The organism is Amycolatopsis sp. NPDC047767 (assembly GCF_040704195.1).
Lineage (GTDB): Bacteria > Actinomycetota > Actinomycetes > Mycobacteriales > Pseudonocardiaceae > Amycolatopsis.
On sequence record NZ_JBEYSJ010000021.1, the window covers coordinates 1 to 56883 of the forward strand.

The 56883-nt window shown below is 71.9% G+C and carries 51 protein-coding genes, 3 pseudogenes and 1 riboswitch (1 of these 55 only partly in view); of the genes and pseudogenes, 21 read left to right on the forward strand and 33 right to left on the reverse strand.

The genetic code is table 11. The features are described 5' to 3' along the window. The 3 genes and pseudogenes from AB0878_RS31405 to AB0878_RS31415 form a co-directional block, all read left to right on the forward strand. Window positions 1–384 (forward strand): annotated as a pseudogene (locus AB0878_RS31405) (sulfate adenylyltransferase); the annotation flags it as partial. Beyond that, on the forward strand, window positions 381–1109 hold the full coding sequence (locus AB0878_RS31410) for a sirohydrochlorin chelatase (RefSeq protein WP_366583836.1): 729 nt from the start codon (window positions 381–383) through the stop codon (window positions 1107–1109). The pseudogene AB0878_RS31405 and the gene AB0878_RS31410, both read left to right, overlap by 4 nt. A 211-nt stretch (window positions 1110–1320) precedes the next feature. Beyond that, the gene (locus tag AB0878_RS31415; RefSeq protein ID WP_366583837.1) at window positions 1321–2094 is read left to right on the forward strand and encodes an enoyl-CoA hydratase-related protein; all 774 of its coding nucleotides are present in this window, start codon (window positions 1321–1323) and stop codon (window positions 2092–2094) included. Between the two features lie 49 nt (window positions 2095–2143). On the opposite strand, the gene AB0878_RS31420 is transcribed toward AB0878_RS31415, so the two are convergent. From AB0878_RS31420 to AB0878_RS31430, 3 genes are read right to left on the reverse strand one after another with little or no spacing between them, the layout of a single operon-like run. Next, complete coding sequence (locus AB0878_RS31420; RefSeq protein ID WP_285973937.1) at window positions 2144–2509, reverse strand: barstar family protein; 366 nt, start codon at window positions 2507–2509, stop codon at window positions 2144–2146. Then, window positions 2506–2970: a ribonuclease domain-containing protein gene (locus AB0878_RS31425; protein WP_366583838.1), complete on the reverse strand. Its 465-nt coding sequence runs from the start codon at window positions 2968–2970 to the stop codon at window positions 2506–2508. The genes AB0878_RS31420 and AB0878_RS31425 overlap by 4 nt, the downstream gene beginning before the upstream one ends. Window positions 2971–2981: 11 nt before the next feature. Continuing rightward, window positions 2982–3179 (reverse strand): hypothetical protein, encoded by a 198-nt coding sequence (locus AB0878_RS31430; RefSeq protein WP_364054715.1) that lies wholly within the window; start codon window positions 3177–3179, stop codon window positions 2982–2984. A 60-nt stretch (window positions 3180–3239) separates the two neighbouring features. On the opposite strand from AB0878_RS31430, the gene AB0878_RS31435 reads away from it, so the two are divergent. The 3 genes from AB0878_RS31435 to AB0878_RS31445 all read left to right on the forward strand — a co-directional run bounded on the left by AB0878_RS31435 (window position 3240) and on the right by AB0878_RS31445 (window position 6953). Next, window positions 3240–4205, forward strand: coding sequence for a zinc-binding dehydrogenase (locus AB0878_RS31435; protein WP_366583839.1), 966 nt, complete (start codon window positions 3240–3242; stop codon window positions 4203–4205). A 160-nt stretch (window positions 4206–4365) separates the two neighbouring features. Then, window positions 4366–5394 carry an alpha/beta hydrolase gene (locus tag AB0878_RS31440; RefSeq protein WP_366583840.1) on the forward strand — a complete coding sequence of 343 codons (1029 nt, stop codon included), beginning with the start codon at window positions 4366–4368 and terminating at the stop codon, window positions 5392–5394. Between the two features lie 107 nt (window positions 5395–5501). Then, window positions 5502–6953 carry an amino acid permease gene (locus tag AB0878_RS31445; RefSeq protein ID WP_366583841.1) on the forward strand — a complete coding sequence of 484 codons (1452 nt, stop codon included), beginning with the start codon at window positions 5502–5504 and terminating at the stop codon, window positions 6951–6953. A 53-nt stretch (window positions 6954–7006) separates the two neighbouring features. On the opposite strand, the gene AB0878_RS31450 is transcribed toward AB0878_RS31445, so the two are convergent. The 11 genes from AB0878_RS31450 to AB0878_RS31500 all read right to left on the reverse strand — a co-directional run bounded on the left by AB0878_RS31450 (window position 7007) and on the right by AB0878_RS31500 (window position 19382). Then, entirely contained in the window at window positions 7007–7192 is a 186-nt protein-coding gene (locus AB0878_RS31450; protein WP_366583842.1) for a hypothetical protein, read from the reverse strand. A 26-nt stretch (window positions 7193–7218) separates the two neighbouring features. Next, entirely contained in the window at window positions 7219–8598 is a 1380-nt protein-coding gene (locus tag AB0878_RS31455) for an amidase (protein ID WP_366583843.1), read from the reverse strand. A 10-nt stretch (window positions 8599–8608) separates the two neighbouring features. Then, window positions 8609–10018: an amidase gene (locus AB0878_RS31460; RefSeq protein ID WP_366583844.1), complete on the reverse strand. Its 1410-nt coding sequence runs from the start codon at window positions 10016–10018 to the stop codon at window positions 8609–8611. Continuing rightward, window positions 10015–11463: an MFS transporter gene (locus AB0878_RS31465; protein WP_366583845.1), complete on the reverse strand. Its 1449-nt coding sequence runs from the start codon at window positions 11461–11463 to the stop codon at window positions 10015–10017. Before AB0878_RS31465 ends, AB0878_RS31460 begins: the two co-directional genes overlap by 4 nt. Further along, window positions 11460–13067: an amidase family protein gene (locus tag AB0878_RS31470; protein ID WP_366583846.1), complete on the reverse strand. Its 1608-nt coding sequence runs from the start codon at window positions 13065–13067 to the stop codon at window positions 11460–11462. The genes AB0878_RS31465 and AB0878_RS31470 overlap by 4 nt, the downstream gene beginning before the upstream one ends. A 25-nt stretch (window positions 13068–13092) precedes the next feature. Continuing rightward, on the reverse strand, window positions 13093–14703 hold the full coding sequence (locus AB0878_RS31475; protein ID WP_366583847.1) for an ABC transporter substrate-binding protein: 1611 nt from the start codon (window positions 14701–14703) through the stop codon (window positions 13093–13095). An 84-nt stretch (window positions 14704–14787) separates the two neighbouring features. After that, complete coding sequence (locus tag AB0878_RS31480; protein WP_366583848.1) at window positions 14788–15729, reverse strand: ABC transporter ATP-binding protein; 942 nt, start codon at window positions 15727–15729, stop codon at window positions 14788–14790. Beyond that, a complete protein-coding gene (locus AB0878_RS31485; protein WP_366583849.1) occupies window positions 15729–16727 on the reverse strand; it encodes an ABC transporter ATP-binding protein in 999 nt (332 codons plus the stop codon). Before AB0878_RS31485 ends, AB0878_RS31480 begins: the two co-directional genes overlap by 1 nt. Then, on the reverse strand, window positions 16724–17617 hold the full coding sequence (locus AB0878_RS31490; RefSeq protein WP_366583850.1) for an ABC transporter permease: 894 nt from the start codon (window positions 17615–17617) through the stop codon (window positions 16724–16726). Before AB0878_RS31490 ends, AB0878_RS31485 begins: the two co-directional genes overlap by 4 nt. 56 nt (window positions 17618–17673) lie before the next feature. Continuing rightward, complete coding sequence (locus tag AB0878_RS31495; RefSeq protein WP_366583851.1) at window positions 17674–18618, reverse strand: ABC transporter permease; 945 nt, start codon at window positions 18616–18618, stop codon at window positions 17674–17676. Beyond that, window positions 18618–19382, reverse strand: coding sequence for a GntR family transcriptional regulator (locus AB0878_RS31500; RefSeq protein WP_366583852.1), 765 nt, complete (start codon window positions 19380–19382; stop codon window positions 18618–18620). Before AB0878_RS31500 ends, AB0878_RS31495 begins: the two co-directional genes overlap by 1 nt. Window positions 19383–19711: 329 nt before the next feature. Between AB0878_RS31500 and AB0878_RS31505 the strand changes: the two genes are divergently transcribed. Next, a complete protein-coding gene (locus AB0878_RS31505; RefSeq protein ID WP_366583853.1) occupies window positions 19712–20158 on the forward strand; it encodes a pyridoxamine 5'-phosphate oxidase family protein in 447 nt (148 codons plus the stop codon). A gap of 46 nt (window positions 20159–20204) precedes the next feature. Here the strand turns inward: AB0878_RS31505 and lepA are convergent, their stop codons facing one another. Continuing rightward, the gene (lepA, locus tag AB0878_RS31510) at window positions 20205–22055 is read right to left on the reverse strand and encodes a translation elongation factor 4 (RefSeq protein ID WP_366583854.1); all 1851 of its coding nucleotides are present in this window, start codon (window positions 22053–22055) and stop codon (window positions 20205–20207) included. A gap of 117 nt (window positions 22056–22172) precedes the next feature. Between lepA and AB0878_RS31515 the strand changes: the two genes are divergently transcribed. Continuing rightward, window positions 22173–22769 carry a class I SAM-dependent methyltransferase gene (locus tag AB0878_RS31515; RefSeq protein WP_366583855.1) on the forward strand — a complete coding sequence of 199 codons (597 nt, stop codon included), beginning with the start codon at window positions 22173–22175 and terminating at the stop codon, window positions 22767–22769. On the opposite strand, the gene AB0878_RS31520 is transcribed toward AB0878_RS31515, so the two are convergent. Both AB0878_RS31520 and AB0878_RS31525 read right to left on the reverse strand, forming a co-directional pair. Further along, on the reverse strand, window positions 22766–23140 hold the full coding sequence (locus AB0878_RS31520) for a VOC family protein (RefSeq protein WP_366583856.1): 375 nt from the start codon (window positions 23138–23140) through the stop codon (window positions 22766–22768). The two genes, AB0878_RS31515 and AB0878_RS31520, sit on opposite strands and share 4 nt — an antisense overlap. Window positions 23141–23162: 22 nt before the next feature. Next, complete coding sequence (locus AB0878_RS31525) at window positions 23163–24026, reverse strand: EamA family transporter (protein WP_366583857.1); 864 nt, start codon at window positions 24024–24026, stop codon at window positions 23163–23165. Between the two features lie 366 nt (window positions 24027–24392). Between AB0878_RS31525 and rpsT the strand changes: the two genes are divergently transcribed. Further along, the gene (gene rpsT / locus AB0878_RS31530) at window positions 24393–24653 is read left to right on the forward strand and encodes a 30S ribosomal protein S20 (protein ID WP_220242854.1); all 261 of its coding nucleotides are present in this window, start codon (window positions 24393–24395) and stop codon (window positions 24651–24653) included. 213 nt (window positions 24654–24866) lie between these two features. Here rpsT and holA read toward each other — a convergent pair whose 3' ends face one another. Next, complete coding sequence (holA, locus tag AB0878_RS31535; RefSeq protein ID WP_366583858.1) at window positions 24867–25838, reverse strand: DNA polymerase III subunit delta; 972 nt, start codon at window positions 25836–25838, stop codon at window positions 24867–24869. Window positions 25839–26003: 165 nt separating this feature from the next. Continuing rightward, window positions 26004–26137: riboswitch (SAM riboswitch) on the forward strand. Window positions 26138–26150: 13 nt separating this feature from the next. Here holA and thrC point away from each other — a divergent pair. Continuing rightward, window positions 26151–27416, forward strand: coding sequence for a threonine synthase (gene thrC, locus AB0878_RS31540; protein ID WP_366583859.1), 1266 nt, complete (start codon window positions 26151–26153; stop codon window positions 27414–27416). A 26-nt stretch (window positions 27417–27442) separates the two neighbouring features. On the opposite strand, the gene AB0878_RS31545 is transcribed toward thrC, so the two are convergent. Together AB0878_RS31545 and AB0878_RS31550 are read right to left on the reverse strand one after the other, a co-directional pair. Further along, window positions 27443–29827: a ComEC/Rec2 family competence protein gene (locus AB0878_RS31545; RefSeq protein WP_366583860.1), complete on the reverse strand. Its 2385-nt coding sequence runs from the start codon at window positions 29825–29827 to the stop codon at window positions 27443–27445. Beyond that, window positions 29824–30573, reverse strand: a complete 750-nt coding sequence (locus tag AB0878_RS31550; RefSeq protein WP_366583861.1) for a ComEA family DNA-binding protein — start codon at window positions 30571–30573, stop codon at window positions 29824–29826. Before AB0878_RS31550 ends, AB0878_RS31545 begins: the two co-directional genes overlap by 4 nt. A 182-nt stretch (window positions 30574–30755) precedes the next feature. On the opposite strand from AB0878_RS31550, the gene AB0878_RS31555 reads away from it, so the two are divergent. From AB0878_RS31555 to AB0878_RS31565, 3 genes are read left to right on the forward strand one after another with little or no spacing between them, the layout of a single operon-like run. Further along, entirely contained in the window at window positions 30756–31196 is a 441-nt protein-coding gene (locus AB0878_RS31555; RefSeq protein WP_366583862.1) for a nuclear transport factor 2 family protein, read from the forward strand. Between the two features lie 46 nt (window positions 31197–31242). Then, window positions 31243–32067 (forward strand): oxidoreductase, encoded by an 825-nt coding sequence (locus tag AB0878_RS31560; RefSeq protein WP_366583863.1) that lies wholly within the window; start codon window positions 31243–31245, stop codon window positions 32065–32067. A 13-nt stretch (window positions 32068–32080) separates the two neighbouring features. Beyond that, the gene (locus tag AB0878_RS31565) at window positions 32081–32644 is read left to right on the forward strand and encodes a helix-turn-helix domain-containing protein (RefSeq protein ID WP_366583864.1); all 564 of its coding nucleotides are present in this window, start codon (window positions 32081–32083) and stop codon (window positions 32642–32644) included. Between the two features lie 22 nt (window positions 32645–32666). On the opposite strand, the gene AB0878_RS31570 is transcribed toward AB0878_RS31565, so the two are convergent. Genes AB0878_RS31570 through nadD form a run of 5 tightly spaced genes read right to left on the reverse strand, consistent with a single transcriptional unit; the run spans window position 32667 to window position 35927 of the window. Continuing rightward, window positions 32667–33515: a DegV family protein gene (locus AB0878_RS31570; protein ID WP_366583865.1), complete on the reverse strand. Its 849-nt coding sequence runs from the start codon at window positions 33513–33515 to the stop codon at window positions 32667–32669. 4 nt (window positions 33516–33519) lie between these two features. Then, a complete protein-coding gene (gene octT, locus AB0878_RS31575; RefSeq protein ID WP_366583866.1) occupies window positions 33520–34248 on the reverse strand; it encodes a diglucosylglycerate octanoyltransferase in 729 nt (242 codons plus the stop codon). 3 nt (window positions 34249–34251) lie between these two features. After that, the gene (locus tag AB0878_RS31580; protein WP_366583867.1) at window positions 34252–34866 is read right to left on the reverse strand and encodes a histidine phosphatase family protein; all 615 of its coding nucleotides are present in this window, start codon (window positions 34864–34866) and stop codon (window positions 34252–34254) included. After that, the gene (rsfS, locus tag AB0878_RS31585; RefSeq protein ID WP_364054799.1) at window positions 34863–35282 is read right to left on the reverse strand and encodes a ribosome silencing factor; all 420 of its coding nucleotides are present in this window, start codon (window positions 35280–35282) and stop codon (window positions 34863–34865) included. Before rsfS ends, AB0878_RS31580 begins: the two co-directional genes overlap by 4 nt. A gap of 45 nt (window positions 35283–35327) precedes the next feature. Beyond that, window positions 35328–35927 carry a nicotinate-nucleotide adenylyltransferase gene (gene nadD, locus AB0878_RS31590; RefSeq protein WP_366189846.1) on the reverse strand — a complete coding sequence of 200 codons (600 nt, stop codon included), beginning with the start codon at window positions 35925–35927 and terminating at the stop codon, window positions 35328–35330. A 322-nt stretch (window positions 35928–36249) separates the two neighbouring features. Here nadD and AB0878_RS31595 point away from each other — a divergent pair, with 322 nt between their 5' ends. The 3 genes from AB0878_RS31595 to argS all read left to right on the forward strand — a co-directional run bounded on the left by AB0878_RS31595 (window position 36250) and on the right by argS (window position 42164). Next, window positions 36250–38358, forward strand: a complete 2109-nt coding sequence (locus tag AB0878_RS31595; protein WP_366583868.1) for a RecQ family ATP-dependent DNA helicase — start codon at window positions 36250–36252, stop codon at window positions 38356–38358. A gap of 718 nt (window positions 38359–39076) precedes the next feature. Beyond that, window positions 39077–40366: an MFS transporter gene (locus AB0878_RS31600; protein WP_366583869.1), complete on the forward strand. Its 1290-nt coding sequence runs from the start codon at window positions 39077–39079 to the stop codon at window positions 40364–40366. A 70-nt stretch (window positions 40367–40436) separates the two neighbouring features. Then, window positions 40437–42164 (forward strand): arginine--tRNA ligase, encoded by a 1728-nt coding sequence (gene argS / locus AB0878_RS31605; protein WP_366583870.1) that lies wholly within the window; start codon window positions 40437–40439, stop codon window positions 42162–42164. A 218-nt stretch (window positions 42165–42382) separates the two neighbouring features. On the opposite strand, the pseudogene AB0878_RS31610 reads toward argS, so the two are convergent. After that, window positions 42383–43384, reverse strand: a pseudogene (locus tag AB0878_RS31610) (FAD-dependent monooxygenase); the annotation flags it as partial. Between the two features lie 90 nt (window positions 43385–43474). Here AB0878_RS31610 and AB0878_RS31615 point away from each other — a divergent pair. Further along, window positions 43475–44089 carry a TetR family transcriptional regulator gene (locus AB0878_RS31615; RefSeq protein WP_366583871.1) on the forward strand — a complete coding sequence of 205 codons (615 nt, stop codon included), beginning with the start codon at window positions 43475–43477 and terminating at the stop codon, window positions 44087–44089. On the opposite strand, the gene AB0878_RS31620 is transcribed toward AB0878_RS31615, so the two are convergent. Then, a complete protein-coding gene (locus AB0878_RS31620) occupies window positions 44079–44663 on the reverse strand; it encodes a TetR/AcrR family transcriptional regulator (protein ID WP_366583872.1) in 585 nt (194 codons plus the stop codon). The two genes, AB0878_RS31615 and AB0878_RS31620, sit on opposite strands and share 11 nt — an antisense overlap. A gap of 58 nt (window positions 44664–44721) precedes the next feature. Here AB0878_RS31620 and AB0878_RS31625 point away from each other — a divergent pair, with 58 nt between their 5' ends. After that, window positions 44722–45438 (forward strand): SDR family oxidoreductase, encoded by a 717-nt coding sequence (locus AB0878_RS31625; RefSeq protein ID WP_366583873.1) that lies wholly within the window; start codon window positions 44722–44724, stop codon window positions 45436–45438. Window positions 45439–46115: 677 nt separating this feature from the next. Here the strand turns inward: AB0878_RS31625 and AB0878_RS31630 are convergent. After that, window positions 46116–46679, reverse strand: coding sequence for a TetR family transcriptional regulator (locus AB0878_RS31630; RefSeq protein WP_366583874.1), 564 nt, complete (start codon window positions 46677–46679; stop codon window positions 46116–46118). A gap of 91 nt (window positions 46680–46770) precedes the next feature. On the opposite strand from AB0878_RS31630, the gene AB0878_RS31635 reads away from it, so the two are divergent. Both AB0878_RS31635 and AB0878_RS31640 read left to right on the forward strand, forming a co-directional pair. After that, a complete protein-coding gene (locus AB0878_RS31635; RefSeq protein ID WP_366583875.1) occupies window positions 46771–47349 on the forward strand; it encodes a type 1 glutamine amidotransferase domain-containing protein in 579 nt (192 codons plus the stop codon). Between the two features lie 44 nt (window positions 47350–47393). Continuing rightward, window positions 47394–48370 (forward strand): annotated as a pseudogene (locus AB0878_RS31640) (aldo/keto reductase). 48 nt (window positions 48371–48418) lie between these two features. Here AB0878_RS31640 and proB read toward each other — a convergent pair. The 5 genes from proB to AB0878_RS31665 all read right to left on the reverse strand — a co-directional run bounded on the left by proB (window position 48419) and on the right by AB0878_RS31665 (window position 55059). Next, a complete protein-coding gene (gene proB, locus AB0878_RS31645) occupies window positions 48419–49525 on the reverse strand; it encodes a glutamate 5-kinase (protein WP_366583876.1) in 1107 nt (368 codons plus the stop codon). Continuing rightward, window positions 49522–51033 carry a GTPase ObgE gene (gene obgE / locus AB0878_RS31650; RefSeq protein WP_366583877.1) on the reverse strand — a complete coding sequence of 504 codons (1512 nt, stop codon included), beginning with the start codon at window positions 51031–51033 and terminating at the stop codon, window positions 49522–49524. Before obgE ends, proB begins: the two co-directional genes overlap by 4 nt. 115 nt (window positions 51034–51148) lie before the next feature. Further along, entirely contained in the window at window positions 51149–51415 is a 267-nt protein-coding gene (gene rpmA / locus AB0878_RS31655) for a 50S ribosomal protein L27 (protein ID WP_220242880.1), read from the reverse strand. Between the two features lie 41 nt (window positions 51416–51456). Continuing rightward, a complete protein-coding gene (gene rplU, locus AB0878_RS31660) occupies window positions 51457–51771 on the reverse strand; it encodes a 50S ribosomal protein L21 (RefSeq protein ID WP_009081084.1) in 315 nt (104 codons plus the stop codon). A 180-nt stretch (window positions 51772–51951) separates the two neighbouring features. After that, complete coding sequence (locus AB0878_RS31665) at window positions 51952–55059, reverse strand: translation initiation factor IF-2 N-terminal domain-containing protein (RefSeq protein ID WP_366583878.1); 3108 nt, start codon at window positions 55057–55059, stop codon at window positions 51952–51954. Window positions 55060–55566: 507 nt separating this feature from the next. Between AB0878_RS31665 and AB0878_RS31670 the strand changes: the two genes are divergently transcribed. Continuing rightward, window positions 55567–56883 carry the 5' portion of a S8 family serine peptidase gene (locus tag AB0878_RS31670; RefSeq protein WP_366583879.1) on the forward strand. Its footprint extends 126 nt past the window's final position, so the window shows 1317 of its 1443 coding nt (coding positions 1–1317); it begins with the start codon at window positions 55567–55569; its stop codon lies off the right edge, out of view.

Sequence of the window (56883 nt, forward strand, 5' to 3'; positions counted from 1 at the left end):
GACGACCTCGACATCTCCCGCGGCGACCTCATCGCCGTGGCCGATCGCGCGCCCCGCGTCACCGACGAGCTCACCGCGACGCTGTGCTGGCTCTCGTCGAAGCAGCTCAAGCCGGGCGCGCGCGTCCTCGTGAAGCACGGCACGCGCACGGTCCAGGCCATGGTCACTGAGCTCACCGCCCGCTTCGACGAGCAGACGCTGTCCAGTGTGGACGATCCGGACTCGCTGGACCTCAACGACATCGGCCGCGTCGAGCTGCGCCTGGCCGAGCCGCTGGGCGTGGACGACTACACCGACAGCCCGCGCACGGGCGCGTTCCTCGTCATCGACCCGAAGGACGGCGACACGCTCGCCGCCGGGCTGGTCGGCGAACGGTTCCCGTGACGGCTCCCCTCGTCCCCGTCGCGCACGGCAGCCGCGACCCCCGCTCGGCCGCGACCGTGCGGGGGCTCGTGGAGCGCGTGCGCGCGCAGGCGCCGGGGATCGAGGTCTACGAGTCCTTCCTGGACCTCTCGCAACCGCGGGTCACCGACGTCCTGCACCGGCTGTACACGCAGGGCCACCGCGCCGCCGTCGTCGTGCCACTGCTGCTCGGCACTGCGTTCCACGCGCGAGTGGACCTGCCCGCGCTCGTCGCCGAGGTCAAGGCGGAGTGCCCGGGCTTCGACGTGCGGGTGTCCGAGGTGCTGGGCGTCGACCCGATGCTGGAACGCGTCGCACTCGACCGGCTCTCCGGCGCCGGCCTGGGCCCGGGCGACGGGGTCGTGGTCAGCGCCGTCGGTTCGTCGAACGCCGGGGCCAACGCCGCCGTCGCCGACCTGGCCGCCCGCTGGGAGGGCGAGCTGGGGCTGCCGGTCACCGAGGCGTTCGCGAGCGCGGCGCAGCCCGACGTACCCGCCGCCGTGGCGCGGCTGCGGGCTCGGGGCGTGCGGCGGATCGTCGTCGCGTCGTGGTTCCTCGCGCCCGGACTGCTGCCCGACCGCATCGCGGTGCACGCGCGTGAGGCCGACCGCGCCGTGTTCCTCGCCGAACCGCTGGGCACCGACCCGCGCGTGGCCGCCGCCGTGCTGCACCGCTACGCGGACGTCGTGACCCGGATACCGCTTTAGCAGCACGCTCCTGCGCAGGTCAGCACCTAAAGCCGAATCCGATACGCGTTTTGGGTGGCACCTGACCCTGGACGCCGACGTGACGGCGCCGAAGCTCACGGTGGCCGGCGGCGTCGCCACACTGTCGTTCCCGGCCCGGGCCGCCCTCGTCCCGGCGGCCCCCGACGCACGTCACAGGCTCCCCCGCGGGCCCGTGTGCGATTGTGGTGCCATGGTTGACGAACTGGTGCACTACGACGTGGTGGGCGGCACCGCCACGATCACCCTCGACTCCCCGTACAACCGCAACGCCCTGTCCGCGCAGCTGCGCCGCGAGCTCTCCGAGTCGCTGGACAAGGCCGTCGCCGACGACGCCGTGCGGGTGGTGCTCCTGACGCACACCGGCCCGGTCTTCTGCGCCGGCATGGACCTCAAGGAGGCCCGCGGGGCCGGGGCCGGCGACCAGGGTGTGAACGAGTTCCCGAAGATCCTCGAGCGGCTGTGGACCAGCCCGAAGCCGGTCGTGGCGCGCCTGGCCGGCCCGGCCCGTGCCGGCGGCATCGGCATGGTCGCCGCGTGCGACATCGCGGTCGCGGTGCCCGAGGCGACGTTCGCGTTCTCCGAGGTCCGCATCGGCGTGGTGCCGGCCGTGATCTCGCTGACGGTGCTGCCGCGGTTGAACCCCCGCGCCGCGCACGAGCTGTTCCTCACCGGCGACGTGTTCGACGCGCGGCGGGCCGTGGAGATCGGTTTGCTCAACGCCGCGGTGCCCGCCGCCGAGCTCGACGAGACCGTGCAGCGGTACCTCAAGTCGCTGACGCTCGGCGGCCCGAACGCGTTGGCAGCGACCAAAACCCTGCTGAGCAAGCCGCGTCCGGCCACGCCGTCGGAAGGCTTCGCCGCGATGAACGAGCTGTCGGCCGGGTTCTTCGCGAGCGAGGAAGGTCAGGAAGGCATCCTCGCGTTCGCCCAGAAGCGCAAACCGAACTGGGTCCCCGAAGACTGAGCTGAGGCCGGCGTCCCGATCCCCGATCTGCCAGCGGGGATCGGGATGGTCACGAGTCGGCGAGAACGACCGTCAGCTGCCAGGAATCGGCTTTGCCGTCGACCGGGCCGAGCGCGCGCTGGGCGTCGGAAAGGACGCTGCGGATCGCCAGGTAGTTCTTCGGTTCGGCCTGGCGCAAGGCTTCCGAGCCGCGCCAGATCAGCACGTGCTCGCCGGCGGGCAGCCACGACAGGTCCGTGAGCATGTCGTACAACGCGTCGAGGTTGCGGCCGAAGTAGTCCGGAAAGGACATGGCCTTCGCGATCGCGTCGAGCGTGGAGGCCTTGTCCACGGTGCCGCCGTTGACCAGGTGCGGGTACGCGCCCCGTGCGAAGGCCTCGTCCGCGGCGGCCTTCGCCTCGTCGGCCGGCGTCACCGGCTCGGGTCCACGACGACGAACGACGCGTAGTGGTCGTCGGTGTAGAACAGTTCCTTGGCCTGCCCGGTCACCAGGCGACGCGGGCCGCGGTCGGGGCTCTTCGGCGTCGTCACCGTGAACTCGTGGTAGTAACCCGATTGCTTCCGCGGCAGCACTTTCTCACGATTCTCGAACACGACGTCGTCGTTGCGCGGATAGGGGTACGGCCCGCCCGCCTGGATCAGCTTCCACGTGTCGCGCGCCTGCGAGGGCAAGCCGGACAACGGTTTCACCGGCAGCCCGGAGTCGCTGCCGGGCAGTTTCGCGGCGACGCCCGAGGCGCCGGCCGGGGCGGAGCTGCTCGGCGTGGCGGGGGCCGACGAGGACGAGTCCCCGACGTTCTCCTTCACGAGCCAGCCCGCGAGCACCAGCACGAGGAGACCGACGAGTGCGGCGGTGATCCGCCTGCGGTTGACCATGGTGAGTGAGCCTAAGAGGGCGGGTTGTCGTCGTCGCGGGCCGGGCCGAACCAGCGGGCGAAGCGGCCCACGAGCTTGTCGATCACCCACGCGGCGAGCAGGCACAGCGGGACGACCACGACCATGACCAGCACGAACTGGACGGGGAACCAAGCCTGGGCGAGCCACAGCTCGACCCCGTCCCACCAGTCGGCCAGCCCGTTGAACACAGGTGTGAGCCTACGCGCGCCAGGCTGCGTCGGCGCGCCCAGGGGCGGTAGGTTGCTGCCATGTTCGCCGTATACGCGAAGGAACCCAACGCCGAGGCCCCGCTCGACTCTCTCGTCGCCGGCGAGCGGCCCGAGCCCGAGGTGCCCGAAGGCTGGGTCCGGGTGCACGTCAAGGCCGCCAGCCTCAACATGCACGACCTGTGGACGCTGCGCGGCGTCGGCATCAAGCCCGACCAGTTCCCGATGATCCTGGGCTGCGACGGCGCCGGCACGCTCGACGACGGCACCGAGGTCGTGATCCACTCCGTGGTCCACGCCCCGGGCTGGCAGGGCGACGACACACTCGACCCGAAGCGCACCCTGCTGACCGAGAAGCACCAGGGCACGTTCGCCGAGCAGGTCGTGGTGCCCGCGCGCAACGTGGTGCCCAAGCCGGCCGGGCTCACGTTCCCCGAAGCCGCGACGATGGGCACGGCGTGGCTGACCGCGTACCGGATGCTGTTCGTGAAGTCCGGCCTGCGCCCCGGCCAGACGATGCTGGTGCAGGGCGCGTCCGGTGGCGTGTCCACGGCGCTCATCGCGCTCGGGCGCGCGGCGGGCTTCCGCGTGTGGGTGACCGGCCGCAGCGAGGAGAAGCGCGCGGTGGCCGAGAGCGTCGGCGCGCACCAGACGTTCGAGTCCGGCGCGCGGCTTCCCGAGCGGGTCGACGCGGTGTTCGAGACCGTGGGCAAGGCCACCTGGGCGCACACCCTCAAGTCGCTAAAGCCGGGCGGCATCGTGGTGGTGTCGGGGTCCACGAGCGGCCCGGACCCGTCGGCCGACCTGCAGCGGGTGTTCTTCCTGCAGCTGCGCGTCGCCGGCTCGACCATGGGCACACGCGACGAGCTGGCCGACATGCTGAGCTACCTCGACCTCAAGGGGATCAAGCCCCGGATCGGGACCGAACTGCCGCTGGCCGAGGCCGAGGCGGGGTTCCGGGCGATGCTCGACGGCGAGACCGCGGGCAAGATCGTTTTCACCCGCTGAGTCGACAGAAACCCTCCGGCCTGGGCTTTTCCGTCACGGATCAGCCCGGGCCGGTGCTTGTACGCCGCATTCCGTTAACCGTCAACACCCCGAGTTCGCAATCGGCTTGTTACCCCCGATGTTCGACCAGAACTCGACCTTGAACGGTTAACCTGTAGACATGACCGCATCGAAGCGGCCCGCACCCGCTGTCCGGGGCGGCCGGCCCAGCAGCGAACCGGATCCCGTCCGGGTCTCCTTCCGGCGCTTCGCCGGAGTGCGGACGCGGGTGCTCGAAGTCGGTCCACCGGTGGTGGAGGCCGAAGCGCCCAAGCGGTCCCGCAAGCGGGGCACCGGGAAACCCCGCGCACCCCGGCTGGTGCTGCTCCACGGCTACTGCGACAGCGCCGACACCTGGCGTCCTGTGCTGGCCGAGCTCGCCACCGCGGGCATCGCGGCCGTCGCCGTGGACCTGCCCGGTTTCGGCGACGCCCAGCCCCTGCGCCCGGGCCCCATGCTCCCCCAGCTCGACGCGTTCGCCGCCGCCGTCGTGCGCGAGCAGGCCGTGCTCGGCCCGGTGGTGCTCGCCGGCAACTCCCTCGGCGGCACGCTCGGCCTGCGCGCGGCCCAGAACCCGCGGCTGCCGCTCGTCGGCGTCGTGTCGATCGCCGCGCCCGGCTTCGTCGACTCGTGGCTCGTCCGCACGGTCGCACGCAACCCGTTGCCGCTGCGGCTGTACTCCGCGCTCCCGCTGCCGGTACCCGGGTTCCTGGTCCGCGCGGTCGCCGAGCAGGTCGTCCCCCGCCTGCTGTACGCCGACGCGGGCACCGCCGACGCCGGCCAGGTCCGCCGCTTCACCACGCTCTTCCCCGACTACCGCGCCACCACCTCCCGCCTCGAGCAGGCGCGCCAGCTCGTCACCGAGCTCGCCGACGCCTACCAGCTCGACCGCGTGCACGTCCCGCTCCTGGTCGTGGCCTGCGGCAAGGACAAGCTCGTCTCCTCGGCCGCCGGCCGCCGCCTGCACACCCTCGTGCCGCACAGCCGCCTCCTGGTGCGCGAGGACTGGGGCCACTGCCCCCAGCTCGACGACCCACCCGAGATCGCCGAGCTCCTCACCTTCTTCGCCGCGGGCGCCGTCCGCCCCGGCGACGTGTCCCGGCCCGCGCGTGCCGCGTCCCAAGCCGCGGAGGACACCGCGGCGGGCTGAGTTCCCGCCCGCTTCGGAACATCGGTGACACAGCGGACACGGCCTAGTACGGTGCGCTGCCAGAGCCCGTGACCCGGGCTCGGTTCACGACGTATGAGGAGACATCGATGTCCGCTCCGCGCAGCCTGGGAACAGGGTCCGGCATCTTCCGGCGCAAACCGATCGAGACGATCGAGAGCGGCGGTGACGGCCTGCAACGCACACTGGGGCTGCGCCAGCTGACGGCGATCGGCGTGGGCGGCATCATCGGTGCCGGGATCTTCTCGCTGGCGGGCGCGGTGGCCAACCAGACGGCCGGCCCCGCCGTGCTGATCTCGTTCCTCATCGCGGGCGTCGCGAGCGCGGCGGCGGCGTTCTCGTACGCCGAGTTCGCCGGGCTGATCCCGCGCGCCGGCTCGGCCTACACCTACGGCTACGCGGTGCTGGGCGAGATCGTCGGCTGGTTCATCGGGTGGGACCTGCTTCTGGAGTACACCGCGATCGTGGCGGTGGTCGCCATCGGAATCTCCGGCTACTTCAACGACCTGCTGGGCTTCCTGCACGTCTCGCTGCCGCAGTGGATGTCGGGCGCGCCGGGCACGGAGCCCGAGGGCGTGGCGCACGGCTCGTACGTGGTGAACCTGTTCGCCGTGGTGCTGTGCCTGCTCATCGCGTTCATCCTCAACCAGGGCATGAAAAACGCGGCGCGGTTCGAGACGCTGCTGGTGTACCTGAAGGTCGCGCTCGTGGTGCTGGTGATCGTGGTCGGCGCCTTCCACATCAAGACGGGCAACTACACCAACTTCTTCCCCTTCGGCGTCAGCGGCGCGTTCACGGGTGCGGCCACGGTCTTCTTCGCGGTCTTCGGCTACGACGCCATGTCCACCGCGGCCGAGGAGTCGAAGGACTCCCAGAAGCACATGCCGAAGGCGATCCTGTACTCGCTCGCGATCTCGATGGTGCTCTACGTCCTCGCGTGCCTCGTGCTGACCGGCATGGTGAACTACCAGGACATCGACCCCGAAGCGGCGTTCTCCAGCGCGTTCGCGTCGGTGGGCCTGGGCTGGCTGGGCGCGGTGATCGCGGTCGGCGCCATCATCGGCATCCTGACCGTGCTGTTCACCTTCCTGCTCGGCGCGACGCGCGTCGGCTACTCCATGAGCCGCGACGGCCTGCTGCCGAAGTGGTTCGGCAAGACGCACCCGGTGCGCAAGGTGCCCACCCGCACCACGTGGATCCTCGGCGTGGCGTCGGCGGTCATCGCCGGGTTCCTGCCGATCGGCGAGGCCGCCGAGCTCACCAACATCGGGATTCTGCTGGCATTCGTGGTGGTGTGCATCGCGGTGATCGTGCTGCGGTACAAGCGCCCCGATCTGCCCCGCACGTTCCGGACGCCGGGGATGCCGGTGGTGCCGATCATCGGGGTGGTCTTCTCGATCTGGCTGATCACGTTCCTGAAGCCGGAGACGTGGTTGCGCTTCGCGATCTGGTTCGTGATCGGGATGGCCGTCTACTTCGGTTACAGCCGCCGCCACTCCGTGCTGGCGCGCGGCGAACAGCGTGAGTCCACTTCGGACTGATCCGACAGGGCCGGCCTGCTGAGGCGTTCACGCGGAACGCCTCAGCAGGACGCCTACAACTCGGCGCGGAAGATCAGGCCCGGCTCCTCGTACCGGGCCTCCGGCACCGCGTAGAGCTTCTCGATCTCTTCGGAGAGCGACGGGTAGCCGGCGATGAGGAGCGCGGTTTCCTCGGCCGACGGCGTCACACCGGCGGCGGAGAGCAGGGCGGGGACGACGGTCGCGGGATCGGGTGTCACGGGAGTTTCCTTTCCTGGTACGGGGTTCACGACAGCGGGGGAACCTGGCGGTGCCAGGAGGTGCGCTGCTGGTAGGCGTACCCGGCCGCGAGCACGGTGGCCTCGTCGAACGGCTTGCCGACGATCTGCAGGCCGAGCGGCAGCCCGTCGGCGGTGAAACCCATGGGCACGGACATCGCGGGGTTGCCGAGCGCGTTCCAGTAGGGCGTGTGGAGCGCGTCGACGATCTTGTCGAGCGTCAGCTTGTCCACCTCGGGGGCGCCGCACGCGCTCGTCGGCGTGAGGATGAGGTCCACGTCGGCGAAAAGGGCGGCGACCTGGCGCTGTCCGACGCGCCGGACGCGCTGGGCCTGGACGTAGTCACCCGCGCTGACGAGGGCGCCGGTGACGACCGCCATGCGGGTGCCGGCCCCGTAGTCGGTCCAGCGCGAGCGCAGGTCCGGCTGGTGGTAGGCGTACGCCTCGGCCGAGAGCCCGGCCATCGTGGCGGTCTTGAGCTCGTCGTACAGCGGCAGCCGCACGTCGACGACCTCGGCCCCGGACGCGACGAGCTCGGCGACGGCCGCGTCCAGCGCCGGGTCGAGCTCCGGCGCGGTGAGCGGCGAGCGGTCGAGGAGGCGGTCGATGCCGATCCGCAGCCCGGCGAGTGAGCCGGTGAGCCCGCTGGTGTAGTCGTCGACCGGGCGGTCGGCCGACGTCGCGTCGCTGCTGTCGTGACCGGCGAGCACGGCGAGCATCACCGCGCAGTCTTCGGCGCTGCGCGCCATCGGTCCGATGTGGTCGTAGCTGTAGCCCAGCGGCACGCACCCGGCTTTCGGGACGCGGCCGAAGGTCTGTTTGAGACCCGTGATCCCGCAGCTGGTCGCGGGGTACCGGATGCTGCCGCCGGTGTCGGTGCCGAGTCCGCCGAGGAACAGCCCGGCCGCCACCCCGCTCCCGGTGCCCGAGCTCGAACCGCCGGGATAGCGCTCCGTGTTCCACGGGTTGCGCGGGATCGGGAACGGCTTGTCGGGGTCGGGCGTGCCGATCGCGTACTCCATGGTGCTGGTCTTGCCGGTGACGATCGCCCCGGCGGCCCGCAGCCGCGCCACGACGGGAGCGTCCCCGCCGGCGCCCCACGCGCGGTCGAGCACGAGGCTCTGCGCGGTGGTCTCGCCCTCCTCGGTGGCGATGATGTCCTTGATTCCCAACGGGATTCCGTGCAGCGGGCCGCGGTCGACGCCGCCGGCCAGCTCCGCGTCGGCCTTCGCGGCGGCGGCCAGCGCCGTCTCGTCGAACCGCGCCAGGTACACCCCCAGTGCCTCGTCGTGGGCGTCGGCGGCCGCGTAGGCCGCGGTCGTGAGTTCCACCGACGTGGTCTCGCCGGCGCGCAGTGCCGCGGCGGCTTCGGTGATGGTCAGGTACATCGCGTCCTCCTCAAGCGGCCGCGGGCAGGGCCGGGCGGCGCAGGTGGTGGGTGGTGGCGGCCTGGTAGGCACCGCCGAGGGCGAACAACGTGGCCTCGTCGCGCGGGCGGCCGACGAACTGCAGGCTCCCCGGCAGTCCGCCGATCTCGCCCGAGGGCAGCACCAGCGCCGGGGAGCCGGTGAGGTTGAACGGCACGCTCGTGCGGCAGGCGGCGTCGAGCCACGGCACCTCGCGGTTGCCGAGGTCCGACGTCATCTCGGAGGCGATGAACGGGGGCAGCGCGCTCAGGCCGGGCGTCACGAGCGCCGCGCAGCCGGCCATCGCGGCGTCGAGCTCACGCTGGAACACCGGGCGCAGCCGCAGCGCCCGCAGGTAGTCCGCGGCGCTCACGAACGGAGCCGCGCCCAGCAGCGACGCGCCCATCTCGTCGCGGTCCTCGATTCCCGACACGTGCTCTTCGTGCAGGGAGAGCATTTCGGCGTAGATGATCCACCAGCCGGCGACGGCGGCGAGCTCGAACGTCGGCAGCTCCACGTCGACGAGCTCCACGCCGAGCCCGGTCAGCTCGCCGAGCGCCGACTCGTACGCCTCGGCGACCGCGGGGTGCAGGTCGCCTTCGAGGAACGCGCGATCCCGTGCCACCCGCATGCCGCTGACGTCCCGGCCCACCGCCGCGCTGAACGGGCTGTCCTCCGCGGGCAGGGTGGTCGGGTCGAGCGGATCGGGCCCGGCGATCACGTCGAGCATCAGCGCGGCGTCGGCGACGCTGCGGGTCATCGGCCCGGCGTGGTCCATGGTCCAGGACAGCCCCATCACGCCGTGGCGGGGCACCCGGCCGTAGGTCGCCTTGATCCCGGTGATCCCGCAGAACGCGCTCGGGATGCGGATCGAGCCGCCGGTGTCGGTGCCGATCGCCAGCGGCACCTGGCCCGCCGCGACCGCCGCGCCGGAGCCGGACGACGAGCCTCCGGTGGTGCGCCGCGGGTCCCACGGGTTGCGGGTGGGGCCGAACGTCTTGTTCACCGCGCCGCCGCAGGCGAACTCGAACGTGGCGAGCTTGGCGAGCAGCACCCCGCCGGCGTCGGCGAGCCGGGCCGCGAGCACCGCGTCCGTCTCCGGCACGTAGTCGCGATACAGCGCCGAGCCGCCGGTCGTCCTGATCCCGGCCGTGGCGACGATGTCCTTGAGCCCGTACGGAACTCCCTCCAGCGGCCGGGCGGTGCCCTCGCGCCAGCGCGCGTCCGATTCGGCCGCCTTCGCCCGCGCGGAGTCGGTGAGCAGGGTGATCACCGAGTTGAGCCCGGGGTCGGTGGCCTCGATGCGGGCCAGGCAGGCCGCGACGGCTTCGCTCGGGGTCGCGGTGCCGGCGGCGAACGCGGCGAGCAGCTCGGTCGCGGTGAGGTCGGCGAGGTCGGTCATGCGGTGCCTCCCCGGGTGATCCAGGCGAGCGCGGTGGCCGGTTCGCTGACCGGCTCGGTGAACGGCAGGGGCAGTCGCCGCAGGCGTTCGAGATCCGCGCGGTAGTGGGTGTGTGTGGCGTAGGCCTGCGCGAGGCGTTGCGGGGTGAGGGTGATGTCGGAGTTCGCGGCGAACACGGCGAACTCCTCGGGCGCGGGCAGCGGCACGGTTTCCTCCTTGACGACGGACAGGTGGGGACGGCGGGGCAGCGTCTCCCGGACGGTGAGGGTGAGCAGGAGACCGCCGAAGAGGCAGACGGCCGTGGCCGCGAGCGCGGTGTGCACGCCGCCGACGGCGATGCCCACTCCGGCGAGCAGCCCGCCGGCGAGCATCCCGATGTCACAGGCGATCCGGTACGCGGCGAGCGCGATGTCCGGGTCCTCGGCGAGATCGACGGTCATCGCGGCCGGGACGACCCACGTGGTGCCGACGGTGACGCCGGTGGCGAGCGCCCCGAAGGCGAACGCGACCGGGCCGCGGACCACCGTGGCGAGGGCCAGCACGGCGACGGTGCCCCACGCCAGCGCGGCCGCCAGCGGGAGCAGCCGCCCGTGCCGGTCGCCGAACCGGCCGCCGAAGTGCATCGCGCCGACGTCGGTGACCGACATCGCGAACAACGCCAGCCCCAAGGCGACCCAGCCCATGCCGAGCTGCGCGCCCAGCAACGGGACCAGCGTCAGCGCGAGCCCGGACCGCACCGCCTGCCCGAGCCCGGTCAGCACGAGCACCGACCACATCCGGCGGCCGCGCACTCCCAGGCCCGCGGGCAGCCCGAGCCGGGGCCGGACGGCGGAAACCCAGCAGGGCGCGAGGAACCACGCCGCCACCGCACCGGCCAGGTTCACCGCCGCGCACACGCCGAACAGCAGCCGCAACCCGTCGGGTCCCGGCACCACCGCCGCGATCAGGCCACCGCCGAGCGGACCGGTCGCGACGCCGAGGAACCAGAACGCGTTGAACGTGCCGATCGCGCTCCCGCGCACCCGTTCGCCGACGAGCCGGACGGCGAGCGCGATCCCGCCGCCCATGAACAAAGCCGTGCCGAACCCCTGCAGCACCCGCGCGAGCCCGACGACCTCCCAGCTGGTGGTGGCCGCCGAGAGCAGGCAGCCGACGCCGAACACGAGCAACGACACCGTGAGCGCGGTGCGCGAGGACACCCGCGGCACGAACCGGGTGCCGAGGAAATCGACCAGCAGCAGGGAAAGCCCGATCGAGGAGACCACGAAGGCCGCCCACGACGGCGGGCCGCCGAGCCCCACCACGAGCAGCGCCGTGAACGGCGCGGTCAGCCCGAACCCGACGCCGGCCACCACGACGACGAGGTGGAACCGGCGGCGAGCGTCCGGCCCGGAGCCGGGCACCGGGCCGGACACGGGTGCCCGCGCGGGCACGGTTTCGATCACCGCGAACCGGCCGGCTGCGGTTCGGGCCGGGTGGCGGGCTGGGCCGTGATCCCGCCCGGCATCACACCCGCCGCGTCCTCCACGACCGCACCCGCCCGGAACGTCAGCGCGTCCTGCCACCGCGGCGCGATGATCTGGATCGACGCCGGCATCGAGGTTTCCGGGTCCACGCCACTCGGCACCGCGAGCGCCGGGTGCCCCGTGAGGTTGAGCACGCAGGTGTTGCTGACCATCGTGGTGCCGCGGGCGAGCAGCTCCGGGTCCTCGGCGGGCCGGTCCAGCAGCACCGGCGCGACCTGCGGTGTGGTCGGGGTGAGCAGCAGGTCGAACCCGGCGAACGCCGCGTCGAGCTGTGCGGTCAGGGCTCGCCGCAGGTTCGCGGCCTTGGCGAAGTAGGTGGAGAAGTACTTGTCGTGCAAGTACCTTCCGCCCAGCAGCCACACCTTGAAGAACGGCGGGAACGAGTCCGCCTCGAGCCGCCGGACGAGGCCGAAGGCGTGGGTCCGCTCGACGTCCACCTCGCCGAGGTGCGCGTAGCCGGCACCGTCGGACTGGGCGTTGAGCCACGCCAGATGCATCAGCAACGTGGTTTCGATGGCCCACGCGTCCGTCCACAGGGGAATCGAAACCGGGGTCACGGTCGCGCCGGCGGCCTCCAGTGCGGCGCACGAGGACTCGAGCGCGGCGAGCACGCCCGGCTCGCACAGGGCCGGGTCGCGCCCTTCGGTCACCACACCGATCCGCAGACCGGCCACCCCTTCGCCGAGCGCGGCGACGGCGTTCGTCGGCTCGGCCGTGCCCCGGACCCACTGCGGGTCGCGGTCGGAGTGCCCGCTCATCACGTCGAGCATCCGGGCGGTCAGCTCCACCGTGCCCGCCATCGGGCACACGGCGTCGATCGTGTGGTCCATGTACGTCAGCCCGTGGGAGGGAACCAGGCCCTGGGTGGGTTTGATGCTGACGATCCCGTTGAAGGACGCGGGAATCCGGGCCGAACCGCCCTCGTCGACGCCGATTGCGAGATCGACCGCGCCGGAGCGGACGGCCGATCCCGAGCCGCCCGACGAGCCGCCGGCCGACCGGGTGGGGTCGACGGCGTTGCGGGCCGGGCCGTACCAGCTCGACTCGCCGGTGCCGGACGTGGAGAAGTCGTCCAGGTTCGTCTTGCCGGTGACGTCGGCGCCCGCGGCGAGCAGCCGGGACACCACGACCGCGTCGGACGTCGGCGTGTAGCTCAGCGTCCGTGAAGCGTTGGTGACCGGCACCCCCGCCACGGCGAGGTTGTCCTTGACGCCGACGGTGAGTCCCGCGAGCGGCCCGCCCGGCGCGCCTTTCACGTGACAGCGCCGGATGAACGCGTGGAACGGGTCCTCGGTGTCGTCGACCGGGCCGCCGGGATCGCGGTCGGTGTAGGTCAACGGCGGGGTGGGCGCGTGCAGTTCGTCCAGCCGGTCGACGCCGGCGAACGTCCGGTCGAGGATCTGCGCGTACTGCTCGGCTTCCCGCGGGGTGAGGGACAGGTGCTCGGTCGCGCCGAGCTCCGACAGCTCCTGCGGCGTCGGCCTGCGCACGAAGCCGCGGATGCGGCCGCGAGGCATCGCCATGGCGATCTCCTTTCGGTGGGGCCGGTCAGCCGACGGACAGCTGGGTGAGGTCGGCGAACCAGGACTGCGCCTGCACGAAGCCGTGCACGCTGGAGGACAGGACACGCGGGTTGCGGTCGTCGACCACGACGAGCCACGGCGAGTCCTTCGCGAGGATCTGCGCGGCCTGCGAGTAGAGGCTCGCCCGCGCCTTGTCGTCGAGCACCGTGCGCGCCTTGGCGAACAGGGCGTCGACTTGGGGGTTGCTGTACTTGCCCGCGTTGGCCGTCGAACCGGTGCCGAACCAGTTGCGCCAGAAGCCTTCCTGCTGGTAGCTCAGCGAGATGTTGAGGGCGTCGGCGTTGTCCGGGATCTTGCCGCTGAAGAAGTCGGTCAGCATGGCCGCCCACTCGATGGGCTTGAGCTGGACCTTCACCCCGACGGCGGCGAGGTCGGTCTGCAGCGCGGTGTTCATCGGGGTCGGGACCATGTTGCCTGAGCCGCTGGTCGGGTAGGACAGCGTCATGGTGAACCCGCCTGCGTAGCCGGCTTCGGCGAGCAGTTGCTTGGCCTTGGCCGGGTCGTAGCCGTAGGCGTCGTCGGCGGGCTCGTACGCCGCGTTGGCGTGGGGCACGTAGCCCAGGGCCGGTTCCGCGGTGCCCTTGAGGATGTTGTCGACCAGTGCCTTCCGGTTGATGGCCCAGTTGAGCGCTTCGCGCACCTTCACGTTGGTGAACGGCGGTTTCGCGAGGTTGTAGACCCACGGCCAGATGTGGTCGTAGGAGTTCGTGAGCACCTGGAAGCCCTGCGACTTCAGGTTGGGCACGTCGTCCGGCGGCGGCACCTCGATCCAGTTGACCTCACCGGACCGCAGGGCCGCCACGCGGGCGGTCGGGTCGGGGATCGGGCGCAGGATGACCTTGTCGACCTTGGGCCGGCCGGCCCAGTACTTGTCGTTGGCCAGCATCACCATGCGCTGGCCCCGCACGAGCGAGTCGAACTTGAACGGCCCGGTGCCCACCGGCTTCTCGGCGAAGCCCTGGTTGCCCTCGGCCTTCACCGCCGTGGGGCTGGCGAAGTACACCGTCGCGAGATCGCTGGGCAGGTAGGCCCACGGGCCGTTGGTGTCGATCACGATCGTCAGGTCGTCGACCTTGTGGTAGGTCTTGATCCCGGCGATCGACAACCCGCCCTGGGCGTTGAGCTCCTGGTAGTACTGCGGGCTGTTCTTGTTCGTGTAGCGGTCGAGGTTGAAGATCGCCGCGTCGGCGTTCCACGGGGTGCCGTCGTGGAAGGTGACGCCGGGCCGCAGCTTGAAGGTCCAGCTCGTCAGGTCGGCGTTGGGCGTCCACGATTCGGCGAGGTCGGGGATGATCTTCGGGATCTGGTCGGCTTTGGTCAGGTCGAACTTCGTCAGGCCGTCGAACAGCTGGTTCGCCACGAAGCGCAGGCCCTCGTAGCCCTGGCCCTGGGCGAGCCCGGTGTCGAGCACGGGGATGTCGGACGCGGTCATGCCGATGGTGAGCGTGTTGCCGCCGGAGCCGCCGGCGGTGGCGCTGCCGCCGCAAGCGGACAGCAGGAGCGACACGGCGGCGGCGAACGCGCCGAGCAGCGCGGTCCGGCCTCTCCGCCGCGCGAAGTAACGGTTGGGGGACAAGGGTTTTCCTCTCGGCAGGGGGGTCGAGGGCGTGCGGGTCGGCCCGGCGGCCGGCGCGGCCGCTGGGCTGGCTGGGTGGCGGGATCAGCCCGGTACGGGCACCGGGCTCACGTGGACGCAGGCGGCCCGGTGACCGGGTGCCGCCTCGGCGAGCGCCGGCCACTCGGTCGTGCAAGCCGGTTCCGCGACCGGGCAGCGCGTGCGGAACCCGCAGCCGGACGGTGGATCGGCCGGGTTGGGCAGGTCGCCGGAGAGCACGATCCGCTCGCGGCCCTGTCCCGGGGTCGCCGACAGCAACGCCTGGGTGTACGGGTGGCGCGGGGTGGCCCACAGCTCGCGCGCCGGGGCCAGTTCCACGACCCGGCCGAGGTACATCACGGCCACCCGGTCGGAGATGTGCTCCACCACGGCCAGGTCGTGGGAGATGAACAGGAACGCGACGCCGGTCTCGGCCTGCAGGTCGGCGAGCAGGTTGAGCACCTGCGCCTGCACGCTTTTGTCCAAAGCGGACACCGCTTCGTCGCAGACCACCAGATCGGGCCCGGTGGCCAGTGCGCGGGCGATCGCGACGCGCTGCAGCTGGCCGCCGGAGAGCTCGTGGGGGAAGCGTTCGGCCTGTGCCGCGGTGAGCCCCACCCGTTCCAGCAGCTCCAGCACGCGCGGCAGGCGCGCACCGCGCTCGACGCCGTGCGCCCGGAGGTTGAACTCGATCGACTGGCGCACGCGCAGCCGGGGGTTCAGCGACGTCTGCGGGTTCTGCGGCACCACCTGCAGGCGGGCCCGCAGCGCCCGCATCCGGGAGCGGCTGAGCCCGGCCAAGGGCTCGCCGTCGAAGGTCACGGCGCCGCTGTCGGGCGACAGCAGGCCGAGCAGCATCTTCCCGGTGGTGGACTTCCCGCAGCCGGACTCGCCGACCACGCCGAGCGTCTCTCCCTTGTGGACGGTCAGGGACACGTCGGAGACGGCCCGCACCCCGTTGCCGAACGTCTTGGTCAGGCCCTCGGCCCGCAGCAGCTCGTCGGCCATCACGCCACCACCGACGCCGGTTCCGGGTTCACCACGGGGCAGGCCGCCGACCGGTCCTCGGCCACCGCGGTCAGCGGAGGATCGGTCCGGGTGCACGCGCGCCGGGCCTGCGGGCAGCGCGGGGCGAAGGCGCAGCCGCCGGGGAACGCGCCGACCGCGGGCGGTGCCCCGACGATCGAGTGCAGCGTGCCCCGGGCGACCCCGGGCGTGGGCAGCGAGTTCAGCAACCCGGCCGTGTACGGGTGGCGTGGGGCGGAGAGCACCTCGTGCGCCGGCCCTTCCTCCACGAGCTTGCCCGCGTACATCACCCCGACCCGGCCGCCGAAGTCCGCGGCGACGCCGACGTCGTGGGTGACCATCAGCACCGCCATGCCGAGGCGCTGCTGCAGGTCGGCGATCAGCTCGAGGATCTGCGCCTGCACGGTCACGTCGAGCGCCGTGGTGGGCTCGTCGGCGATGAGCACCTGCGGGTCGCAGCTCACCGCGATCGCGATCACCGCGCGCTGGCGCATGCCGCCGGACAGCTCGTGCGGATAACTGCCGGCCACGCGTTTCGGGTCGGGGATGCCGACCATCGCCAGCAGCTCCTCGGCCCGCCGCCGCGCAGCGGTCTTCACGCGCTCCACGCCGTGGACGGCCAGCGTCTCGGCCAGCTGCGCGCCGATGCGGCGCAAGGGGTCGAGCGCACCCGTGGGGTCCTGGGGCACGAGCGCGATCTGGCCGCCGCGGACGTCGCGCAGCTGCGCCTCCGCGAGCCCGGTGAGCTCGCGGCCGCTCAGCCGCACGCTGCCGCCGAGCTCGGCGCCGGATCCGTAGAGCCGCATGATCGAGCGGGCGGTCACGGACTTGCCGCTGCCGCTCTCGCCGAGCAGCATCATCGTCTCGCCGCGGCCGATCGTGAACGACACCCCGCGCACGACCTCGATCCGGCGGTGCCGGGAGACGAACGTGGTGGTGAGGTCCTCGACCGCCAGGGGCGGGGTCACGGCCGCGTTCATGCCCGCGCCTCCCCTCGCACGTCGAGCAGATCCCGCAGGCCGTCGCCGAGGACGTTGAAGACGACCGACGCGACGAGGATCGCCAGCGCGGGGATCGCGGCCAGGAACGGCGCGGAGTAGATGTACTGCGTGTGCTCGCTGACCATGAGACCCCACTCCGGAGTCGGCGGGGAGATCCCCAGGCCGAGGAAACTCAGCCCCGCCGCGTACACAATGGACAGTCCGATCAGCGCGGTGCAGTACACGATCACCGGCGGGGCGACGTTGGGCAGTACCTGCCGCAGCGCGATGGCCGAGCGGGTGGCACCGCTGGCCCGCGCCGCCTCCATGTAGTCCAGATCCACCAGTCGCCGCGTCTCCGTCTCGGCGACGCGCGCCACCGGCGGGACGAGGATCACCGCGAGCGCGATGATCGCGTTGGACAGCCCGGACCCGAGCGCGGCGGCGATCGCGACCGCGAGCAGCACCGCCGGGAACGCGTAGAACACGTCCAGCGTGCGCATGATCGTTCGCTGGCCCCACTTGCCGGACAGGCCCGCGGTGACCCCGAGCCCGGTGCCGACGAGCGCGGCGAACGCCACCGGGACCAGGCCGGCCAGCAGCGACAGGCGGGTTCCGTCGACGAGGCGGGCCAGCACGTCGCGGCCCTGGCCGTCGGTGCCGAGGAGGTGGCCGGGGGTGCCGGCCGGCAGCAGCCGGTGCGCGGTGTCGCCCGCGACCGGGTCGCCCGCCAGCAGGGGTCCGACGAGGGCGGTGAGCACGATCAGGAGGACCACCGCGGCGGCGACGGTGGCGCTCACGGTCATCCTGCGGCGGCGGCGCGCCGGGGCGGCGGCCGGTGCGGCATCGGGCAGCGACGTCGCCGGTGCCGGTTCGGTCAGTGCGGTCATCGAAGACACTCCTCGAGGAGTTCGGTCGGTGGGGACGGGGACCGGCGACGCTGCCGTCAGGTGCGGATGCGCGGGTCGACGAGGCCGTGCAGCGCGTCGACCACGAGGTTGATCAGCACGAACGCGAACGCGGAGACCAGCACGCCCGCCTGGATCACCGGCAGGTCGCGCTGGGTGATCGACTGGTAGACCAGCAGCCCGATGCCGGGCCACTGGAACACGGCCTCGACGAACACGACACCGCCGAGCAGGTAGCCGACCTGCAGCCCCGCGACGGTCAGCAGCGACGGCACGGTGTTGTGGAAGGCGTGGCGCATCACCCGGGCCCGCGACAGACCCCGCGCGGTGAGCGCCTCGACGAAGTCCATGCTCATCACGTCGAGCACGGACGAGCGGAACATCCGCGCGATGATCCCCGCGGGAACCAGCGCCGCGGTGACCGCGGGCAGGATGAGGTGGTCGACGAGGTCCGCGAACCCGCCGTCGCCGTTCGGGTTGTGCATGCCGCTGACGGGAAACAGACCGGCGTTCGACGCGAGGTAGATGATCAGCAGCAGCCCGATGGAGTACTGCGGCACGGAAATCGAGAACAGCGCGAACGCGTTGCCGATCCGGGCCGCGATGCCGCTGCGGCGCAGGCCGGTCAGCGCGCCGACGAGCAGTCCCAGCACGATGGCGAGCGCGCCGGCCGCGACGGTGAGGATCAGCGTGTTCACCAGCGCGTCCAGGACGATGGGCGCGACCGCGTCGTGGCGGGTGATGCTGGTGCCGAAGTCGCCGGTGAGGGTGTGGCCGAGCCACGAGAAGTACTGCACTGGCAACGGGTTGTCGAGCCCCAGCCGCGCGTGCAGGGCGGCCCTGGCCTCCGGGCTGCCGGTCGGGCCGAGCATCGAAGCGACCGGGTCGCCGGGGATGATCTTGATGGTGATGAAGATGACGATCGAGACGCCGATGAGGATCGGGATCGTCATCAGCAACCGTCGGCCGAGATAACCGGGCATCACGCCTCCTGCGCGAGTTGAGGCAGGCGTCGTTGCCGGCAGTTGCGGGGAAGTTGGGCCAGCAGCGCGATGCGGTCACCCCGCACCCTGGCGAACGCGTATTCCAGAGGCCGTCCGCGGCGGTCGCGGACGAGCCGTTCGAACAGCATCAGCGGTGCGCCCGCCGGCACGTCGAGCACGGCGGCGGCCTCATCGTCGGCGACGATCGCCTCCACCGCCTGGTCGGTCACGCCGAGCTCGAACCCGGCCGCCTCGTAGACCGAATACCACTCGGTCACGGTCCGCCCGTGCCGCACCACCCCGAGCAGCGGGATCGGCACGTAGGCCGTGCAGGCGTAATACGGTTCGGTGCCCAGCACGGCGAGGTACTCGATCACGCCGCAGTCGGCACCCACCGGCAGTCCCAGCCGATCGGCGACGCGCGGCGCGGCCACCTCCTGGCTGATCGCGAGAATCCGGTGCGACACCCGTTCCAGCGCCGGTTCGGGGCCGTGCAGGTGGCTGAAGGCGTGGCGCACCTTGGACGCGACGGAGAACGTGCCGGTCCCCTGCACGCGCTTGACGAGTCCTTCCTCGCGCAGGAGGGCCAGAGCGTCCCGGATGACCTGACGGCTGGCCGAAAAGGACAACATGAGCTCGGCTTCGCCGGGCAGCGCCCCGGCGGGTAACTCCTCGTGCACGATGGCCGCCCGGAGCAGATCCCGCACCCGGCGGGCGGCGCTCAGACGACGCTTGGTCCGCGGATCGATCCTGGCCTGCTTCATGCAGGAAGCGTGCGCTCGCCGCCGTTTGTCCGGAAGGCCGGAAGCGTAACGCCGTCGTTAAGCCGGAAGCCTCGGGGCGGGAATCGGCCTGACCTGCGTGTAACCCGCTGCGGAGCTTCGATACGCGGGATCGGCGCGCCGTCCGGCCGGAAGTTTCCCCGCACTGGCACCGAAGTCGATCTCGCGACCGGCCGGCGTCGCTCGTCCCCGGCGCCGGACCGGATGATCACCGGGACCCGCCGGCAACGCGGCCAGGGTGTCACTTCCGGTGACGCGCTCGGGCGGGTGAGCCGGGAAGACGCACACCCGCCACGGCGTTACTGTGCGGCATGACCGCCGATCTGGAGCACGTCCGCGCGTTGTCCCTGCAGGAGAACGGCCTCGCGACCATCTCGACCACCCGCGCCGACGGGACGGTGCACTCGTCCGTCGTCAACGCCGGGGTCTTCGACGACCCCGTGACCGGCAAACCCGGCGTCGCCCTCGTGGCGATGGGCGGGGCCCACAAGCTCAAGCTGCTGCGCACCACCGGCCACGCGACCCTCACGTTCCGCCGCGGCTGGGACTGGGTGTCGGTGACCGGCAAGACCCACCTCATCGGCCCCGACGACCCCGACGCGGCCTTCGACCCGGCCGGCCTGCCGACGTTGCTGCGCGACGTCTTCAAGGCCGCCACCGGAACCCACGACGACTGGGCCGAGTACGACCGCGTGATGGCCGAGGAGCGCCGCGTCGCGGTGTTCGTGGCGGCCGAGAGGATCATCGGCAACCGCTGAAGCCCGACGGCGAGCCCGTGCTGTGCGGCGCGGGCTCGCCGGCCGGCTACTTCTTGGCCTTGCCGCTGTCCTCAGTGGACAGAGCCGCGACGAAGGCCTCCTGCGGGACCTCGACCCGGCCCACGGTCTTCATGCGCTTCTTGCCTTCCTTCTGCTTCTCGAGCAGCTTGCGCTTGCGCGAGATGTCACCGCCGTAGCACTTGGCGAGCACGTCCTTGCGGATCGCGCGGATCGTCTCGCGCGCGATGATGCGCGAGCCGATGGCCGCCTGGATCGGCACCTCGAACTGCTGGCGCGGGATCAGCTCGCGCAGCCGCGTGGCCATCCGGTTGCCGTAGCCGTAGGCGGCGTCCTTGTGCACGATCGCCGAGAACGCGTCCACGGTCTCGCCCTGCAGCAGGATGTCGACCTTCACCAGCTCGGCGACCTGGTCGCCCGCCTCTTCGTAGTCGAGCGAGGCGTACCCGCGGGTGCGCGACTTCAGCGTGTCGAAGAAGTCGAAGATGATCTCCGCGAGCGGGATGTTGTAGCGCAGCTCCACGCGGTCCTCGGACAGGTAGTCCATGCCGAGCAGCACACCGCGCTTGCTCTGGCACAGCTCCATGATCGTGCCGACGAACTCGCTCGGCGCGAGGATGCTCACCTTCGACACCGGCTCGTGGACCTCGGAGATCTTCAGCCCGGTCGGCCAGTCGGACGGGTTGGTGACCACGACCTCGCTGCGGTCCTCCAGCACCACGCGGTAGACCACGTTGGGCGCGGTGGAGATCAGGTCGAGGCCGAACTCGCGCTCCAGGCGGTCGCGCGTGATCTCCAGGTGCAGCAGGCCGAGGAAGCCACAGCGGAAACCGAAGCCCAGCGCGACCGACGTCTCCGGCTCGTAGGCGAGCGCCGCGTCGTTGAGCTGCAGCTTCTCCAGCGCCTCGCGCAGCTCCGGGTAGTCGGAGCCGTCGACCGGGTACAGGCCCGAGTAGACCATCGGCTTCGGCTCGCGGTAGCCGGCCAGCGGCTCGGTGGCGCCGTGCCGCTCGGAGGTGACGGTGTCACCGACCTTCGACTGGCGCACGTCCTTCACGCCGGTGATCAGGTAACCCACCTCGCCGACACCGAGGCCCTTGCTGGGCTTGGGCTCCGGCGAGATGATGCCGACCTCCAGCAGCTCGTGGGTCGCGCCGGTGGACATCATGCGGATCTTCTCGCGCGGGGTGATCTTGCCGTCGACCACGCGGATGTAGGTGACGACGCCGCGGTAGGTGTCGTAGACCGAGTCGAAGATCATCGCGCGCGCCGGGGCGTCCGCGTCGCCGACCGGAGCCGGGACCTGGCGCACGACCTCGTCGAGCAGCGCGCCGACGCCGACGCCCGTCTTCGCCGAGACGCGCAGCACGTCGGTGGGCTCGCAGCCGATGATGTGCGCGAGCTCGGCCGCGTACTTGTCCGGGTCGGCCGAGGGCAGGTCGATCTTGTTGAGCACCGGGATGATCTGGAGGTTGTTCTCCAGCGCCAGGTACAGGTTGGCCAGCGTCTGCGCCTCGATGCCCTGTGCGGCGTCGACCAGCAGGATCGCGCCTTCGCACGCCTCCAGGGCGCGCGAGACCTCGTAGGTGAAGTCCACGTGGCCGGGCGTGTCGATCATGTGCAGCACGTGGTCCTGGCCCTGGACCTGCCAGGGCAGGCGGACGTTCTGGGCCTTGATCGTGATGCCGCGCTCACGCTCGATGTCCATCCGGTCGAGGTACTGCGCGCGCATCGCCCGTTCCTCGACGACGCCGGTGAGCTGCAGCATGCGGTCCGCCAGCGTCGACTTGCCGTGGTCGATGTGGGCGATGATGCAGAAGTTGCGGATCAGTTCCGGCGGCGTGAAGGTGGTGTCGGCGAACGTCTTGGGCGCTGTCACTCGTGTGGTCCTCGGGAAAGGTCGGGGGTGGCCGCTTCCTATCGTCCCATGGACCTCCGGGTGCGGTTGGGGGTCATCCCCGATGCGAGCGCGCCGGGCTCGTGGTGACCTCGAAGGATGAGCACTCCACACCCTCCCCCGGGGACGTTCGACACCGCGCTGGACCGCGCGTTCGGGCACCCCAGCGGCCTGCTGGGCCGCGTCGGCGGCCGGCTGATGTCCCGCGGCAACGCCGCCACCGAGCACCGGCTCGTCGACCTGGCGCGGCTGGAACCCGACGAAACCGTGCTGGTCGTGGGCCCCGGCCCGGGCGTCGGCCTCGACGCGGCCAGCCGCCTGGCGGCCGAGGTCGTCGGCGTCGAACCCTCGGCCGAGATGCGCGCCCTGTGCCGCGAACGCTGCGGAGACCGCGTGACGCTGCGTGACGGAACGGCGGCGCGCACCGGCTGCGCTCCCGGGTCCGTGGACGTGGTCCTGAGCGTGAACAACGTCCAGCTCTGGGACGACCGCACGGCCGGCTTCGCCGAGCTGTTCCGCGTGCTGCGCCCCGGCGGCCGGCTGCTGCTGTCCGCGCACGAGAAGTGGCTGCCGGTCCCCCGCCACGACCTGGCCGCCGAGGTCACCGCAGCGGGCTTCACCGACCTGCAGACGTGGACGTGGGAGCCCCCGGGCTTCGCGGCCCTGGCGGCGCAGCTGCGGGCCCGCAAGCCCTAGCGGAGGTCACTGCGCAGCGGGTGATCGGGCGGAACCTGCACCAGGACGATGCGCAGGCCGTCCGGATCGGTGATCCAGGCCTCGTCGAGCCCCCACGGCTCGCGCTGCGCCCCGCGGACCGGCGTGACGCCGCGCGCGGCCAGCTCCTCGAGCGTCGCCGGCAGATCACGCACCTGCAGCCACAGGTCGACGGCCGCCGAAGGCGTCGCGTCGTTGCTGCCGACGACCTCGATCGAACCGCCGCCCGCGAAGAAGACCGTGCCACCGGGGAACTCGCGCTGGATCGCCAGCCCGAGCGTGTCCCGGTAGAACGCGGTCGAGGCCTCCAGGTCGCGCGGGTGGATCAGCACCCGGCTGCTCAGTACGTCCATGCGTCCTGCCTACCCGAGTGGCTCAGGCCACCGCAATCGCGACGATCCCGGCCAGCACCACCACCGAGCCCACCAGCCGGCGTGCCGCGTTCCGCTCACCGAGAACGAACCACGCCGCGAGCCCGCCCAGCACGATCGACAGCTCCCGCGCCGGCGCGACCAGGCTGACCGGGGCCATCCGCAGCGCGTACAGCACCAGCAGGTACGCCGCGGGCGAGGCGAGCCCGACGATCAGCGTCTCCTTGCGGTGCTCGCGCCACAGCTTCCCGACCTCGGCCCGGTCACGCAGGGCCGCGGGCGCCAGCAGCACGCTCTGCACCAGCGCGCCGCCGCCGAAGTACACGAGCGGCGGTACGGCGAGCGTCGTCACGGAGTGGGCGTCCCACAGCGTGTAGGCCGCGATGGTCGCCCCGGTGAGCACGCCGTAGAACACGCCGGCGCGGCGCGCTTTGACGTCGGCCTGGCTGCCGCCGAGACTGATCACGAGCACGCCCGCCACCACGAGGAACGCCCCGATCAGGCCCAGCACGCCGGGGTGCTCGTGCAGCACGAGCACCGCCGCCAGCACCGACAGCAGCGGCCCCGTGCCGCGCGCGAGCGGGTAGACGATCGACAGGTCGCCCACGGCGTACCCGCGCTGCAGCACCGTGCCGTACGACACGTGCAGCACGGCCGTGACCACGGCGGCGAGCAGCCACGTCCACTGTGGACGCTCGGGTTCGACCAGCAGTGCGATGACTGTCACGGGGAGCAACACCACGGCGGAGACCGTGTAGTACAGCCACACGAACCGCGGCCCGCCGAAGGTGACGCGCTTGGCCGCGAGGTTCCACCCCGCGTGCACGACGGCGGCGATGAGGACGAACGACAGAGCTGTGGTGTTCACCGGACCCCTTCGGGTCTTCCGCGCACGCGGAAGGCCGGGTCCTCCAGGCTTTTGTCCCGTCAGATGAACGGCGGGCGTCGGGCCGCGCCGATGGTGCCGCTCGGACCTGTCCCGCCGGCCCTGGTTGTGGTGGGTCGCGTCGTGCGGACCGGTGGCGGAACCCTAGGCACTACCGTCTCCACGGTAGCCGAACCGATCACTGCGGGCCGCCCGAGGGGGCCGCGAGCAGGCCTGTTAGGCTTTCCCGTCGTTGCCGTGCGGCATTCCGTCAGGGAGGAAACCCGGCCGCGCCTGTCTTGACGCCAGGCGCCCGGAGCCACTTCGACGCGGCAGCGACCTTCACCGAGACGAAAGCAGGACGCCTTCATGGCCAACATCAAGTCCCAGATCAAGCGCATCACCACCAACGAGAAGGCCCGCCAGCGCAACCTGGCCATCCGCTCCTCGGTGAAGACCGCGATCCGCAAGTTCCGTGAGGCCGCCGACTCCGGCGACAAGACCAAGGCCCTCGAACTCCAGCGCGACGCGGCCCGCAAGCTCGACAAGGCCGTCACCAAGGGCGTCATCCACGCCAACCAGGCCGCCAACAAGAAGTCGGCTCTCGCGAAGCGCGCGAACCAGCTCTGAGCTGATCGCAGCGACACCCTGCCAGACCTGAAAGAGCCCGGTGACCGCCTGGTCGCCGGGCTTTTTCGTGTGTTCTCGACCGTTCTCGACGCACACAGCTGCCTGGACTGGCGCGCCCTCACGGCTGCGTACGGGTCCGGCGCGTTGCCCGTTCCCGAGCGGCGGGTTCAGCCTCACCGGTCGGCGATTCGGGGCCTGCCGAGGCGAGCAGGGTCAGCGTTCGCCCTTGGCGGCGACGACCTCGACGACCGCGCGTTCCAGGGCGTAGTCCGCGTCGGCCGCCACGCCCTTGACCTCGGCGTTCAGGCGGGCGACCACGCGCATGGCGGTGGCGAGGCCGTCCTGGCCCCAGCCGCGGGACTGGCCCTGCGCCTTGCGGATCTTCCACGGCGGCATGCCCAGCTCGCCGGCCATCTGGTTCGGGTTGCCGCGGCCGGCGGCGGACACGCGGGCGATCGTGCGCACGGCGTCGGCGAGGGCGTCGGCGACCAGGACGTGCGGCACGCCCAGCTGCATGGCCCAGCGCAGCGACTCCAGGGCCGCCGCGCGGTCGCCGCCCACGGCCTTCTCCGCGACGGCGAAGCCGGTCACGTCGGCGCGGCCGGTGTGGTAGCGGCGCACGGCCTGCTCGTCGACCACGCCACCGGTGTCGGCGACGAGCTGCGTCGCCGCGGAGGACAGCTCACGCAGGTCGGAGCCGACGGTGTCCATCAGCGCCATCACGCCCGCGGCGTCGATCTTGCCGCCGACGCGGCGCACCTCGTTGCGCACGAACGACTCGCGCTCGGCCGGCTTCGTCAGCTTCGGGCACTCGGTGATCTCCGCGCCCGCCTTTTTCAGCGCCGCGGGCAGCGCCTTGGCCGCCTTGCTGCGCCCGCCGCCGTTGTGCACGACCACGAGCACGATCCCGTCGGCGGGCGCCTTGAGGTACGCCATCACCGCGTCCGCCAGCTCCTGCGAGATGTCGTGCGCGGAGTCGAGCACGATGACCCGCCCCTCGCTGAACAGCGAAGGACTCACCAGCTCGGCGAGCACGGGCGGTGTGAGTTCGGACACCCGGTTGCGCGTCATCTCGGCCGTGGAGTCGATGGCCCGCGCGGCGTCCAGCGACGCGCGGACAGCCCGCTCGATGAGCAGTTCTTCCTCACCGAGGACGAGGTGGAGCGGCGCGGGTGCGGTGGTCACCCCGCCATCCTCTCACCCGCCCGGCCCCGCGCCCGCTCCGGTGATGTGCGCCGCCACCGTGGCACGAGGTGATCGCCATGTCGTACGGTGTACCCGAGGCAGCGCCCCGCTCCGCCGGAAACACAGCTCCACCGGAAACACCGCGGCGCGCCGACAACTGAACACCGCTCATCCAGAGGGGCAGAGGGAACGGCCCGACGAAGCCCCGGCAACCGGCGTACAGCCTGTCTTCCCGAATTTGCGGGATAGCTGACGACCACGGTGCCAATTCCGGCCCGCGTTTGCGGGGCAGATGAGGAAAGGAACCTCGCGATGACCGTTACCCTCGGCACGACCTCCCCCAAGAAGACCCTGGACCTCGGTCCGGCCGTCGAACTGGTGTCGAAGGAAGAGGGCCACCGGCAGCCGCTCGCCCCGGAGTTCGTGTCCGCGGAGGACTTCTCGCCGCTCGAGGTCGCCTACGACTTCGGCCGCGTGCGCCGCGAAGACATCGAGGCCGGCCCCAAGAACATCTGGCGCTACAAGAAGCTCCTTCCCGTCCCCTCGACCGTCGAGGAGATCCCGAACACCGAACCCGGCGCCACCCGTCTGGTGAAGGCCGACCGCCTCGCCAAGGCCCTGGGCCTGAAGTCCCTGTGGGTCAAGGACGACACCGGCAACCCCACGCACTCCTTCAAGGACCGCGTGGTCGCCGTCGCGCTGGCCGCGGCCCGCGAGTTCGGCTTCGAGGTCCTCGCGTGTCCCTCGACCGGCAACCTGGCCAACGCGACGGCCGCCGCCGCGGCCCGCGCCGGCTGGCGGTCGGTCGTGCTGATCCCGAAGTCGCTCGAGCGCGCCAAGATCCTCACCACCGCCGTCTACGACGGTGACCTGATCGCCGTCGACGGCAACTACGACGACGTCAACCGCCTCGCCACCGAGCTCGCCGGCGAGCACCCGACGTGGGCGTTCGTCAACGTCAACGTGCGCCCCTACTACTCCGAAGGCTCGAAGACGCTCGGCTACGAGGTCGCCGAGCAGCTCGGCTGGCGCCTGCCGGAGCAGATCGTGGTGCCGATCGCCTCGGGCTCGCAGCTGACCAAGGTGGACAAGGGTTTCCGCGAGCTCGGCCAGCTCGGCCTCGTGGAAGCCAGCCCCTACAAGGTGTTCGGTGCGCAGGCCACCGGCTGCTCCCCCGTCTCGGCCGCCTTCCGCGCCGGACACGACGTGGTCCAGCCCGTGAAGCCCGACACCATCGCCCGCTCGCTCGCGATCGGCAACCCCGCCGACGGCCCCTACGTGCTCGACGTCGTCAACCGCACCGGCGGTGCGATCGAGGACGTGAGCGACGAGGAGGTCGTGGAGGGCATCCGGCTGCTCGCGCGCACCGAAGGCATCTTCACCGAGACTGCCGGCGGCGTCACCGTCGCGACGGCGAAGAAGCTCATCGAGACCGGCAAGCTCGACCCCGAGGCCGACACCGTGCTGCTCATCACCGGCGACGGCCTCAAGACGCTCGACGCCCTCGAAGGCCGCATCGGCCCGAAGGCGACCGTGCCCCCGTCGGCCGAGGCCGTGAGCAAGGCCCTCGGCCTCTGAGCTGACCGGGCCCGCGGGCCGCACCCCTAGCGGGGCGGCCCGCGCGGCTCACCCCGGCGCGCCACCGCCGGCCCGCCGGCACCGGGCAGCACGGCCGTGTCACCGTCCACATCGGTCCGCGTCACCAGTACACCCAACGTGCCCAGCACGTCCACTGTGGACTTCGCCGGGTGCCCGTAGCTGTTGCCCGCACCCACGCTGATCATCGCCGCCCGCGCGCCCACCGCCTCGAGGAACTGGGGCAACGAGTACCTGCTGCCGTGGTGCGGAACTTTCAGCACGTCGGCGTGCAGGTCCACTCCCTCGGCCAGCAGGTCGGCCTGCGCGGCCAGCTCCACGTCTCCGGTCAGCAGCACCCTCCCGGCCGCCGTGGTCGCGCGCAGCACCACGGAACTGTTGTTGATCATCGTGCCGTCCTGCAGAGCGGCCGCCCGCGCCGTGACGTAGCGCGGCCCGAGCACGTCGAGCGACAGCCCCGGCCAGTCGAGCCGCTGCCCGTCGCTCAGCTCCAGCAACGGAACGTGGTGCGTCGCCGCCTCCTGCGACACCTGCTGCCACGCCCACGCCGGCGCGCGCCCGGGCCCGACGGCGATCGCCCCCACGGCGCGGCCGTCGAACACCGACGACAGCCCGCCGATGTGGTCGGCGTGCAGGTGGCTGAGCACCAGCAGCGGGATCCGATCCACGCCGAGCCGCCGCAGGCACTCGTCCACCGGCCCCGGCTCCGGCCCGGTGTCCACGACCACCGCCCGCCCGGCCTCCGCCGTGGCCAGCACCACGGCGTCGCCCTGGCCGACGTCGCACTCCACCATCGCCCAGCCCTTCGGCGGCCAGCCGGGCGAGAGCACCCGCGGCGGCACCACGATCAGCAGCACCGCCACCAGTCCCATCGCCACCACCAGCCGCGCGCGCCGGAACCGGAACGCGACCACCACCACGACCACCACCCCGGCCGCGCACACCCCGCCCCACCAGCCACCCGGCCACGTGAGCACCGCACCCGGCGCCCGGGCGCCGTGCCGTGCGACGGTGATCAGCCAGCGCGCCTCCGGATCGGCCAGGTGCACCAGCACGTGCCCGGCCCCGGGCCACCACGGCCCGACCACCGTGGCCAGCACCCCGAGCACCGTGACCGGCGCGACGACGGGCGCCGCCAGCACGTTGGTCACCACCGAGACGAGGCTCACCGTGCCCGCCATGCCCGCGATCACCGGCGCGGTGACCACGAACGCCGCCAGCGGCACCGCGATCCCTTCCGCGTACCCCGGCGGAATCCCCCGGCGCACCAGCGAATCCGCCCACCTCGGCGCCAGCAGCACCAGCCCCGCCGTCGCGAACACCGACAGCGCGAACCCGAAGTCCGCCGCCATCACCGGATCCCACGCGACCAGCACGCACACCGAGAACGCCAGCGCCGGCGACGCGGAGCCACGCCGGCCCAAAGCCAGCGCCAGCAGCGCCACCCCGCCCATCACTCCCGCCCGCAGCACGCTCGGCGCCGGACCGACGAGAATCAGGAAGCCACCCAGGCACAACCCCGCCGCGACGGCCGACACCCGCGGCCCGATGCGCAGCAACCGGCACAACAGCAACACCGAGCCGCACAGAATCGCGAGATTTCCCCCGCTGACAGCCATCAGGTGCGTAAGCCCCGACTCCGTGAACTCCTGCTCGACCTGCTCCGGCAACGCACTCGTGTCACCCAGAACCAGTCCGGGCAGCAGCCCCGCCGGCTCTTCCGGCAGCACCGCGCACAGCTCGTGCAGCCCCACCCGCAACGCCGCGGCCGCCCGCTGCCACCACGGCGCCCGCGTGACTCCGACCGGAGCGCCCTGCAGGTAGACGACCGCGGCCGTCAGCTCACCCCCGCGCGCCGGCGCCAAGCGACCCGCCGCCGTGACCTCCTGGCCCGGCAGGAGAGCGCCCCACCCGGCCACCGGCGCGAGCAGCAGGACCCGGCCGGTGGACACCACCGGCCGACCGTCCACAGTGGCCGATTCCACCCGGGCGTCGATGGCCACCGACCGCGTGCCCGCCTGCTGATCGGCGTAGCCGGCGCTGTGGATCGGCCGCGGTCGCTCGGTGACCTCGACACGGACCGTGGCGGTCACCCCGTGCGCCGCGGCTTGGCCGAGCGGGTCCTGCTCCGCTCCCCTGATGCGCCACGCCGTCGGCAGCGCCACGACGAGCCCCAGCACCAGCAGCGCGCCGGCCGCGCCGAGCCACCGCCCACGCCGCCGCGCGAGCAGCACGGCCGACAGAACCGCGGCCACCACTCCGAAAACCTCGGCCGCCCACCACCCGAGCCGCAGGCCCGCCAGCGTGCCACCCCACGCCGCCAGTGCCGCCGGAACGAGCCGGAGGTCGTGGTCACGCCACGACGGCGCGGCGTCCTGCTGGACGAACATCATCCGACCGTCACCTGCTCGCGCAATTTCTCGAACTTGCTTTCGCCGATGCCTTCGACGTCGCGAAGTTGTTCGACGCTGGAGAAGCCGCCGTGCTGGGTGCGCCAGTCGATGATGCGGCCGGCGGTGACCTCGCCGACGCCGGGCAGGGTGTCGAGCTGCTCAGGCGTGGCCGAGTTGAGGTCGAGCTTGCGCGGAGCCGCGCCGGCGCCGGCCGGGGCCGAGGACGCGACCGTGATGCCGACCGCGAGCTGCTCGCCGTCGGTGAGCTTGCGGGCGAGGTTCAGGCTGGAGAGATCGGTGCCGGGGTCCGCGCCACCGGCGGCCCGCACCGCGTCGGCCACGCGTGAGCCGGCCGGAACGGTGACGAGGCCGGGCGCGCGGACGTGGCCGATTACGCTGATCACCAGCTTCGCCGAGGTCGAGGACGCCGGTGCCGCGACGGAAGGGTGCGTCTTCGCACTCGGCAGCGACGGCGCCACCTCCGTCGCGGGCGACCCGCTGAACACCGCGAACCCCGCGGCGATCAGCACGGCCACGACCAGCAGCCCCAGTCCGACGAGGACGCGCGGGCTTTTCAGCACGCCGGGCAGACCGGGGTGGGCCGGGTCGGCACCGCCGGGCAGCCAGCGCCGGACCAGCCGGCCGCCGGGCCCGACGGTGCGGGGGCCCGCCGCCAGCTGGTCGGCCAGCCAGGCGAGCCTGGCGTTCACGGGAGTGCCCGGATCACGGGCGGTCTGCTCGAACACACGTGCGACGCTAGGCGCTGATCGACATCGGCCACCAGCCCGAATCCGGCGACCTGTGGATAACTGCCCCCTTGTGGACAACTCGGCCTCCGCGGCGGCGGAACGCCCGTTCCGGTCCGCCCTCGGTGCGATGCTGTCGCCCATCGCCGCTCTCGACGGCGCTCACCGGGAAGGGCCCCACCGTGACGAACGAAACCGAGATCCGCACCCTGATCGAAAACTGGGCCACCGCCGTCCACACGGGAGATCTCGACGGCGTCCTCACCGGCCACTCCGACGGCATCGTGATGTTCGACGTCCCGCCGCCCCACGAAGGCGTCCGCGGGATCGACGCGTACCGCGAGACCTGGCCGCCGTTTTTCGCCTGGCAGGCGGAAGGCGCGACGTTCACCATCCTGGAGCTCGACGTGACCGCTGGTGACGACGTGGCGTTCGCCTGGGCACTCCTGCGCTTCGGCACACCCGCCGATCCACCGGACCACCACCTGCGGTTGACCGTCGGCCTGCGCAAGGACCAGGGCCGCTGGGTGGTGACGCACGAGCACCACTCGTTCGCCGCCGTCGACGGAGACCCCGCCGAGAACGACCCCGGTGAAATCCGCCCGGTTGAAAGTGAACGGTGACTCATGATAAACCTGAGTACTGGTTCACCTTCAGGAGGTGTTGGTCATGGCCCCCAAGGTCGCCCTGGTCACGGGCGCGTCGTCGGGTATCGGAGAGTCCACCGCGCGGGAGCTGCTGGAGCGTGGCTACACGGTCTATGGCGCCGCGCGGCGGGTGGAGCGGATGGCGGACCTCGCCGAACGTGGGGTGCGGACGCTCGCCCTGGACGTGACGGACGAGGAGTCGGTGGAGAAGGCCGTGGCGGCGATCGTCGCGGAGTCCGGCCGGATCGATCTGCTGGTGAACAACGCCGGCTACGGCTCGTATGGGGCCGTCGAAGACGTGCCCTTGTCGGAGGCCCGCTACCAGTTCGAGGTGAACGTCTTCGGGGCCGCGCGGCTGATCCAGCTCGTGCTGCCGGTGATGCGGGCGCAACGCTCGGGCCGGATCGTGAACATCTCCTCGATGGGCGGCAAGATCTACACCCCGCTGGGCGCCTGGTACCACGGCACCAAGTTCGCGTTGGAGGGGTTCTCCGACTCGCTGCGGATGGAGGTGCGGCCGTTCGGGATCGACGTGGTCGTGGTCGAGCCCGGTGGGATCGCGACAGAGTGGGGCGGTATCGCCGTGGACCACATGACGGAGGTCTCGGGCAAGGGCGCATATTCGGACCTGGCCGGGAAGCTGGCGAAGGGCATGAACTCGGGCATCAACGCGCGGATGATGTCCCAGCCGTCCGTGATCGCGAAGACCGTCGCCAAGGCTGCGACCTCCCGGCGCCCGCGCACACGTTACGCTGCGGGTTTCGGCGCGAAGCCCTTGATTTTCCTGCGCCGCGCCCTGCCCGACCGCGCTTTCGACACCCTGATCACGAGGGCGCTCGCGAGCTGACCCCGGAGAACCGATGGAGCCGTCCCGCCCGCTGCGCGCCGACGCGGTGCGCAACCGCACGAAGATCCTCGACGCGGCGCGGGAGCAGATCACCCGGCTCGGCCCCGACGTCCCGATGGACACGATCGCCGAGGCCGCGGGGGTCGCCGTCGGCACGTTGTACCGGCACTTCCCGACGAAAACCGACCTCGTCACGGCGGTGATCGGCGAGCACAGCCAGCTGATCACCGAAGCGATCGAGGCGGCGGCGCAACGGGTGGCCGGCGGGGCCGACGCGATGGGCGAGATCTCGGCGCTGGTCAGCCACATCGTCGAGGCGGCGGCCGCGGACCGGGCGGTGAAGGCCGCGGCGCAGAACGTGGGGGCGGAGTACCTCACGCCCGAGCAGGAAAGCCGCAGCCGCGCGGCCACGACTCGGATGATCGAGGCCGCCCAGCGCGACGGCAAGCTGCGCGACGACGTGACGGCCGACGACTTCTACCTGCTCATCCTCACGGCGCCGACGGACGTCGAGCCGGCAGTGCGGGCGCGGTGGCTGGAGCTGTTCCTCGCGGGCTTCACCACCGGTAAGGGCTGAAACCCTTACCGGCCAAGGAGGATCACCGCTCGCGCTGCACGACCACGCCGAGCACGCCCGGTCCGGTGTGCGCGCCGATCACGGCACCCAGCTCCGAGACCACGCAGCCGCCTGCGCAGCCGGGCACGGCTTCCTCCAGGCGGTTGGCCAGCTCGACGGCTCGTTCCGGCGAGGCGAGGTGGTGCACGGCGAGCTCGACCGGGCCTTCGCCGGCCGCCGCCACGGCCAGCTCGACCAGCCGTGCCATGGCCCGGTTCATGGTCCGGACCTTTTCCAGCGGAAGGATGCGGCCTTCGGACATGTGCAACACCGGCTTCACCGCGAGCGCCGTGCCCAGCAGCGCCGCGGCGGGCCCGATCCGGCCACCTCGGCGCAGGTGCTCGAGGGTCTCGACCACGAAGAGCGTGGACGAGCGCCCGGCGGCGTCGACCGCGGCCGCCTCGACGTCGACCGCCGACTTTCCCGCGGTGGCGGCGATCGCGGCGTGCAACGCGGCGAACCCGAGCCCCATGGCCGTGGTGCGCGAGTCGACCACGCGCACGAGATCGGGACCGACCTCCTGCGCGGCGAGCACGGCGGCTTCCCACGTGCCGGAGAGCTCTTTGGACAGGTGCACCGACACCACGGACTCGGCGCCGTCGTCGAGCGCGGCCCGGAAGACGGTCGCGAACTCGGCGGGCGTGGGCCGTGAGGTGGTGACGATTTTGCGCTCCCCCAGCGCTTCCGCGAGGGCGGCCGGGCCCATCTCGGTGCCGTCGTAGGAGACGGCGCCGTCCACGAGGACATGCAGAGGCACCACGCGCACCGAGTGCCGGTCGGCGAAGCCCTCCGGCAAGTGGGCGGTGGAGTCCGTGACCACGGCGACCGACACGCCGTCAGCCTACGTGGCCGGGGCGCAAAGCCGGTGTCATCAGCTTCGCCATGGCCGTGCCGACTGCTTCGTGGCCCGCCCAGCCCCAGTGCATGCCGTCGGGGTTGCCCTCGCCGCCGAGCACGTGATCACCCACGACTGCGGGGAGATCGAGCAGGGGCACGTCCAGGCGCGCGCCCCAATCGGCCATCGCGGCGGCCGCGGCGGGGCGGGCGGTGTGGACGCGGCCGTACGCGTCGGCGCGGTGCACCGACGGCAGCATCCCGAAGATCGGCAGCTCGGGCCTCAGCACGCGCAACGCCTCCACAGCGAGGTCCAGGTAGTGCACGGTCAGCTTCGCCGGCAGCACCACCGGCCGGCCCCGCAACACGACGGACAACCGCGGCTGCGCGGCCAGATACGCACCGCGCACGACGCGGCGCACGCCGTCGGGACGGAGGTAACGCAAGCCGGTGCGGAGGTAGGTCGGCAGCGGCGACGGGAGCGTGTCCATGCTGCCGATCGCCAGCACGACGGCGTCCGCGTGGTGCAGATCGGCCCACACGCGCGGATCTCCGGTCAGCGACCACCACACGTCGCGCGCGGTCCAGCCGATGCCGGCGACCACGTCGGCGTGCCCGTCGAGCGCGGTGGCCGCGACGTTGGGCCACAGGCGTGGTTCGTCGGCGGCACAGGGACCGACCGGTCCGTGAAAGCTCAGCGAATCACCGAAGACGAGCAGGTGCGGGCCCATCGATCAGCCGGTGATCCCCGCGTTGTAGGCATACAGCCGCCAGGCGTCGTCGCGGCGGCCGAGCTCCACCCAGTGGCAGTTCATGATCCCGCCGAGCAAGGGCCAGATCTCGATCGGCAGGCCGAGCAGCTTCGCCGTGAGCGCCACGATCAGGCCGCCGTGCGACGCGAGCAGCACCGACTCGCCGGCGTCGGAATTCGGCTGCAGCAGGTCGTTCACGACCTCGCCCGCGCGGCCGGCGACGTCCACTCGGGACTCCCCGCCCGGAGGCGCCCACGCCGCGTCGGTGCGCCACTTGTCGCGCTCTCCGGGATACGCGGCGTCGACCTCGGGGCCGGTCATGCCCTGCCACTCGCCCAGGTGCGTCTCGCGCAGGCGCTTGTCGATGCGCAACGGCACGCCGATCGCTTCGGTGAGCACCGTGGCCGTGTCGGTGGCGCGGTGCAGATCCGACGCGATCACGAGGTCGGGTGAGAACCGCGCGAGCGCGGGTACGGCGAAGCGCGCCTGGTTCCAGCCGACCGGGGTCAGCGCGGAGTCGAGGTGGCCCTGCATGCGGCCGGCGGCGTTGTAGTCCGTCTCGCCGTGCCGCCAGAGCAGCAGCCGCTTCAGGCTCACGCGTCCAGACCGTCCGCGCTGTCCGCGGCGGCGTCGCGATCGGCCGCGGCGGCGGGCTCGAGCCCTTCGACCTCGATGCGCGGGCAGTCCTTCCACAGCCGCTCCAGGCCGTAGAACGAGCGCTCTTCCTGGTGCTGCACGTGGACGACGACGTCGACGTAGTCCAGCAGCACCCAGCGGCCCTCGCGGGCCCCTTCACGGCGGACCGGCTTGTGCCCGCCGATGCGCAGCTTCTCCTCGACGTTGTCGACGATCGCACCGACCTGCCGCTCGTTGGGCGCGGACGCGATCACGAACGCGTCGGTGATCACGAGCTGGTCGGACACGTCCAGCACGACCACGTCGCTGGCCAGCTTGTCGGCTGCCGCGTGCGCGGCCGCGACGGCCAGCTCTCGTGCCTCGGACGTCGCTGCCACAGTGCTCCTTCAGGGTTCGGGGTACGCCCGGACGAGGGTACCCGGTCACTCACCTCGGTCTTTGCGGTACAGGTCCTTCTTGGCGATGTAGCGGACCACGCCGTCGGGCACGAGGTACCAGACGGGCTCGCCGCGCTCCACCCGTTCGCGGCACGCGGTGGACGAGATCGCCATCGCCGTGACCTCGACGAGGCTGACCTTGCCGCTCGGCAGGTGGTGGGAGTTGAGTCGGTAGCCGGGCCGCGTGACGCCGATGAAGTGCGCGAAGTCGAACAGCTCGTCGGCCTTGTGCCAGGTGAGGATCTGCTCCAGCGCGTCGGCGCCCGTGATGAAGAACAGCTGGTCGTCCGGGTACTCCTCGTGCAGGTCCCGCAGCGTGTCGACGGTGTAGGTCTGACCGCCGCGGTCGATGTCGACGCGGCTCACGGAGAACACCGGGTTGGACGCGGTGGCGATCACCGTCATCAGGTAGCGGTCCTCGGCCCGGGTCACGACGCGCTCGGACTTCTGCCACGGCTGCCCGGTCGGGACGAAGATGACCTCGTCCAGCGCGAAGCGCGACTGGACCTCGCTGGCCGCGACGAGGTGACCGTGGTGCACGGGGTCGAACGTGCCGCCCATGACCCCGATCCGGCGTGGTGACATAGCCGGTGAGCCTATACGCGCGGGCGCGCGAGGGCTCCCCGTTCGGGCTGCGATGTCGCTAACGCGCGAACCCGGCCTGCCCGCTCCCCAGGAGGAGGCCGGGCCCGCGCGCCACGCTCCGGCGGTCAAGGGGGCATCGCCGGGCGACCGGTCACCTCCCCCGAGAGGCACCGGTTGCCCGAGGAGAGCCGGGAATCCGGGGCGCCTTACGCGAGTCTCGATTGTGACTTGAGTCACATAACTGCGGGTATCCGGTCGCGGACGGTCCGTTCGTGCCACGTCCGGCTCCCGTTCTGTCGGTCGCATGGGGTAGACCGGGGACGTGGACACCACCGAAGCCCTTCGCGAGCGTGCCGAGACCCTGCTGCGGTCGCTCGCCGGCGAAACCGCGACCCTGCGCGAAGACCAGTGGACGGCGATCGAGGCCCTCGTCGCCCACCACCGGCGCGCGCTCGTCGTGCAGCGCACCGGGTGGGGCAAGTCGGCCGTGTACTTCCTGGCCACAGCCCTGCTCCGCGAGCAGGGCGCCGGCCCGACCGTCATCGTCTCGCCCCTGCTCGCGCTCATGCGCAACCAGATCTCGGCGGCCGCGCGTGCCGGGATCCACGCGGCCACCATCAACTCGGCCAACGCGCAGGAGTGGGACCAGGTGCAGGCGGCGGTGGTCGCCGGCGACGTCGACGTGCTCCTGGTGAGCCCCGAACGGCTCAACAACCCCGATTTCCGCGACGCCGTGCTGCCGAAGCTCACCGCGAGCGCCGGGCTGCTCGTGGTCGACGAGGCGCACTGCATCTCCGACTGGGGCCACGACTTCCGGCCCGACTACCGCCGGCTGCGCACACTGCTGGGCGACCTGCCCGACGGCGTGCCGGTGCTGGCCACCACGGCGACGGCCAACGACCGCGTGGCCACCGACGTCGCCGACCAGCTGGGCATCGGCACCGGCGGCGACACGCTCGTGCTGCGCGGTCCGCTCGACCGCGAGAGCCTGCGGCTGGCCGTGGCCGAGCTGCCGACGGACCAGGCGCGCCTGGCCTGGCTCGCCGAGCACCTGGCCGAGCTGCCGGGGTCCGGCATCATCTACACCCTCACGGTCGCGGCGGCCCACGACGTCGCGGCGCTGCTCGGCGAGCGCGGCTACCCGGTGGCGGCGTACACGGGCAAGACCGACCCGGCCGACCGCCAGGCCGCGGAAGACGACCTGCTGGCCAACCGGGTCAAGGCGCTCGTGGCCACGTCGGCGCTCGGGATGGGGTTCGACAAGCCGGACCTCGGGTTCGTGGTGCACCTGGGTGCGCCGTCGTCGCCGATCGCGTACTACCAGCAGGTCGGGCGCGCGGGCCGCGGTGTGGAGCGCGCGGAGGTCGTGCTGTTGCCGGGCCGCGAGGACAAGGCGATCTGGGCGTACTTCGGCTCGCTGGCGTTCCCCGACGAGCTGCGGGTGTCGCAGGTGCTGAACTCGCTCGCGTACGCCGACCGTCCACTGTCGACTGCCGCGCTGGAGCCGACCGTGGAGCTGTCGCGCTCGCGGCTGGAGATGGTGCTGAAGGTCCTCGACGTCGACGGCGCGGTCCGGCGCGTGCGCGGCGGCTGGGAGAGCACAGGCCAGGAGTGGCAGTACGACCGCGACCGCTACGCCCGGGTCGCGAAAGCGCGCGAGGCTGAGCAGTCGGCGATGCTCGGTTATCTCTCCACGGCCGGCTGCCGCATGGAGTACCTGCGCCGTCAGCTCGACGACCCGGACGCGGTGCCGTGCGGCCGCTGCGACAACTGCACCGGGCAGCACTGGGACACGGCGGTTTCGGACGAGGTCGTGGGCGCCACGCGCGAGCGGCTCGACCGGCCGGGCGTCGAGGTGGCGCCGCGCAAGCAGTGGCCCAGCGGGATGAAGGGTCTCGACGTGCCGTTGTCGGGCCGCATCGCCGCCACCGAGCAGGCCGAGCCGGGCCAGGTGCTGGGCCGCCTCACCGACGTCGGCTGGGGCTCGCGGCTGCGCGAGCTCGTCGGCCCGGGCGCGGTGGACGACGTGGTCCCGGAGTCGGTGTTCCAGGCCTGCGTGAAGGTCCTGGCGGCCTGGCCCTGGGCCGAACGCCCGACGGCCGTCGTGGCCGTGCCGTCGGCAACGCGGCCGGTCCTGGTCGCCAACCTCGCGGAGCGGCTCGCCACCATCGGCCGGCTGGAACACCTGGGCACGCTCGACTCCGCCGGCCCGCCCCCGCGCCAGGCCAACAGCGCCCAGCGCCTCGCCGACCTCTGGCAGCGCCTCTCCCTGCCCGCCGACGTCGCCACCCGCCTCGCCGAGACCCCCGGCCCCATCCTCCTCGTGGACGACGTCATCGACACCGGCTGGACCATGACCCTGGCGTCCCGCCTCCTCCGCAAAGCGGGCGCGAAGGCGGTGTTGCCCTTCGGTCTGGCCAGCACCTCCTGACCCCGCCGCACGACCCGCGGACCGCGACACGCGGCGGCGCCACCCCACCGGCAACCGGCGGCCGTGCGCACGGGCCGGGCCCGCCCGGGAGCCGGCCGTCGCTCGGCCACCGCCAACGCAACCGCGGCGACTCCGTTGCGACCGCTCCGCGCTCAAGGCACCGGCCCGCCCGCGGCCGCAGTCGCTCGGTCACCGCCAACTGGAACCGCGGCGACTGCGCTGCGACCGCGCGACATGGTCCGCTCGGCTGGCTGGCCGCGCCGAGGCCGTCCTCACGTGGCGCCGGCCGCTTCGCCGCGACGGCGGCCCGGTGGTGCGCCGGCCGCCCGAAGGCGCGGCGAACGGGCCGCCGACGCATGGCCAGCAAGAGCCGACGCCGCAGCGACGCCTCGCCTCGCGCGGAAAGTCGCGCGCCCGCGAGGTCGTTGTTCCGACGGCAAAGACAACGGCGACGTTCGGCGACGGAGGCTGGTGGGCTGGCGGCCAGCACGAAGACACGTCGGGTTGGCCAGCACCTTCTGACCCCGACGCACGACCCGACGAACCATGCAAGGGCGGTGACACGAGACGTTGCCACCCCACCCGTAACGGCGGCCGTGCGCGCGGGTCCAGACCGCCGAAGCCACCAACCAAACCCACTTCCGGTCGGTGAAGAACTACCGATCTCCGGGCATTTCTGGCACAGTGCCCTCCACCCGAGCGGGACGTGGAGGTCGCCATGGGCGGATCGACGGCGGAGGTCGCGACGAGGCACCGGTTGCCGGTGCGGAAGTTGTTCGCCGCCAGTGCCGGGAATGCGCTGGAGTGGTTCGACTGGACGATCTACGCGACGTTCAGCATCTACTTCGCGGGCGCGTTCTTCCCTTCCGGCAACGAAGCGCTGGCGTTGATCAACACGTTCGCCACCTACGCGCTGGCGTTCTTCTTCCGGCCGCTGGGTGGGGTGCTGCTCGGGCGGCTCGCGGACGTGCACGGGCGCAAGCCGGCGATGATCCTGACCATCGCGCTCATGGCGGGCGGGTCGGTGGCGATCGGCGTGTTGCCGACGTTCGCGCAGGTGGGGTGGCTGGCGCCGGTGCTGTTGCTGGTCGCGAGGGTCGCGCAGGGGCTGTCGCTGGGTGGTGAGGTGTCGAACGCGTCGGCGTACCTCGGGGAGATCGCGCCGGCGAAGAGGCGCGGGCGGTATTCGTCGTTCTTCTACATCTCGACCGGGTCGGCGGTGCTGGTCGCGACCGTGCTGGGGTTCGTGCTGGCGCGGACGATGGACAAGGCGCAGCTCGCGTCGTTCGGCTGGCGGATCCCGTTCCTGCTGGGCGGGGTGCTGGGTCTCGTGGGCCTCTGGTTGCGGCGCAGCCTCGCGGAAACCGAGCTGTTCGAACAGAAAAAGGAGCAGGCCCGGCGCGTCGAGCGGCCGTTGCTGACCACGCTGACGCACCACCCCAAGGCCGTCGGGCAGCTCGTGGGCTTCACGATGCTGTCCACGCTTTGCTACTACACCTTCTTCAGCGCCCTCACCTCCTTCGCCGTGAAGACGCGCGGGGCGAGCGACGTCGACGTGTTCCTCGCGCTCTCGATCGCCACCGCGCTGTTCGTGGCGCTGCAGTACCCGATGGGCGCGCTCGCCGACCGCGTCGGGCGCCGGCCGCAGCTGCTCGTGTGGTCGGGGGCGACAGCGCTGGTGATCGTGCCGCTGTCGTTCCTCGTGCAGCCCGGGCTCGGCGGGCTGCTCGTGGTGTTCTGCGTGGGCCTGGGCCTCTACACGGCGATGACGTCGCTGGCGCCCGCGATCATGAGCGAGCTGTTCCCCACCGAGCTGCGCGGGCTGGGCATCGGGGCTTGGTACAACCTCACCGTCGCGCTGTTCGGCGGGACCGCGCCGCTGGTGCTCAGCGCGCTGTCCGCGGCGGGCGCGGCCACGGCGTTCTTCTGGTACGTCGCGGTCGCCGCGGCCATCGCGTTCCTCGTGGTGCTGCGCCTGCCCGAGACGAAGGGCAGCGAACTGCGGTAATCCCTTCGAGCGCGCTCCGGCGGAGTCGCTACGCTGCGGCGAACCGGCTACGCGAAGAAGGAGGGACACCGTGCGCAAGCCCGAGGTTAGTGAGGAACTCGCCCGACGCGTGGTGGACGCCCTCCACCGCGCGCTCGACGTCGACATCGCCCCGGCCGACGCGCTCATCGCCGTCTCGACCCGCGACGGCGTCGACTACCAGTGCAACCTCGCGATGAGCCTGGGCAAACGCCTCGGCCGCCCGCCGCGCGAGGTCGCCGCCGCCATCGTCGAACACCTCGAGATCACCGACCTCGCCGAGCCGCCCGAGATCGCCGGCCCCGGCTTCCTCAACTTCGTGCTCCGCCGCGAATGGCTCGAAGCCGGCGTCGACGCGCTCAGCGATGACCCACGGCTCGGCGTCGAGCCCGCCACGCACCGAAAGCGCATCGCGCTCGACTACAGCAGCCCGAACGTCGCGAAGGAAATGCACGTCGGGCACCTGCGTTCGTCGGTGATCGGCGACGCGATCGTGCGGTTGCTGCGCTTCGCCGGCCACGAAGTGCTGCCCCACAACCACCTCGGCGACTGGGGCACCCCCTTCGGCATGCTCATCGAGCACCTGCTCGACGAACCGCCCGCCGGGCCCAGCGGCATCGGCGACCTCAACGAGTTCTACCAGGCCGCGCGCCGGAAGTTCGACTCCGACGAAGCGTTCGCCACGCGCTCGCGCGAGCGCGTCGTGAAACTGCAGAGCGGCGACGCCGAGACGCTCGCCACGTGGCAGGGGCTCGTCGACGAGTCCACCCGCCACTTCAACGAGGTCTACCACCTGCTCGGCATCACGCTCACCGACGAAGACATCTACGGCGAGAGCTTCTACAACCCCTACCTCGCCAAGGTCGTCGACGAGCTGGAGGCCGACGGCCTCACCGAGCTCAGCGACGGCGCCGTCTGCGTGTTCCCCGAAGGCTTCCACAACCGCGAAGGCGACCGGCTGCCGCTGATCGTGCGCAAGCGCGACGGCGGCTACGGCTACGCGGCCACCGACCTCGCCACCGCGAAGTACTGGACCACCGAACGCGGCGCCACCGACCTGCTTTACGTCGTCGGCACGCCGCAGGCCCAGCACTTCGCGATGCTCTTCGCCGTCTGCCGCGCCGCGGGCTGGCTCGACGGCGTGCACGCCGAGCACATCGGCTTCGGCTCCGTGCTCGGCGCAGACGGCAAGGTGATGCGCACGCGCGCCGGCGAGACGATCAAGCTCGCCGACCTGCTGGTCGAGGCCGTCGCGCAGGCCGCCGGCGTCGTCGCCGAACGCAGTGAGCTCAGCGAGGCCGAACAGCGCGAGGTGGCGCGCGCCGTGGGCATCGGCGCGGTGAAGTACGCCGACCTCTCCGGCGACCGCGAGCGCGACTACGTCTTCGACTGGGACCGCATGCTGGCCAAGGACGGCAACACCTCGGTCTACCTGCAGTACGCGCACGCGCGGATCGAGTCGATCCTCGCGAAGGCCGGCGACCAGAGCGTGGCCGCGCCGGTGACCCTGGCCGAGCCGGCCGAACGCGCCCTCGCCCTCACGCTGCTGCGCTTCGGCGAAGCCCTCCGCTCGGCGACCAGCGCGTACGCGCCGCACAAGCTGTGTACGTACCTCTACGAGACGGCCGTGACCTTCTCCCGCTTCTACGAGCAGTGCCCGGTCCTCACCGCCGAGACGCCGGAGCTGCGGGCGTCGCGGGTGCAGCTGGCGACGCTCACGTCGCGCACGCTCGTGCTCGGCCTGGAACTGCTCGGCATCGAAGCGCCGCGCCGGCTCTGACCGACGGCGGGGTCGGGGCACCCGGCCTCAACCCCGCAGCTTCGCCACCGCACCCATCGCGCGAACATCCCCCGCGTCGCCACGCGGCCGAGCCGGCTGTCCGACACGAACTGCTCGGCACTGCGGGCCGACGTGCGCACCGCCTTGAACCCGTACTTCCGCATCTCGCGCTCGTACTCCCCCACGGCCACGCGCACGTCATCGCCCGCGGAAAGCTTGCGGCACAACAACTGCGCGTCACGCAACGCCGTGTTGGCCCCGATGCCGCGGAACGGCGTCATGCTGTGCACCGCGTCGCCGAGCAACGTCACCGGGCCCGGCTCCCACGGCTTGACCGGCAGCGACGTGAGGATCGGCAGCCGGCTCACCGACGCGTCGGGTGAGTTCTCGACCAGGCGGACCAGGTCGGGATGCCAGCCCCGGATCGCCGACAGCGCCGTGTCGCGCAAGCTTTCGTCCGATGTGGACAGACGGCGGGAGCCGTACGCCCACATCACGTAGCTGCCGGTGTTGTCGAACAGCACGGGGTCCACCTCGGCCGTCTCGTCGTTGACCGCGGCCTCGGGGAACAGGTGCGGCGCCGTGAACATGCCGCACCCGGGCGGCCCCACGACGTAGACCGGTCCGGCCTTGAACCGTTCTGCCGCCTCGGAAACCGGGGTCTTGCCGACGATCGTGACGATGCCGGTGTCCACGCGTCGCGCGTGCGGCAGGAGCTGAGCGCGGACGCGCGAGCTCGCGCCGTCCGCGCCGATCACCAGGTCGGCCTCGGCCGTCGTGCCGTCTGCGAAGTGCAGCGTCACGGCCTTAGGCCCGGTCTCGTACCGTACGAACTCCTTGTCGTGCCACAGGATTCCGTCGAGTCCGGTCGACAGCACCTGGTGCAGCGAGATCCGGCTCACGGAGTGGTGCGCGGCGGCCGGATCCGCGGCGGCGGGTTCGCGCATCACCGCGAGCTCGCGCAGCTGCTCCGTGACGAAGGCGAACTCGTGGGCGCTTTCCCCCGTCGCCGCAAGGAATCTCTGCCACGCGGCGGGCGGCAGGCACTCGTGCAACGCGGCCGCCCCGTGCGGATCGATGTGCACGCGGTAACCCTGCAGCCACTCGGTCCGCGTGCGGCTGCGTTCGTACACGGCCACCTCGACACCGGCCCGCACCAGGCCGTGGGCCAGGCACAGGCCACCCGTCCCGCCGCCGACGACGGCAACTCGCAAGTTCATGGTCTTCCCCTCTCGGATCACTCCATAATTATCCGTACGGTTGATTAAGTCAACTGTGAGGATGATTGAGTCATCGACTAGGCTGATCCCGTGCCCGAGAACAGCCCCCGCCGTGCGCCGCGTGAACGTCAGCGCGACCCCGAGCGCACGAAGGCGCGCATCCTCGAGGCGGCCAAAGCGGAGTTCGGCAGCAAGGGCTACGCCGCGGCGCGCGTGGGCGAGATCGCCGCGCGGGCGGGCGTGAACAAGCAGCTGATCTCGTACTACTTCGGCGGCAAGGAAGGCCTCTACACCGAGCTGAACCGCCCGGTGTTCGACGGCTTCACCACGATCACCGCGCCGGATCGCGAGCTCGCGGACGTCGCCGCCGAGTTCGTGCGCTCGGGTCTCGCCGACGCCGACCTCGGCCGCCTGTTCCTCTGGGAGAACCTCACCGACGGCGAGCCGGACGCGGTCGACGTCGAAGCCCAGCGCGAGTTCCTGCAGCGCCAGCTCGGCTACGTCCGCGCACGTCAGGAGGCCGGCGACTTCCCGGACGAAGTCGATCCGGCGGCGCTCATGCTCGTGCTGATGGCCGCGGCCAGCGCGTCGCTGGCATTCCCGCGCGTGGCCCGCGCGCTCACCGGCCAGGACCCGGGCTCGGCGGAGTTCGCCGAGGGCTACGCGGAGCAGCTGGCCCGGATCGTGCGGGCGCTCAAGCCCTGACGATCAGCGCCACCAGCTCGTCGGCCAGCTCCGGGCCCACCGGGGTGCGGGTGGCGAGCAGGCGGTACCAGAGGGTGCCGAACACGACGTCGATCAAGGTTTCGCGGGAGACACCGGCGGGGAGCTCGCCCCGCGCGGCCGCGCGGTCGACGATCCGGCCCAGCACCTCGCGGCGGCGCAGCAGGAAGTCTTCGCGGAAGCGGTCGCCGAACGCGGGGTCCACCTGCGCCTGCGCCATCAGCGCGCGCAGCGTGTCGGCGACGGTCTGCTTGCCGCCGAGCGCGAACGTGTCACGCAGGAACTCGCTCAGATCCGCCGCGAGGTCACCGTGGTCGGGCACCGGCACGATCAGGTCGGCCTTGGTCGCGAGCGCCTCCATGAGCACGTCCGCTTTGGACGGCCACCACCGGTAGACGGTCTGCTTGCCCGAGCCGGAGCGCGCCGCGATGCCTTCGATGGTCAGGCCGGCGTACCCGACTTCCGCGATGAGTTCCAAGGTCGCAACGAGGATCGCGTCGCGGCTGGCGGCGCTGCGCTTGCGGCCGGGGCGGCTGCCGAGGGGCTGGTCGGTCACGGGAACCGATGGTAGCGTAATTCGAGACGAGACGTCACGGTTCGAAATAGGAGACCACATGAGCATCCACAAGGCCCTCGTCGCTGGGGGCACTTCGGGCATCGGGCTCGCGACCGCGCGCAAGCTGCACGCACGCGGGTTCGACGTCCACGTCACCGGCCGCGGCAAAGAGCGGCTCGACGACCTGGCGGCCGGCGACCCCGGCCTCACCGGCCACCAGGCCGACGGCGGCGACGCGGCCGCCATGGCCACGCTCGCCGAGACGATCGGGCAGATCGACGCCCTCGTCGTCAGCCTCAGCGGCAGCGAAGGAATGGGCCCGATCGCGGACCTCGACCTGGGCATGCTGCGGCGCGCCTTCGACGCGAAGTTCTGGGCGCACCTCACCACTATCCAGGCCGTACTGCCGAGACTCGCGCCGACGGGGTCGATCACCCTGGTCACCGCCATCAGCGCCCGCACCGGCATGCCGGGCACGACCGGCCTGGCGGCGATCAACGGCGCCCTGGAGGCCGCGATCAAACCCCTGGCCGCCGAACTGGCACCGATCCGCGTCAACGCCGTTTCACCCGGCGTGGTCGACACGGCTTGGTGGAGCGCCTTCCCGGCCGAACAACGCGCGGCCTACTTCGCGCAGGTCGCCTCCGCCCTGCCCACCCGGCAGGTCGCGTCCGCCGACGACGTCGCCGACGCCGTGGTCTTCGCCGCCACCAACCCGACCACGACCGGCACCGTCCTGGAAACCGACGGCGGCGCGCGCTTGATCACGCTCTGACGCCCCTGCGGGACTTGGGCCGTGATCCCGGCTCAAGTCCCACTGTGACACGGGTTTCGGCCGCCGGACAGTCGCCGCACTCGACCTCCGAGAGCGGCGCGCCCAGTTCGCCGATGGGCGGGCTCCCGCGGCATGCTCGCCCGGCCAGCAGCGGGCCGGAGCCACACCTGCGCAGCGCCGGAGACCCCGCAACGCAACGGGCCCGCCCAGCCCGGCGCGCCGCCCACACCCGCTGACCGCATCGACTGACGCCGTCAGTTCTGACTCCCCCGCCATGGCACGCTCAGCCAAGCTGCCCCGCGGCGGCCCGTGCCACGCCTACTCGCACCGGAGATCGTCGGCAGCCAACGGGGAAGCCCGGCCATTTGGAAAGACCCTCGCGCGAACGCCCGCCGATGCGACCCGACTGGCGCCGTCGGCTCGTATCTCGCGCCAACCCTCAGCGGCCCACCACGGCCATGACAGCCACCCAGGCTCGGCACCATCGGCCTCCAGCCACGCAAACGAGAAGGCCACTTGCGTGGCGAACCTCGCCGAACGTCGACCAGCCGGAGCAGCGCCGCCAGCCCGGCGGCCCGCGCCAAAACTCAGCCCGCCCACCGCGGCGTGCGGCCGCCGACCGAGCGCCGGAGACCGGCGAGGCCCTGCCCCGACGTCGGCCGCCCGAAGCAGTGCCGTCAGGCCAGGGGGTCGCGCCAGGGCAGGCTCAGGCGGCCCACCGCGGCCACGACGGCGGAGCGCAGCCGCGCGTGGTCCGTGGTGGAGCCCGGGCGCAGGGCGCTGGGGTACAGGATCGCCGTGTGGTGGAGGGCCCAGATGAGGGCGTAGAGGTCGGCGGTGTCGATGGCCTCGTCGGTGGGGCGGGCGGCGCGCATCTCGGCGAGTTTGGCGCCGAAGGACTCCAGTTCGCGGGTGGTGGGTTCCGGGCGTTCCAGCTGCCGCCAGAGGGTGAGGCGGGCGCGGTCGGGGTCGGAGGCGTAGTAGTCGAACACCGCGCCGGCGAAGCGGGCCAGGTCGCCCCAGGTTTCGGGGACGGTTTCCATGCCCCTCAGGAGCCGTTCGACGACGACGGTGTCGAACAGCTCCTCCTTGGAGCCGAAGTAGTCGTAGATGGCGCGTTTGTTGGCCTCGGCGTTCGCGGCGATGCGGTCGACCCGGGCGCCGGCCAGGCCGTACGCGGCGAACTCGCGGTAGGCGGCCTCCAGGACCCGGCGTTTGGTCTCCGTCGCGTCGCGTGGCATCCCGCCAGCATAGAGCGTTCCGAACCATCTGGTTCTTTCGGTGCTATAGTCGATACCGAACCATCCAGTTCGTTCGTTTTGGAGTTCAGACATGACCACGCGTGAGACGGCCGTTCCCGGAGTCGACAACCGCAAGCCCGTTCCGATGGCGCAGCGAAAGACAGGCCGGGTCGCGATCCTGACCGCCGACCAGGTCGAGGACGTCGAGTTCTTCTACCCCTACTACCGCTTCGTCGAGGAGGGCTACGACGTCGACGTGATCACCCCGGCCGGCGGCCTGCTCACCGGCTACCGCGGCACCACCCTGCAGGACACGCTCCCCCTCGCCGACGCCGACCCGAAGGTGTACGACGCGCTGTACGTACCCGGCGGGCTCGCGCCCGAGGAACTCGTGGCGAACGACGCCGCCGTGGAGTTCGTGCGCACCTTCGCGGAGCGCGACAAGCCGATCGGCTCGGTGTGCCACGGCCCGCGGGTCCTCGCCAAGGCAGGCCTGGCGGACGGCCGCGCCATGACGGGCTTCCACCACGTCGAGAGCGACATCGCCGAAGCCGGCGGGACCTACGTCGACGAGCCGGTGGTCACCGACGGCCACATCGTCACCTCCCGGCGCCCCGGCGACCTGCCGCGGGAGCTGGCCGTGATCATCGAGCGGCTGCGCGCGCAGTGACCGGACCGTACATTGAGGACAGTGAGCGAACAGGAGCGAAGCCCATGCGGATGAGGAAACTCGGCGGTCTGGAAGTCTCGGCCGAGGGGTTCGGCGCGATGGGGATGAGCGCGTTCTACGGGGAGCGCGACGACGAGGAGTCGATCGCCACGCTCCGCCACGCCGCCGACCTCGGGATCACGCTGATCGACACCGCGGAGGCGTACGGCCCGTTCGAAAACGAGAAGCTGATCCACCGCGCCCTCGGGCACCGGCGCGACGAGCTCGTGCTCGCGACCAGTTCGCCACCGAGATCGACGACGACGGCACTTTCCACGGCCCGAACGGGAGCCCCCGGTACGCCCGCAAGGCCGTCGAACGGTCCCTTCGCCACCTCGGGACCGACCGCATCGACCTGCTGTACCTGCACCGGGTCGACCCGGCGACACCGATCGAGGACACCATCGGCGGCATGGCCGCGCTCGTGCAGGAGGGCAAGGTGCGCTACCTCGGGCTGTCCGAGGCGGCGCCGGCGACGATCCGCCGCGCCCACGCGGTGCACCCGATCACCGCGCTGCAGTCGGAGTTCTCCCTGTTCAGCCAGGAGGCCCTGACCAACGGTGTGAAGGCCGTCGTCGACGAGCTGGGCATCGGTTTCGTCGCCTTCTCCCCGCTCGGCCGCGGCTTCCTGTCCGGCACGATCCGCAGCGTCGACGACCTCGCCCCCGGCAACGCGCGGCGCGGGCTCCCGCGGTTCTCGCCGGAGAACATCGCGGCCAACCTCGTGCTGGTGGACCGGGTTCGCGAGCTCGCCGAGGAGAAGGGCGTGGCGCCCGGCCAGGTCGCGCTGGCCTGGGTGATGCGCCACGACGTCGTGCCGATCCCGGGCACCAAACGCCGGAAGTACCTCGCCGAGAACGCCGCCGCCGCGGACGTGTCGCTCAGCGAAGCCGATCTCGCCCGGCTCGAAGCCGCCGTGCCGCGCACAGCGGTGGCGGGAGATCGCGACACGCCCGACGGACTGGCGAAGACGAACGGCTGAAGGCGGCCCGGTGCCGCCGGAAAACGCGGTGACACCGGGCCGCGGAAATCAACGACGCAGCGGCACGAGATCGTCCGCGTGGACGACCTCACGGCGGTGCTCCACGGGAACCTCGTGGCTCGACCGGCCGATCAGGTCCGGCAGCTCGCTCGCGTCGAACGCCACCACGCCACGCGCGACCGGGACGTCCTTGGCGTCGACGAGGTCCACGACGTCGCCCGCCTCGAACTTGCCGATCACGCCGGTGATGCCGGCCGCCAGCAGCGAACGGCGGCGCAGGATCGCGGCCACGGCACCGTCGTCGAGCCGGAGGCGGCCGGACGAGTCGGCGGCGTAACCGAGCCAGAAACGGCGCGCGGACAGGCGGGTGTCGGCCGGGGCGAAGACTGTGCCGACGTCGGCCGCGCCGAGGGCGCCCGCGGCGTCGACCGCGGCGGCGAGCAGCACGGGGATGCCGGCGCCTGCGGCCGTGCGGGCGGCCGCGAGCTTCGAGACCATGCCGCCCGTGCCCAGGCCCGAGGACGACATGCCGACGGAGATGCCCTCCACATCGGACTCGCTGATCACCTCGGCGATCTTGCGGGTGGCGCCGTCGCGGGGGTCGCCGTCGTAGAGACCGTCCACATCGGACAGCAGGATCAGCGCGTCGGCGCCGATGAGGTGGGCGACGAGGGCCGCGAGGCGGTCGTTGTCGCCGAAGCGGATTTCCTGTGTGGCCACGGTGTCGTTCTCGTTCACCACGGGCACGGCGCCGAGCGCGAGCAGCCGGGAGAACGTGCGCTGCGCGTTGCGGTAGTGCGCGCGGCGCACCACGTCGTCGGACGTCAGCAGGACCTGGCCGACGGTGAGCGAGTACCGGCCGAACGACTCCGCGTACGCGTGGGCCAGCGCGAGCTGGCCCACGCTCGCCGCCGCCTGCTTCGTGGCCAGGTCACGCGGGCGCTTGCCCAGCGACAGCGGCGCCAGCCCCGCGCCGATCGCGCCCGAGGACACGAGCACGATCTGGCAGTCGCGGGCCACGCGCGCCGCGATGGCGTCGACCAGCGCGTCGAGCCGCTTGACGTCCAGGCCGCTGCCGGCGGTCGTCAGCGCCGACGAACCGACTTTGACGACGAGCCTGCGGGCTTCGGCGATCTCGACGCGCGTGCCGCTCACCGGTCCAGTTCCTCCAGATCGTCGTCGAAATCGTCCGCGAAGCCGCCGTCGTCGGAGTTCGCGCCGGGCAACGGCTCGTCCTCGCCGGTCCCGTCGCGACGGATCCGGCGGGCTTCCTTGCGCTCCGCGGCACCGATGCGGTCGCTCTTCTCCAGTCGCACGTCCGTGCCGCGCCCGGACAGGTGCACCGCGACGCTGGGCGACGACGGCTCCCACTCGAACTGCACGTCGCCGATCGTGACCGGGCTGCCCGGCTTCGCACCCTTCTTCGCGAGCGCGTCTTCGACACCGAGCCGGTTCAGCCGGTCGGCGAGGTAGCCGACGGCCTCGTCGTTGGCGAAGTTCGTCTGCCGGATCCAGCGCTCGGGGCGCGTACCGCGGACGATGAACGCGCCCTCTTCCTCCGGGTCGGCCGAGACGGCGAAGCCGCTGTCGTCGACGGCCAGCGGGTGCAGCACGATCCGCTGCTGCTCCAGCACCGGCTGCGCCTCGCGGTACTCCTCCACGACCTTCGCCAGCGCGAACGTGAGCTCCCGCAGGCCCTTGCGCGAAGCCGTCGAGACCTCGAACACCTGCAGGCCGCGGGCCTCGAACTCGGGCCGCACGAACTCCGCCAGCTCGGCCGCCTCCGGCACGTCGATCTTGTTCAGCACCACCACGCGGGGGCGCTCGTCGAGCTTGCCGCCCAGGCCCGGGGTGTACTTCGCGAGCTCCGCTTCCAGAGCGTCCACATCGGACACCGGGTCGCGGCCCGGCTCCAGCGTCGCGCAGTCGACCACGTGCACCAGCACGGCGCATCGCTCGATGTGGCGCAGAAAATCGAGCCCCAGGCCCTTGCCCTCCGACGCGCCCGGGATCAGGCCCGGTACGTCGGCCATCGTGAACACGGTGGAGCCGGCGGTGATCACGCCGAGGTTCGGCACGAGCGTGGTGAACGGGTAGTCGGCGATCTTCGGCTTCGCGGCCGAGAGCACGGAGATCAGCGACGACTTGCCCGCGCTCGGGAAGCCGAGCAGGCCGACGTCGGCGACCGAACGCAGCTCCAGCACCAGGTTGCGCGACTCGCCGGGCTCGCCCAGCAGCGCGAAGCCGGGGGCCTTGCGGGCCTTCGACGCCAGCGCCGCGTTACCCAGGCCGCCGCGGCCGCCCTGGGCCGCAATGAACGTGGTGCCGGGCGACACGAGGTCGGCCACGAGCTCGCCGTCCTCCGTGAAGACGACGGTGCCGGACGGCACGCGCATCTCCAGCGGTTCGCCGGCGGCGCCGTTGCGGTTGCTGCCCATGCCCATCTTGCCGCTGCCCGCTTTGGCGTGGGGGCGGAAGTGGAAGTCGAGCAGGGTGTGCACGTTGGGGTCGACGACGAGCGTGACGTCGCCGCCGTTGCCGCCGTTGCCGCCGTCCGGGCCGCCCAGGGGCTTGAACTTTTCGCGGTGCACGGAGGCACAGCCGTTGCCCCCGTCACCGGCGGTCAGGTGGATCACCGCGCGGTCCACGAACCGGGACGCCATGGCACTGCCTCACTTCACTCGCGAAGAAAACTGTCGGACAACACAAACGAGGGGTGGTGCCGGATATTCCGGCTCCACCCCTCGTCGGAAAGTCGTGGTGCAGAAAACCTGAAGATCAGGCTTCAGCGGCGACCGAAGGCACGATGTTGACCGTCTTGCGGCCACGCTTGGTGCCGAACTCGACCGCACCGGCGGCGAGCGCGAACAGCGTGTCGTCGCCGCCACGGCCGACGTTCACGCCGGGGTGGAACTTGGTGCCACGCTGACGGATCAGGATCTCGCCGGCGTTCACCTCCTGGCCGCCGTAGCGCTTCACGCCCAGTCGCTGGGCGTTGGAGTCGCGACCGTTGCGGGAGCTGGACGCACCCTTCTTGTGAGCCATCGCTCAAGCCTCTTTCTGAAAGACTACGAAGATCCGAAGAACTACTTGGAGATACCGGTGACCTCGACGCGGGTCAGCTTCTGCCGGTGACCCTGGCGCTTGTGGTAGCCGGTCTTGTTCTTGAACTTGTGGATCCGGATCTTCGGACCCTTGGTCTGCTCCACGACCTTGCCGGTGACCGAGACCTTCGCCAACGCGTCGGCGTCCGTGGTGACCTCGCCACCGTCCACGAACAGCACGGCGGGGAAGGTGTGCTCGGTGCCCGGCTCGCCCTCGAGCTTCTCGACCTCGACGACGTCGCCGACGGCCACCTTGTACTGCTTGCCGCCGGTCTTGACGATCGCGTACGCCGACACGGAAGTCTCCTGCATTAACTCGGCCCTGTAACTACTAGGCAATCGGGTGGGGGCTGGCGCGGACGGCCCGCCCGGAGGCGGTCCAAGTGCTCGCGCAGCGGCCTGCTCTGGTGGCAGGCCGTACTACAGGTTACGTGAGGTTCCCCGGTGGATGGACACCGGGGTCCCCTACGTGGTCTTTCAGCTCTGCTCCGAGGCGTGCACCGGCGGACCCGCCGGGCGCGACGCCGCCCGGCGCGACCGGCGCCGGGTGGGCCGCGTGGCCGGAGCCGGCACGTCGACCTCGGATTCGGTCTCCGAAGTCCCCGAATCCGGCACAGCCGGCACAGTCGACGCGGCCGCCTCAGCGGTCTCGGCAACCTCGGGAACCTCGGTCTTCTCAGCCGTCTCAGCCGGCTGAGCCGCTTCCTCGACGGCCGGAGCCGCCGTCTCCTGCGCCGTCTCCACCGTCTTCACGGCCTCGGCCAGCGGCTTCGGCTCGTCCTCGACGTGCGGCTCGTGCTCGTGCTCGCCCTTGTGGGACGCCGCCTTCGACGCGTTCACCATCGCCTGCACGGCCGACACCACGGACTCGCGCTGCTCGGGCGTGGGCGCCGGGACCGGCTCCACGACCTTGATGTGCTCGGCCTGCTGCTCGTCGCCCTTGCCGCGGCCGCGCGAGCGCCGGGAGCTCTTGGTGTCCCCGCCACCGCCGTTGCCGTGGTTGTGGCCGTTGTTGCCGTTGCCGTTGCCGCCACCGCCGGTGCGCTGCGGCTCGGTGGACACGATGACCCCACGGCCCTTGCAGTGCTCACACGGCGTGGAGAACGCCTCGAGCAGGCCCGTGCCGATCTTCTTGCGGGTCATCTGCACGAGACCCAGCGACGTGACCTCGGCGACCTGGTGCCGCGTGCGGTCGCGGCCCAGGCACTCGGTGAGGCGGCGCAGCACCAGCTCGCGGTTGGACTCGAGCACCATGTCGATGAAGTCGATCACGATGATGCCGCCGATGTCGCGCAGCCGCAGCTGGCGGACGATCTCCTCCGCCGACTCCAGGTTGTTGCGCGTCACCGTCTCCTCGAGGTTGCCGCCCGAGCCGGTGAACTTGCCGGTGTTGACGTCGATCACCGTCATCGCCTCGGTGCGGTCGATGACGAGGTAACCACCCGAGGGCAGCCAGACCTTGCGGTCGAGCGCCTTCGTGATCTGCTCGTCGATCCGGTGGTCGGCGAACACGTCGCCGGTGCCGGTGTAGCGCTTGAGGCGGTCGGCCAGGTCCGGGGCCACGTGCTCCACGTACGAGTGGATCGTGTCGAAGGACTTGCCGCCCTGGACCTCGAGCTTGGCGAAGTCCTCGGTGAACAGGTCGCGCACGACCTTCACCAGCAGGTCGGGCTCCTCGTAGAGCATGGTCGGCGCGCCGCCCTTCTTGGCGGCACCCGCGTCGGCCTTCTCCTTGATGACGTCCCACTGCACCTTGAGGCGCCGGACGTCGCGGTCGAGCTCCTCCTCGGCGATGCCCTCCGACGCGGTGCGGATGATCACGCCCGCGTCCTCGGGGACGATCCGCTTGAGGATGTCCTTGAGGCGGCGCCGCTCGTTCTCCGGCAGCTTGCGCGAGATGCCCGTGGCCCCGCCGGCCGGCACGTAGACCAGGAAGCGGCCGGGCAGCGAGATCTGCGTGGTCAGCCGGGCGCCCTTGTGCCCGACCGGGTCCTTCGTGACCTGCACGAGCACGCTGTCGCCGGTGGACAGGGCCTGCTCGATCTTGCGGGCCTTGCCCTCCAGGCCGGCGGCGTCCCAGTCGACCTCGCCGGCGTAGAGCACGGCGTTGCGGCCGCGGCCGATGTCGATGAACGCGGCCTCCATGCTCGGCAGCACGTTCTGCACGCGGCCGAGGTAGACGTTGCCCACGATCGAGCCGGTGCCGGCCGAGGTGACGAAGTGCTCCACGAGCACGCCGTCCTCGAGCACGGCGATCTGCGTGGAGTCGCCCTTCTCGGCGACGACCATCGTGCGCTCCACCGACTCGCGGCGGGCGAGGAACTCGGCCTCCGACAGGATCGGGGCACGGCGGCGGCCGGCCTCGCGGCCGTCGCGGCGGCGCTGGCGCTTGGCCTCCAGGCGCGTGGAGCCGCGGACGCTGCGCACCTCGTCGCGCGCCGGGCGCTCGGGCTGCTCCGCCTTGGCCTGGCGCACGTGGGTGACGGTGTTGGGCGGGTCGTCGGTGGTCGCGTCGGACCCGTCGTCGTCCCCGCCCTTGCGACGGCGGCGACGGCGCCGGCGGCGGCTGCCGCCCTCACCGTCGGAGTCGCCGTCGGCCTCGGCTTCGCCGGACGAGTCCTCGGACTCGGTCTGCTCGCCCTGCTCGGGCTCGGCCTTGTCGGCCTTGTCGGCCTGCTTTTCCGGCTTGTCGGCCTGCTTGTCGTCCTGCTTCGCCGAGCCGCGCTTGCGGTCCGGCTCGTCGGTGGCTTCGTCGTCTTCGGCGCCGCCCTCGTCGCCGCCCTTGCCCCGGCCGCGGCCACGACGGCCGCGACGACGCCGGCGACGGCCGGCCGCACCGTCCTCGTCGTCCTCGGAGCGGTCGTCGGTGTCCTCGCCCGTGGTGTCCTCGGCCTGCTCGTCCTCGGCCGGGGCCTCTTCGGTGACCGGCTTCGGGCCGACGCCGAACACCGGCTCGGGCCGGCTGCGGGCGGGCCGCTCGCCGGCGGGCTCGGGCTCCGGCGGCAGGAAGACCGGCGACGGCGCGGCGAACACCGGCACGTGCACCGGGCGCTTGGCCTGGGCCGGCTCCTCGGCCTCGACCTCCGCGGGCGGGTCGCTCACCACGACCGCGGGCACGGCGGCCCGGCGGACGCGGCGGCGCGGCTCGCGGGCGGCCTGCTCTTCGGCGGGCTGCTCCGCGACCTCGGGGGCCTCGGCGGTCTTGGTGCTTTCGGTGCTTTCGGCCAGGACGGGTTCGGGCTGAGCCGGCTGCTCAGTGACCTCGGCGACCTCGGCGACCTCGGCGGCCTTGGCGACCTCAGGGGTCGCGGTGCTCTCGGTGGCCGCGGTGACCTCGGGCGCGCTCTCGGCCGGGGCGAGCGCCTCGGCCACCTTGAACGCGACCTCGCGCGTCACGCTCGACTGAGCGCTGCGGGGGCTCTCGCCCAGCTCGGCCAGCTTGGCGAGCAGGTCGCGGCTGCTGGAGCCCAGCAGCTTGGCCAGCGCGTGCACGCGAATGCGCGGCGGCAGCTCCCCCAACTGACTGGTCACGGGTGCGGCGGTATTCCCGCCGGTCTGATCGGCGGGTGTTTCCGCGTTCGACATGTGTCTCCTCCGCCCCCGGGCGCGTCTGCCGGTTCTCACCGGTCACGACGCGGCCGCGCAGGGGCCCTTTCTGTTCCGTGCCCGCCGTGGTGGTGACCAGCGGCGGGAATCCTTGCGTGGCAAACCGTGCGGTCCACCGGGTTCGGCGAACCGGGCACGGTCAGGTCTCCTCGGCGGCGCGCCGGCCTGGCTCCGACCCCTCGCGGGCCAGCCCCACCACGTCGAGCTGCCCGGCCTCCCGGGGGCGACGCGAGTGGTGCCGGTCCGGCACTCCTCCGGACCACTCCCGACGCAGGCAGGATGCCCGTCGTCGAGGCGGTCGACGTGAGTATCCCACACCCGGGGGTGCACCCGGTGTAGTCGGTGCCTTGCGCAGCCACCCGGGCGTGCCGTCGCGGGGCGAACTCGGCGGTTCCGCTTGTCCCGCCGCGCGAGCCTGGTTACCGTGCGGCTCGGGCACGCGTGCGCGCGGGTGCCCGGCGTTTCCTGCATTCGGTAGGAGGTCCGGTGTCCCTGCTGGCGCGGCCACTGCGCGCGGCCGTGTGCCTCGTCGCGGTGCTCTGCGGGTGCCTCGCCGCCGGGCCGGCGAGCGCGGACGCGCCGAGCTGCCACCCGTCCGGGCGGACCCTGCGCTACGTCGTCGCCTTCGACCGGGGCACCTCCGAAGACTCCGCACGCGAGCAGGTCGAAGCCGCCTGCGGTCACTCGTCCGGGTACTACCCGCAGATCGCGGTCGGCGTCGTCACTTCCGACGATCCGGACTTCGGGTCGCACATCGGGCTGGACCGCGCGTTCAGCGCGCAGGGCACCCGGCTCGCGGCGCAGCGCGCGAGCGGCGACGCCGTGCCGCCGCAGCCCGCGCGGGCCGAGCTGCACCTGAGCGACCCGGCGCAGGTGTCGACGGCCGACCTGTCGGGTGAGCAGTGGGACATGAAGATGGTGGGCGCGCCCACCGCGCACCAGGTCAGCGAAGGCAGCCGTGACGTGGTGGTCGGCGTGCTCGACTCCGGCGTCGACCCGGACCACCCCGATCTCGCCGCCGCGATGGACCCCGCCGACTCCGCCGGCTGCCTCACCGGCGTCGCCGACCCGCGGCCGGCGGCCTGGCAGCCGACGACCTCGGTGCACGGCACCCACGTGGCCGGCATCATCGCCGCGGCCGACGACGGCAAGGGCGTGACGGGCGTCGCGCCCGGCGTGCGGATCGCGTCGGTGAAGGTGATCGACGACCGCGGCTACGCCGATCCCGAGGCCGCGGTGTGCGGGCTGATGTGGTCGGCGGCGCACCACCTGCCCGTGACCAACAGCAGCTGGTTCGTGAACCCGTGGTCGCTGTCGTGCGTGCGCGGCGACGACCGCGGCGTCGTCCACGAGGTGCTGGCGCGCGCGGTGGAGTACGCCACTTCGGCCGGGGCGCTGAACGTCGCGGCGGCGACCAACGAGGCCGTGGACCTGACGCCGTCGGCCCACTCGGGCGTGCGGACGGCGGGGGCCACGAAGTGCGAAGCGCTGCCGGCCGGCCTGCGTGACGTGGTGGCGGTGTCGGCCGTGGGCGCGGACCGCGTGAAGGCCGGCTACAGCTCGTACGGCCTCGGTGTGGTGGATGTCACTGCCCCGGGCGGCGAAGCCGGGCGCTGCGTGGTGTCGACCGTGCCCGGGGGCTACGCGCCGCTGTGCGGCACGTCGATGGCCGCGCCCCACGTGGCGGGCGTGCTGGCGCTGCTGAAGTCGGCGCACCCCGGCATGTCGGCGGCGGACCTGCGCCACGCCCTGGACACGCGGGCCACGCCCATGCCGTGCCCCGACGACTACGACCTCACCGGC

Excerpts from the sequence above, each read along its gene's own strand:
- AB0878_RS31415 (WP_366583837.1), top strand. The coding sequence starts at position 1,321 with ATGGTTGACGAACTGGTGCACTACGACGTGGTGGGCGGCACCGCCACG.
- AB0878_RS31425 (WP_366583838.1), bottom strand. The coding sequence starts at position 2,970 with ATGGTCAACCGCAGGCGGATCACCGCCGCACTCGTCGGTCTCCTCGTG.
- AB0878_RS31435 (WP_366583839.1), top strand. The coding sequence starts at position 3,240 with ATGTTCGCCGTATACGCGAAGGAACCCAACGCCGAGGCCCCGCTCGAC.
- AB0878_RS31440 (WP_366583840.1), top strand. The coding sequence starts at position 4,366 with ATGACCGCATCGAAGCGGCCCGCACCCGCTGTCCGGGGCGGCCGGCCC.
- AB0878_RS31445 (WP_366583841.1), top strand. The coding sequence starts at position 5,502 with ATGTCCGCTCCGCGCAGCCTGGGAACAGGGTCCGGCATCTTCCGGCGC.
- AB0878_RS31455 (WP_366583843.1), bottom strand. The coding sequence starts at position 8,598 with ATGTACCTGACCATCACCGAAGCCGCCGCGGCACTGCGCGCCGGCGAG.
- AB0878_RS31460 (WP_366583844.1), bottom strand. The coding sequence starts at position 10,018 with ATGACCGACCTCGCCGACCTCACCGCGACCGAGCTGCTCGCCGCGTTC.
- AB0878_RS31470 (WP_366583846.1), bottom strand. The coding sequence starts at position 13,067 with ATGGCGATGCCTCGCGGCCGCATCCGCGGCTTCGTGCGCAGGCCGACG.
- AB0878_RS31480 (WP_366583848.1), bottom strand. The coding sequence starts at position 15,729 with ATGGCCGACGAGCTGCTGCGGGCCGAGGGCCTGACCAAGACGTTCGGC.
- AB0878_RS31485 (WP_366583849.1), bottom strand. The coding sequence starts at position 16,727 with ATGAACGCGGCCGTGACCCCGCCCCTGGCGGTCGAGGACCTCACCACC.
- AB0878_RS31490 (WP_366583850.1), bottom strand. The coding sequence starts at position 17,617 with ATGACCGCACTGACCGAACCGGCACCGGCGACGTCGCTGCCCGATGCC.
- AB0878_RS31495 (WP_366583851.1), bottom strand. The coding sequence starts at position 18,618 with ATGCCCGGTTATCTCGGCCGACGGTTGCTGATGACGATCCCGATCCTC.
- AB0878_RS31500 (WP_366583852.1), bottom strand. The coding sequence starts at position 19,382 with ATGAAGCAGGCCAGGATCGATCCGCGGACCAAGCGTCGTCTGAGCGCC.
- AB0878_RS31505 (WP_366583853.1), top strand. The coding sequence starts at position 19,712 with ATGACCGCCGATCTGGAGCACGTCCGCGCGTTGTCCCTGCAGGAGAAC.
- AB0878_RS31515 (WP_366583855.1), top strand. The coding sequence starts at position 22,173 with ATGAGCACTCCACACCCTCCCCCGGGGACGTTCGACACCGCGCTGGAC.
- AB0878_RS31520 (WP_366583856.1), bottom strand. The coding sequence starts at position 23,140 with ATGGACGTACTGAGCAGCCGGGTGCTGATCCACCCGCGCGACCTGGAG.
- rpsT (WP_220242854.1), top strand. The coding sequence starts at position 24,393 with ATGGCCAACATCAAGTCCCAGATCAAGCGCATCACCACCAACGAGAAG.
- thrC (WP_366583859.1), top strand. The coding sequence starts at position 26,151 with ATGACCGTTACCCTCGGCACGACCTCCCCCAAGAAGACCCTGGACCTC.
- AB0878_RS31545 (WP_366583860.1), bottom strand. The coding sequence starts at position 29,827 with ATGATGTTCGTCCAGCAGGACGCCGCGCCGTCGTGGCGTGACCACGAC.
- AB0878_RS31560 (WP_366583863.1), top strand. The coding sequence starts at position 31,243 with ATGGCCCCCAAGGTCGCCCTGGTCACGGGCGCGTCGTCGGGTATCGGA.
- AB0878_RS31565 (WP_366583864.1), top strand. The coding sequence starts at position 32,081 with ATGGAGCCGTCCCGCCCGCTGCGCGCCGACGCGGTGCGCAACCGCACG.
- octT (WP_366583866.1), bottom strand. The coding sequence starts at position 34,248 with ATGGGCCCGCACCTGCTCGTCTTCGGTGATTCGCTGAGCTTTCACGGA.
- nadD (WP_366189846.1), bottom strand. The coding sequence starts at position 35,927 with ATGTCACCACGCCGGATCGGGGTCATGGGCGGCACGTTCGACCCCGTG.
- AB0878_RS31600 (WP_366583869.1), top strand. The coding sequence starts at position 39,077 with ATGGGCGGATCGACGGCGGAGGTCGCGACGAGGCACCGGTTGCCGGTG.
- AB0878_RS31625 (WP_366583873.1), top strand. The coding sequence starts at position 44,722 with ATGAGCATCCACAAGGCCCTCGTCGCTGGGGGCACTTCGGGCATCGGG.
- AB0878_RS31630 (WP_366583874.1), bottom strand. The coding sequence starts at position 46,679 with ATGCCACGCGACGCGACGGAGACCAAACGCCGGGTCCTGGAGGCCGCC.
- AB0878_RS31635 (WP_366583875.1), top strand. The coding sequence starts at position 46,771 with ATGACCACGCGTGAGACGGCCGTTCCCGGAGTCGACAACCGCAAGCCC.
- obgE (WP_366583877.1), bottom strand. The coding sequence starts at position 51,033 with ATGGCGTCCCGGTTCGTGGACCGCGCGGTGATCCACCTGACCGCCGGT.
- rpmA (WP_220242880.1), bottom strand. The coding sequence starts at position 51,415 with ATGGCTCACAAGAAGGGTGCGTCCAGCTCCCGCAACGGTCGCGACTCC.
- AB0878_RS31665 (WP_366583878.1), bottom strand. The coding sequence starts at position 55,059 with ATGTCGAACGCGGAAACACCCGCCGATCAGACCGGCGGGAATACCGCC.